This is a genomic window from Allomuricauda sp. ANG21 (assembly GCF_040705235.1).
GTDB lineage: Bacteria > Bacteroidota > Bacteroidia > Flavobacteriales > Flavobacteriaceae > Flagellimonas > Flagellimonas marina.
Genome location: NZ_JBFCVT010000013.1, coordinates 172,055 through 229,725, shown reverse-complemented (window position 1 = coordinate 229,725; position 57,671 = coordinate 172,055). Strand labels below are relative to the sequence as shown.

Below are 57,671 nucleotides of genomic sequence, written 5' to 3'. Positions count from 1 at the left end.
AAGTATTGATTTTGTGGATGCCGATGGTGACTAGATGGAGCTGACCCTTAATAAATACCTGCAAAAAAATGTTGAGGCCGCCCCTTTGGCGGTCTTTCGTATTTTTTTTGGGATTATGATGTTGGGGAGCATTATTCGGTTTTGGGCGTATGGATGGATTGAAAAACTTTATCTGGAGCCCAAATTTCATTTTTCATACTATGGTTTTGAATGGGTGAAGCCATTGGGAATGGCAACATACGCTCTTTTTGTGCTTTGTGGGTTATCTGCCCTAGGTATTGCTCTGGGGTATAAGTATCGGATTTCTGCGGTGGTCTTCTTTCTCTCTTTCACTTATATCGAATTAATGGACAAGACCACCTACCTAAACCATTACTACTTTATAAGTGCCGTTGCCTTTCTCCTTATTTTTTTACCAGCCAACACGTATTTTTCATGGGATGCAAAAAAAAATAAGGCACTTGCTTTTCAATATGTACCAAAATGGAGTATCGATTCCATAAAACTGATGTTGGGAATTGTTTACTGCTACGCAGGTCTGGCCAAATTGAATTCCGATTGGTTGCTCAGGGCCATGCCCTTGAAAATATGGTTGCCGTCCAAGTTCCATATCCCGCTTATCGGAGATTTAATGACCAAGGAATGGGTGCACTATGCATTCAGTTGGGGTGGAGCTGCCTATGATTTGGCAATTCCATTTCTCCTTCTTTGGAGCAAGACCCGATATGTAGGTTTCTTTTTGGTGGTAATCTTTCATGTGTTGACCAGGGTGTTGTTTCCCATTGGCATGTTTCCATACATCATGATTGTATCGGCGCTTATCTTTTTTGATGCCGGTTTTCACCATAAAATAGTGGAATTTATTTCCAAAGTATTCAAGTTCAACAAAAAACTGTTTGATAACGGAAAGGCCCTCATCATCAATAAAAAGCCGGTCAACCAACTAAGGTATGGCGTTCTTTTGCTGTTTTTCACAGTACAACTCCTTTTCCCATGGCGCTACCTGCTGTATCCGGGAGAATTGTTTTGGACAGAGGAAGGATATCGTTTTTCATGGCGGGTCATGCTTGTGGAAAAATCAGGCTATGCTCAATTTAAGATTGTGGACAAGGCTACGGGAAAATGGTTCTATGTGGACAATACCGATTTTTTAACTCCATTTCAAGAAAAACAGATGGCCTTTCAGCCTGACTTTATTTTGGAGTATGCCCACTATCTTGCACAGCATTTTGAAAAAGACGGCCATAAGAACATAGGGGTGTATGTGGAGTGTTATGTAGCCCTGAACGGCCGGCTGAGCCAGCCCTATATTGACCCCAAGGTGGATTTGACCCAAGAACAGGATTCATTTAAACACAAAACTTGGATAGTACCATTTAAAGATGATATCAAAGGAATTTAAGAGTACATTTTTTCTTTTTTTATTGATTTCCATAGCATGGGGACAACAAAGTATTACAGGTGTTGTAACCGATTTGGAAGGGAAACCGTTGGCCCAGGCCGAAGTCTATATCAAGGAGCTTCAACAATTGCAGACTACTTCGGAAACAGGGAATTTTCAATTCATTGATGTTCCCTCTGGGCGATACAGCATTGTGGTTTTTACCTTTGGTTTTCAAGTGTATGAAAGAATCTTGAACACCAATGAGGAGGGGACGCTGAACATCGCGCTACAACCTTTGGGGGAACAACTATCCGAAGTGATTTTGACCAAAGAACGGGAAAAGGTCTTTGCCCTTCAACAGCTAAAAAAGGTAGAGGGTACGGCCATTTATGCAGGAAAAAAGAGCGAAGTGGTCTTGGTGGACAACCTTACAGGAAACTTGGCGGCCAACAATGCACGGCAGATTTACGGGCAGGTCGTGGGACTGAACATCTATGAAAATGGCGATGCGGGCCTACAGCTAAATATTGGGGGAAGGGGATTGGACCCCAATAGAACGGCAAATTTTAATGTGCGGCAAAATGGGTACGACATCAGTGCAGATGCCTTGGGGTATCCTGAAAGCTATTATACCCCTCCGGCAGAGGCGTTGGGTGAGATTCAGGTGGTACGGGGAGCGGCCTCCCTACAATATGGCCCACAATTTGGTGGATTGGTGAATTTTAAGTTTAAAAAGCCAAATCCCACCAAAAAAATGGAGTTGGTGTCCCGTCAAACCGTGGGCTCTTATGATCTCTTTACTAGTTTTAATAGTTTGGGTGGTACTGTTGGCGATTTTAGCTATTACACCTATTTTAACTACAAACAGGGCAATGGATTTCGACCCAATACCAATTTTAACAGCAGAAACTTTTTTGGTCATTTTGGATATCAACTTTCCGATAAAACAAAGTTGACCGCAGAGGCGACCTTGTTCAATTACCTTACCAAGCAACCTGGAGGATTAACGGATGCGCAATTTTTGGAGGACCCTTCGTTCAGTAACCGAGACAGAAACTGGTTTAATGTAGATTGGAAACTTTTTTCGCTCCGACTCGATCATCAATTTTCGGCAAACACCGATTTTAGCTTAAACCTGTTTACGCTGGATGCTACCCGAAACGCTTTAGGATTCAGGACCAACCGGGTTTCACAGCCCGATGACCCCAATGAACCCAGAGAACTGTTGCAAGACAATTTTCAGAATTGGGGGGCAGAGGCTAGACTGCTGACGCGGTATAAAATCAAAGAAAAAGATGCTGTGCTTTTATTGGGTTCAAAGTATTACCAATCCTACAACGAGCAAAGACAGGGGCCGGGGAGTACTTCCAGTGCTCCGGAATTTGTTTTTGAGGATGATGAATTCCCGAATTATGAAAGACAGTCGCAATTTGATTTTCCGAATTTGAACGTAGCGGTATTTGGAGAGAATATCTTCAATATTTCAGACCGATTCTCCTTAACCCCCGGCTTTCGTTTTGAATACATAAAAACCGAAAGTGAGGGCAGTTATAGGAATATTGTGTTGGACTTGGCCGGCAACCCATTGTTGAATGAAGAAATCCCGGACAATAGGACTTTTGAAAGAAGTTTTGTGCTCCTTGGCCTTGGGGCAGGGTATAAGATTTCACCACAAGCAGAGCTATACGGGAATTTTTCACAAAATTATCGTTCAGTGACTTTTAATGATATTCGGGTGGTAAACCCTTCATTCCAAGTCGATGAGAATATTTCGGATGAAGATGGGTTCACCGCCGATTTGGGTACGCGTGGCCGAGTGGGAGACTTGCTCAATTATGACGTAAGCGTATTTGGTCTGTTATATGATGATCGGTTGGGAGAAGTTTTGAAAAATGAAACAAGGACCAACGCCCAGGGTGAGCTTGTGGAAACAGGCAGAATAGTTCGTTTTAGGGGAAATATTGGAACAGCATTTATGTATGGTTTGGAAGGTTTTGCCGATTTAAACCTTAAAGAACTGTTCCCAATTGAAGATGATCGATTAAAATTGAACTACTTTGTGAATATGGCCCTGACGGAATCTGAATATCTATCCTCGGAGGAAAATAATGTAGAGGGCAATCAGGTGGAATTTATTCCCAAAGTAAATGTAAAGACAGGACTGAATTTTGGATACGGCAATTTCTTGGGAAGTCTACAATATACCTACCTCTCTGAACAATTTACGGATGCTACAAATGCTCCGCAAGATGTTAACGACAACCAAAGGGGCATCGAGGGTTCCATACCGGCCTATGACATTCTGGATTTTTCATTGTCCTATACCTACAAAAACTTTAAATTGGAGACCGGAATCAATAACCTTTTGAACAATTCATATTTTACCCGAAGAGCGACGGGATATCCGGGCCCGGGAATACTACCAGCAGAACCAAGAACCTTTTATACAACCTTGCAAATAAAGATTTAAACCATTTACAATCATGAAAATCATTAAAAAAATACTCGTCGCTTTATTGGTCTTATTGGTGATTATCCAATTTTTTCGGCCAGAAAAAAACATTTCTACCGAACCCGTAGCCACAACTTTTGAAAGTGAAACCCGGCCGGGCACTGAAATTGTTGCCATTTTGGAGAGCAAGTGCTATGATTGTCATAGTAATAATACCGAATATCCATGGTATGCCGAAGTAGCTCCTGTTTCCTTCTGGATTGACGGTCATATTGAGGAAGGGAAAGAGCATTTCAATGTTTCGGATTGGGCCTCGTTCGATACCAAAAAGAAAGCGCATAAAATGGAAGAGTTGGCGGAAGAGGTTGAAGAAGGTAAAATGCCGGAAGACTCCTATACATGGATGCATGGGAATCTAACGGAGGAAGAAAAGGAGAAACTGATTGAATGGGCAAAAAAAGTCCAGAAAAATCTAGAAGAGACAGAATAAAAGTATAAGCGGAACAACCATTTGTGTATCTCTCACAAGGGATTTCAGACATCAATGTACGTTAATTTAATATTTGTTAATTGTAAAATTAATGTAAAATGATTTATTTTTGCAGAAAGGAATACTGTGAAAATCGTTTGGAAATCCAGCAAAGAGAATACTAAAATCACCCCATTGCGGCTGCTCAACTTGGAATATGCCGTACAATTGCAGGTTATCAAGATATTGATCAAACAAGTTGAGCATTTAATGGATTACCAATCATTGATCGTAGTGGAGGTTGACCCGCAAAATGGCGCCGTTTGCATTAACAAAGAAACACCCGAACCATTGTATTCCATTCTTCAAGGAAATTTTCACGGGTTTGATTCCAGAATGGAGAAAACTTTTTCAATTCGGGAAAAAGTCGAGCATCCTTCTTTTAGGTCCGTGTAATACCGTTTGCTCCATACCGTAGAATTTTTTCATTTTTCACCACTAAATTCAATTGTACCGTTCACCGTCTTTTAAGCCAATTCAAGGTCATTTTTAAAGAGGAAAGTTTACAATATCATAATATCCATCCGTACGAATTTTTATGAAATTTGTGTTGATGAGAGAAGGCTATACCCATAAGGTTTCTCTGGAGAGGCTCGCCAGGCAAATACGCAAATCGGACAGGAATGCATTCAATACCTTGTTTGAATTGTTATGGGAACCCATGTATACCTATGCCGCGGCCCTTATTATGGATGATTCCATCGCTAAGGATTTGGTCCAAGAGGTTTGGATTGATTATTGGCAACGTCGCGAGCAGTTGGACATTCAAAAGATACGACCTTATCTCTACAAGGCCATTCGCTATAAGTGTTACAACACCTTACGCGACACAAAATTCAATGAGACCCAAATAGAGGCGGCTAGTTCCATTTATATCGCTTCGGAAGTTGAGATGGAAGAAGACTTGGATGAACTTTCAAGCCGAATACACCATATTATTGGTGGTCTTCCATCAAGATGCCAAGAAGTTTTTAAACTAAGTCGCATCAACAATGTCAATAATCGGGAGATTGCTGAAAAGTTGAACATTTCACAGCGTTCCGTGGAAAATCAAATATCCTTTGCCCTCAGAAAACTTAGAAAGGACCTTTCCATTGTTAAGTTTTTTACCTTCTAAACCCCATCAGCTTTATCTAAAGGTTAACTACATTAAGTAATCATCATCTTCACTTTTTTTGATGTGCGTGTGTGTGTGCTTTCGGTACTCTATGGTGAAACGAGAACACAATGACCGAACAGGACATTAAAAGATTGATGGAAAAATACCTCAACGGTACCCTTACCAAAAGAGAGGAGTCACTTTTGGAAAAGTTTGACAGCAATCTTTTGACAAAAAACGAGAATCACGTATTCCACAACAAAACCCAAAAAGAGTACATAAAGCGCAAGCTTTCCAAAGGAATACATCAGAAACCGAAAAGCCCAATGCCAAAATGGATGGCTACGGCAGCGTCATTGGCATTGTTGCTAGCCCTTGGGTATTTTGCGTATTCAAAATTTTATAAAAAACCATCTCCCCTGGCTATTGTGGAAGTGGTGAAAACCACGGAATGGGGCAAAAAAATGAACATTACCCTGCCCGATGGTACCGAAGTACGTTTAAACTCAGGGAGTACCATCACATTTCCAGATAGGTTTGAGGAAAATACCCGTGAAGTGGAACTCAGCGGGGAAGCATTTTTTGATGTGACCCGTAATCCAGATAAACCCTTCATCATAAAATCAGGAGAGGTAAGTACCGAGGTCTTGGGAACTTCGTTCAACGTAAACACTTACCCTGAAAACCAACAAATAGCCGTAACGGTAGCCACGGGTAAGGTGAAAGTGGCTTCAAAAGATGCGGAAGTCCTATTAGGACCCAATGAACAGGGTGTTTTCGATAGAAGCACTAAAACCATCTCAAAAGAACAAATCGATATAGCCACTTTTCTGCAGTGGAAAAATGGTGTGCTCCACTTTGAGGATGTCACTTTAAGCAAGGTCATGGAATCCTTGGAGCAATGGTATGGTGTAACCTTTGTTTTTGAAAATGAAAATTTTGGGGATTGTCATCTTACCGCCAGTTATGATAACGAAATGTTGTCCGCAGTGCTGGAGAGCATTATGTATACCAAAAAGGGGCTGGACTATGAATATGTGGCGGACAAAACAATAATGATCAAAGGAAAATGCACTGACTAATTCATAAACCAACTTAAAAGAAGTAAAGCGTATGAGATAAAAACCAAAAAAAAGCAGTCTGCAACACTTTGGCGAGCGGAAACAGACTGCTGGCAGTTCAACAATTACAAATTCTTATAACCATTAAACATTATGTGAAATTATGAATTCACTGACTATTAAACAATTTATCAAATTGACTTTCCAAACTTTTTGCTTGCTGATTGTCCTAGCGCTGTTGAATCCAGTGCTTGCTGCTGATGCCAGAGGGCAAAAATTGGACAATTTTAAAGTAAACCTCTCCGTGGACGATGCCACGGTCATTGAGGTGTTGCGACAAATAGAGGAACAAACTGAGTTTAAGTTTGTGTATGACCGAAAAGTTCGAAGGTTGAATAAGACCTACGACATTGCTTACAATGGGGTATCCCTTCGTTCCATTTTGGAATTAATGGCAAAAGATGCCAATCTTACGTTTAGAAGAATAAATCATACCATTTCCATTGATGTAAAGCCAGAGGCGCCCAAAAGAGTGGTTGAAGTGGCTTTTGTTACCGTTGCAGGTACCGTTACCGATGAATATGGTGTTCCATTGGCAGGTGCTTCGGTGGCCGAAAAAGGAACCGCAAACGGTACGATCACCGATTTTGATGGCAATTTTTCCATTGATGTGGAGGAAGATGCCGTGCTGGAAGTATCCTATTTAGGATATAAACCGCAAGAAGTGGCAGTAAATGGCCGCACTACCGTCAATATTCAATTGGTACAAGATGCGACACTTTTAGATGATGTGGTGGTGGTAGGTTATGGAACCCAAAGAAAATCGGATGTTACCGGAGCCATTGGATCTTTGAAGAGTGAAAGTTTTAACCAAGGGGTGGTTGCCAACCCTGGACAGCTTTTGCAGGGTAAGATAGCCGGTGTAAATGTTACCAGTGTGAGCGGTGAGCCTGGGGCCGCGCAAAATATAATCATTAGGGGTGTGGGGAGCCTTAGGTCAGGAACAACACCACTTTTTGTTGTGGATGGTTTTGTCATTGACAATAGTCCTACTGGGGTGGCTTCGAATCCCCTGAACTTTATAAATCCACAGGATATTGCCTCGATCGATGTTCTAAAGGATGCTTCATCAGCAGCTATATATGGGGCTAGGGCCGCCAATGGGGTAATCGTGATTACCACCAAGAAGGGTAGGACTGGCAGAACGGAAATGAACTTGTCCATGTCCACTGCAATGTCCACACTTGCCAATGAAATGGAGGTGTTCAGTGCTAGTGAATTCAGAGAACAAGTGCCCGCTGTTGGAGGTACTCTTTTTGATGCAGGAGCGAACACCGACTGGCAGGATGAATTGACAAGGACTGGAATTTCAAAGAATGTCAATTTTTCTTTAAGTGGTAGTTCCAGTGATTCCTTCTCCTATTATGTGTCCACTGGTCTGGATGATCAGGAAGGTATTTTTAATAATAGCTCCCTTAAGAGATACTCAGGTCGGGTAAATTTGACCCAGAAAGCCATCGATGGACGTTTTAATGTCGATTTAAACCTTACTGCTTCCAGAACTGTAAACGAGAGACCAGATACGGGAGCATTGGTTACAGACATGTTACAATTGAATCCCACTTTACCGGTTTATACCAATGGCGCACCAACATTGTTGGATGAACGGCTGAACCCAATTGTCCGCAATCGGATTTATCTCGATGAAGCGAACAACAATCGAATTTTAGCCAACATTGCACCTTCATTGGAAATTGTAAAAGGGTTGACATATAAATTGAACTTAGGTGTTGATTACTCCACAACCAACCGTGACGTACAATTTATCCCCTACGCTTTGCTGGAAGGTTTTGAGGATGGATCACTGAACACTTCCACGACCACCAATACAAATACATTGGTTGAGAATACACTTACCTATACCTATGCCGAAGGCGATCACAATTTTACTTTGTTGGCAGGTCATTCCTACCAAGAAACCAAGTTTGAGCAAAAGGTGTTTGAACTGGATGGTTTTGCCGACAATGGAATAGAGCCACGCTACCAGGATCAAATTAGTACGGAAGTATTGCCCACCACCGTAAACTCAGTTGCTTTTGTCAATGAGCAACAGTCCTTTTTTGGTAGGGTGAACTATGCCTATATGGACAAGTATCTAGTTACGGCAACTATGCGGGCCGACGGTTCCTCGAAGTTTGGAGCCAATAACAAATACGGGTACTTTCCTTCCGTTGCATTGGGATGGAACATCATCAGGGAAGATTTCATGGCCGATAATACCCTGTTCAGCAATTTAAAACTAAGGGCAAGTTGGGGCCAAACAGGAAACCAAGACGGTATTCCTAGTAAAGTGAGTTTGGCGAGTTATGTGGACTCCAAGGTTGAAAATGATACCTATCCCTTGAATGGCACTGAAGTCACTTTGGATGATTATCCTTTTGGCACTGTTCCGGTTCGCACAGCTTATCCCGATCTTAAATGGGAAGTTTCCACACAAACCAATATTGGTTTGGATTTTGGCCTGTTCAACGGAAGTTTTACAGGTACCTTGGATTATTTCAACAAGGTTGCCAGTGATGTGGTGTTGTTTTCTAACAGGATAGACCCCATTCAACCTACAGAAAAGGTATGGACCAATATCCCAGACTTGGAAATCCAAAACTCAGGGGTTGAACTCACTTTGGATTACAGAGGGAATTTCAGTGAGGATTTTACCTATAACATAGGAGGTAATATTTCATTTACAGATAATAAAGTGGTCAATTCCCAATTTGAGGTCATTACCACAGGTGCGGCCCAAGGCGCAGGTCAAACAGGTGCCACAATCAATGGTTATATCAATGATGAACCCATTGGCACCTTCTATATGAAAGAATTCATTGGTATCGGTGATGATGGCCTAAACCAATTCACGGATGTTGTACCTGATGGGCAATCCTTGGATAATGACCGTACTGCGGTAGGCAGTGCATTGCCAGATGTTCTGTACGCGTTCTATATGAACTTCAACTACAAGAATTTTGATCTTGGCTTGAATTTCAACGGCGTTGCCGGCAATAAAATTTACAACCACACAGCAATGTCTCTGTTTACAAAGGGCCAGCTCAGCAGAAATTTGAACACAACAGATTTTGCAGTTCAGTTTCCCAATGAGGACAATAGCAACTCCAACGAAGTTTCCACCAGGTATTTGGAAGATGGAGGCTTTTTGAGATTGAACAATGCCACTTTGGGATACAACCTTAGTCCGCAAAGCATTGGATTGGGGGATTGGATGAACAACATTCGGTTTACCCTTACAGGCCAGAACCTGTTTGTGATCACAGATTATTCCGGCTTTGACCCCGAAGTGAATACGGGTAGCACCTTGGACGGAATTCAAACGTTCGGAATAGATCGTTTTACCTATCCAACACCAAGAACACTATTGGTTGGCTTGAATGTATCTTTTTAATAAAAAAATTGTTTCTAAAATGAAAAACAGAATAATAATCACAATAGTGGCGTTTTGTGCCATGTTAAATTGGAACTGTACCGATTTGGAAGAAGAAAGGCTGGACGAATCGGAATTTGGCGGGCAGGCAGAAACCATTAGTGGGGCCATTGCTCCTGCGTATGGCTATATCTCTTGGACATGGAGACATACCAATTACTATGGGCTACAACTTATCCCCTCAGATGAGGCGATGTTGCCCTACCGCGGCGGAACAGATTGGTTCGATGGAGGTAAGTTTCTTGCGGCACATGCCCATACCATAACCCCTTCCAACGATTTGGTAGGTGATGCTTGGAACGAACTTACCACCAACATCTCCAGAACTTTGGCTGCAATTGAAGTGTTATCGCCCTTGGCAGACGAAGGAAATCAAGAAGCTCTTGGGGCCCTTTACGAAATGAAGGCGTTGAGAGGATATTTAAATATGCTGATGTTGGATAGTTGGGGCGTTGTGCTTAGAAAGGAATCCTCGGATGAGCTTTCCGAAGTGCTCAGGGGCCAAGAAGCCATTGATTATATTGAGAGTGAATTGACTTCGGTAGTTGATGTCATCAATACCGATAGAGGCCCTGGGAGAATTACCCAAGCAGCGGTTTGGGGCTTTTTGGCCAGATTGCACCTGAACGCAGCTGTATATCGCGATCCGTATGGAACACCAAGTTTCACCAGCGAGGATATGGACAGCGTGATTGAGTACACGGACAACATTATTAACTCTGGTAATTTTTCATTATCCCCGGAATACTTTGCATTATTTAATGATGACAATAATTCCAATCCCGAGCTGATTTTTGCTTTGGATCAACGAGGAGTGCTCAATAGGGAACATAGTCGTTGGGCGTATTGGTCCATCGCAGGCTCCATGTTTCCAAGGCCAGAATTTACAAGTGCTGATGGAACTGACGGGCCTGCCATAACATCAGATTTTTACCAAACTTGGGTAGATGCCTACGGCGATGTGGATCCTGCTGAGGCCGATGCAAGGTTCTATCAACAGAATACCATAATTCCCGATGCGCAACTTCAAGATTTTGAGGGTCGCGCGCAAGAAGTTGCAACAGAGACCGAAGACAGTTATTATTGTATTGCACCTAACGAGTTTGAGATGGACCGAGGTATATTAAGGGGCGTCCAATGGGGACCTAGAAAAGGTGATGATGGCGCATTTTTGACCTGCGATGGCGGCGTTAGGATTTATCCCGTTCAACAAAGAAAAGGAAATGGCCCGGATAGGGATGTGGGATATGTGAACCATACCTTGGATGTTAATTTCACCAATGAGGGCTCGTTGCACAATACCGGTTACAGGGTATCCAAATACCAGTTCAGTAGAACTTCACCCAACGGCAACAATTTTAGCAGTGTAGATCTTGTATTGATGCGTTTGGCCGAAATCTATTTGATGCGTGCAGAAGCTAAATTGAGAAACGGTGATACAGGTGGGGCATTGGCTGATGTGAACACAGTAAGGACCTCAAGAACGGCACGTCCGGAGCAAACTCCCGAAGCATTGGAATCCATTGATTTGGATGTTATGTTGCGTGAACGCGGTTTTGAATTATACTGGGAAGGTTTTAGACGTGGAGATCAAATCCGCTTTGGTACCTATGAGGACACTTGGACAGATAAAACTGATTCGGACATCTTTCACAGATTGTTTCCTATTCCACAAAGTGCTGTGGATGCCGCTTCCGGCATTGATGGTTTCCTCAATCAGAATGAAGGTTATTAATCAGGTGTATTTTGCAGAGAATGCGGCAAGATGGTTTTACCTCTTGCCGCTCTCGTTTTAATTCATTCTTAAAAATTGAACAAATGAGATTTTCATTTCAAAAATTCATAGCAATAGTCGTATTGATTGGTATGTCTGGTTGTTCCATCAACCAAAACGAAGAAAAACCAGCCCAAGAAGAACCCTTGAACATCATTTTAATGATTGGCGACGGCATGGGGGTTCCGCAGGTATCCACAGCCTATTACTTTGGGGAGGGTACTCCTAATTTTTCAAGGTTCAAACATATAGGATTTCATAAAACATCGGATAAAAGCCATAGAATTACAGACTCAGCTGCGGGAGCCACGGCCTTTTCAATAGGTGAAAAAACCTATAAACGAGCCATTGGCGTTTCTGTGGATACCATTCCTCAGGAGACCATTTTGGAACATCTTCAAAAACAGGACTACCAAACGGGACTCATTAGCCTTACCACAATTACCCATGCCACTCCGGCCAGTTTTTATGCCCATGTTAAAGATCGGGATTTGCACGAAGATATTGCGGCACAACTGGCAACGGCCAAAGTGGATTTTATTGCCGGTGGGGGCAGGAACTATTTCAGGAATAGGACCGATGGTAAAAATATTTTTACTGATTTTATTCAGCAAGGATACCACTTGGATACCCTTCAACTGTCAGAACCTGTCTTGGACCAACCTAATGCGTATATTTTGGCGGATGAAGGGATTCCATCCAAAATTGACGGTCGGGGGGATTTCTTGATTGAAGCCACTTCAAAGGCATTGAACTATTTCAATCAGAATGATAAGCCATTTTTTATGATGGTGGAAGGTTCGTACATTGATTGGGGCGGGCATGCCAAAGATGCCGAAATGATGATTTCCGAGGTGCTTGATTTTGATAAAACGTTAGGTGTGGTTTTGGATTTTGTGGAAGAACACCCCAATACACTGTTGGTAGTGACTGCAGACCATGAAACTGGCGGTGTCAGCATTGGAAAATATTATGATGTGGATGAAAGCACTGGCGATAAGAAAGAAGTCCCCGAAAAGGTTGCTGTATATTTTAATACAGACCAGCACAGTGGGGAACTCATTCCCGTTTTTGCCAAAGGAAAAGGTGCCGAAAATTTTCAGGGCATTTATGAAAATAATGAAATATACCACAAGATGCGCATTGCGTTGAATCCTAAACCTGTTGAAAATGAATAAAAGAATTCTACTTATCCTCGTTGCTTTATTGGTATTGCTGGGCGTTGGGGTACTGCGCGCCCAAGTGTATAAAGTGCACTCGCACAACGATTACGCACAGGAACTGCCCTTTTGGTATGCCTACAGCAATGGAGCAGCCTCCATAGAATCTGATATTTTTTTAAAGGACGATGTGTTGTATGTCACCCACAGCGAGAATGAGATCATTCGTGAACATACGCTTTCAAAGATGTATTTGGATAGTTTGTTAAGTTTACATCAATCTGGAGAACTTCGAGAATTGCAATTGCTCATCGATGTGAAATCTGGAGCGGAAAAGACACTTAGAAAACTTGTTGAGGTGTTAAAGGGCTATCCCGCGTTGGTTGAATCGGATAAAGTTAAATTTGTGATTTCAGGAAACCGACCTACGCCGGAGGAGTATAAAAATTACCCTGATTTCATTCGGTTCGACCATCAGAATTTAGACGAGTTGGATGCCATTTCGCTGGAAAAAGTTGCCTTGGTCAGTGTTAGTTATAATGACTATTCCGGATGGAACGGCTACGGACGAATGACCGCTCCAGACATGGAAAAAGTGCAAACCGCAATTAAAAAAGCCAAAAAGGCGGGCAAGCCTTTCCGTTTTTGGGCCACACCCGATACCAAGACGGCTTGGGTGCGTTTGGCAAAACTGGGCGTGGATTACATCAACACGGATGAACCTGCCTTGGCCAAGCAATATTTGGACAATTTGGATAAAAACACCTTCAAAAAGGAAAGTCCAGTCCCCGTATACCGGCCCAAATATGGATACGACCCCAATGCAACCCCTAAAAATGTCATTCTCATGATTGGTGATGGCAATGGACTGGCTCAAATAGCTGCAGCGATGATTGCCAACCAAGGAGATTTAACCGTGGCGGGAATCAAAACTATTGGTTTGGTAAAAACCGCTTCTTCAGACGACTTAATTACGGATTCCGCTGCGGGTGCTACCGCCATGGCCACGGGATTCAAAACCAACAATAGGGCCATTGGTGTAGATCCCAATGGAAAAGCCTTGACCAACTTGGTGGATATAACCAGTGATCATGGATTCTATACAGCCATTGTGACCACTGACGCCATTTATGGGGCCACGCCTTCATCATTTTATGCACATAGAGTGGAACGCGATGACACCGAAGGTCTTGTGGAGGATTTAAAGCAGAGCAAGCTCGATTTCTTCATCGCGGGAGGACAAAGTCAGGAGCGCTCGATTAAAACAGCCTTTACAACCCAAAAAATGGAGACGTTTGATTCGTTTCAGCAACCAACCGCCATTTATCTGGGAGAGAACAAGGTGCCATCAGTCCAAAATGGACGAAAAGATGCTTTTCCAAATGCGGTAAAAAGGGCTCTTGAAGTCTTAAGTACCAATGAGAATCCCTTTTTCTTGATGGTGGAAGCTGCCCAAATTGACAATGGTGGACATTCAAACAGTACCAGTGATATTGTAGAAGAAATGCTCGATTTTGACCAGGCCATTGCTGAAGCGTTGCAATTTGCCGATGCATATGGGAACACTTTGGTAGTGATTACGGCAGATCACGAAACCTCGGGTTTTGGAATTGTAGGGGGAAATAGTAGCGAAGGGGTTGTACAGGGCGATTTTTTAACCGTGGATCACACAGGAATCCTTGTGCCTTTATTTGCATATGGACCCCAATCCCAAAATTTTGGTGGGGTGTACGAGAACACTGAGATTTTTCAAAAGATAGTGAAGGCTATCCGTAAGTAAGGGTGGCCCTTCGCGTATGGCGGGGACAGAATATATGTCGATTTTTTCGTGGGGTCATTTTGTAAAAAGTATCTTTGCAAAAAGTTTGCTTTAATGATTGCCACCATTTGCAGAAAAGCCCATTTTAATGCCGCGCATAGGCTCCATAATCCCAATTGGAGTCAAGAAAAGAATATTGCCGTTTTTGGAAAGTGCAACAGTCCCAACTATCATGGGCATAACTTTGACTTAGAAGTGCGGATAAGGGGCGAAGTAGACCCCAATACTGGTTTTGTGATGGATTTGGCAGTACTAGGCGATTTGATAAAGGATGAGGTTGAAGAACGCTTTGATCATAAAAACCTGAATGAGGATTGTCCCGAGTTCGCGGATATTTTGCCAACTACGGAATATTTTGTGAAAGTCATATATGACATCTTAAAACCTAAGCTGGAAAAGGGCCAATTATTGCACATTACCTTGCACGAAACACAAAAGAATTCGGCAGAGTATGGAGATTGGTGACAAATTTCCGATATTGCACCGCTTTTTAATGGGATATTAGCTCAGTTGGTTTAGAGCGCTGCCTTGACAGGGCAGAGGTCACTGGTTCGAATCCAGTATATCCCACTTCTTTTTTTTAGATTTTCACACCAATTCCAACACCCGTTCCAATGCCATTCCGCGACTTCCCTTGATCAACACCATTCCCTTTTCCAATGGTTTTTTTTGGAGGTGTTCTTTTAGAACATCAAAGGAGTGAAACTTGTTGAGTGTGGTCTTTGTCTCAAAAAAGTTCTCGCCCACCAAAAAAATAGCATTGAATTTAAGTTCTTTCGCCAAATCGGCAATAGCTTGGTGTTCTTTGGCAGCGGTTGGCCCCAATTCAAACATATCGCCAATAATGAGCGTTTTATTTTCAGCCTGCATAGCACTGAAATTTTCCAAAGCCGCACGCATGCTGGTGGGGTTGGCATTATAGGCGTCGAGAATGATATTCAGTCCGTTTTTCTCGATGAGTTGAGAACGGTTGTTCTGGGGTTGATAGGACGCTAGGGCGGTTTTGATATCTTCCAAAGGCACATTAAAATATTTGCCCATTAAAATGGCCGCGCAGCAGTTGAAAAAATTATATTTCCCAATGAGTTGGGTTTCCATACGTATTCCTTCCACCTCTAGCACCACGTACGGATTGGCTTCAATGAATTTGATGTTGTAATACTGGAGGTCTTTTGTACTGAATCCTATTTTTTTAATGTACGCACCCAACTTTTCCAACTGAATGGGGTCATCGGCATTCATAAAGATATGCTTGTCATGGGCCATAAGGTGGTCGTACAACTCACTTTTCCCCTGAATGACGCCTTCCACCCCTCCAAAACCCTCCAAATGGGCCTTTCCAAAGTTGGTAATATAACCAAAATCAGGCAGGGCAATATTGGACAAAAACTCGATTTCCTTTTTATGATTGGCTCCCATTTCAACAATGGCAATCTCGGTATCCTTTTCTATGGAAAGCAAGGTCAATGGCACCCCAATGTGATTGTTCAGGTTGCCTTTGGTGGCTATGGTCTTGTATTTTTTGGAGAGTACGGCATTTATCAACTCCTTGGTGGTAGTTTTTCCATTACTTCCGGTCAGCGAAATGACCTTGGCGTCGGAATTTTTTCTGTGGTAGGTGGACAATTGTTGCAGGGTTTGCAATACATCTTCACATAGTATATGCCGCTCCGAGGTTTTATGTTCTTCTTCATCAATTATGGCATAAGCTGCGCCTTTTTCCAGGGCATCATTTGCAAATTCGTTGCCATTGAAATTGGGGCCTTTTAAAGCAAAAAAGAGGCAGTTATCCGTGATTTTACGCGTATCCGTAGAGATGGTGAGATGCTCTAAAAAGAGAGCGTGAAGGTGTTCCATTGTCATAAATCGAAGATAAAAAAAAGCCCCGACCAAATGGCGGGGCCTTTAAAAATTTGTATGCTGAATTTATCTTGCTTTTTTATGTCGCACGGTCTTGTTTTTGGTTTTGGATTTTGATCCAACCCTAGACATGGCACATCTAAATCCAATGTCATCCGTAGCCATATATTGTGGTAGATATCTACGCTGTGCAGGATCTAACCAATAGGCTCTGTCTCTCCAAGAACCACCTTTGTACACACGAACTTCATCATTGATCAAAGAGGTTCTGTAGTTGGAGGTGTCATACTTTCTCACAAGTTGTCCTGTGGAGTCACGCTCAGCTTCAAACTGTGGAGAATCGTACATTTTTCTGTTGTCCTCCTCATCACTGAACCTGCTAAAGAATCTTGAAGAACCTGGGTCTCCATCTCTATAGCCTCGGTTGTCACTCTTATCGAAATTGGTTCTTAGATACGTTTCTTCTTCACCTACAGGAACTTCTTTAATTTCACCAGGAAGGTTCATGGCAACAATTTTTCCGTTGGGCAATGTATCGTAGACAATTTTGTCTTCCAATATTTCAACTTTACCATCTTCGCCAATGGCTTTTTTCATGAAAACGTTTCCACGGTAGTAGTTGAAATCACTGATTTCATCATCTACAATAGGTCGGTATACATCCGCTACCCACTCACTTACGTTTCCGGCCATGTCATATAGACCAAAATCGTTGGGCTTGTAAGATTTCACCTGAGCGGTGATATCGGCACCATCATCAGACCATCCAGCGATTCCACCATAATCTCCCTTACCTTGTTTAAAGTTGGCCAACTGGTCACCACGACCTACACGTTGTCCATTTCGAGTGTAATCTCCCTCCCAAGGATATTTTTTTCTACCTCTGTAGTTGTTGTATTCCCTAGATCCAACAAGTGCTTCTGCGGCATACTCCCATTCTGTTTCGGTGGGAAGTCTGTATTCTGGCATAATAACGCCACTGCTTCTTTTGGCAAAAGCATTGATGGAATCACGTTTTTGCTTTCCTTGTAGTGAATCAATTTCACCACCGTATACTGATTCTGGATTATTTAGGTAGGCCTCAGTACTAAAGGTACCGGCAACCTCACCATTCATCACTTTGTATTTGGTGTCATCAGCTAGAAAGCCTTCTCTTTCCAACATCAATTCGTTTACCCTGTCAGTTCTCCATTCCGCATACTGCGTGGCCTGCACCCAATTAACACCGACTACGGGATATTCTGCATAGGCGGGGTGTCTTAGGTAGTTGTTGGTCATGGTCTCGTTAAAGCCCAATCGGTTTCTCCATACCAAGGTATCGGGCAATGCGCCTTTGTATATATTGGCATAGTTTGGGTTTTCAGGTGGATAGACTTCTTTTAGGTAATCCAAGTACTCTAGGTACATAACATTGGTCACCTCGGTCTCATCCATGTAGAACGATTGTACGTGCTGCTGAGTAGGTGTGTTGTTCCAATCGTGCATTACATCGTCCTGAACCTTTCCTTTTGTAAAGGTTCCACCTTCAACAAATACGGTTCCTGGAGGTGTTTCTTGCTCTTTGAAATCTGAATTGTATTGAAATCCACCCTCTTTTGCATTAATTTTCCATCCCGTGGCTCTAGAGACGTTTTTTGAGGAGGATGAGGAGTTTTTACAACTTGAAAAACTTCCCACTACAATGGCGCAAGAAAGTACAACTTTGATAAAGTGCTTTTTCATAATTTGGGCTTGAGTACTTTAAAACTCAGGGCGTTATGCCCTCAGTAACTTCAATTTGTTTTGATTTTTTAAATCCTTCAATGGCATTAAAACGATGTTTTGGCCATTATATTTTGTGCTCATGAAATAATTGTAACATTGTATTTTCAACAATTGCCACACTTCTGTAACGCATCTGGTTTTAAATTAGTATGGACTGAGCTTGATTTAACGGTTTTAGGGATGCAAATAAGGAGTTGTCAAAAACTCGAACCCAATACATTATATTACATTCGTTAAAAAAAGTACACCTTATTACAAGAATTTGCACAAAAGTCCGTTAACATGTAAACGTCTAAGACTGTTTTTGGACCTAGAACTTTACTAAACGCTAAAAACTTAAAATGAAAAAGTTACTGATATTGGTAGTGCTTCTGGCCGTAGCCCCTCGGTTAAGCGCTCAGCAAGAAAGAGTAATTACTACAGCTGTTCCTTTTTTGACCATTGCGGCGGATGCTAGGGCATCAGGTATGGGAGATATGGGTGTGGCTACTTCTTTTGACGCGTATTCGCAACAGTGGAACCCGGCAAAATATGCTTTTGCTACCCAAAAAATGGGTGTAGGCGCCAGTTATACGCCTTATTTGGAAACCATTGTCAACGATGTTTCTCTTTTGAACGCCAATTTTTATAACAAGCTTAATGATCGAAGTGCTTTTGCAATTGGTCTTCGCTATTTTGGTTTGGGTGAAATAGAATTACGCCAGACCATAGATGAGGATGCCACCTTGGTAAAGCCAAATGAATTTGCAATTGATGGGTCCTACTCCTTGAAATTGAGCCAGAGTTTTTCCATGGCCGTTGCAGGACGATTTATCAGTTCCAATTTAAGATTTCAGGATGGAACACAAGATTCCCAAGCTGCCAACGCCTTTGCGGTGGATATTGCTGGATTTTTCCGTTCCAGGGAGATTGCATACAATAATTATGATGGCCGCTGGAGAGCCGGTTTTAATATTTCCAATATTGGAGGTTCCCTACAATATGATGAAGGAGGTCAAGAAAACTTTTTACCGACCAACTTGAAATTTGGTGGAGGATTTGATTTTATTTTCGACCAAGACAATATTTTGGCATTGAACACCGAGTTCAACAAGTTGTTGGTACCCACCCCAAGGGATTTTGATGGTGATGGGGTAATTGGTCCAGAAGATAATGACCAATACCAGAACATTAGCTTCTTTAAAGGTATTTTTGAATCTTTTGGAGATGCGCCCGACGGGTTCAGTGAAGAATTAAAGGAGATTACATGGGCGCTTGGAGCCGAATATCGATTTAGGGAAGCCTTTATGCTTAGGAGCGGATACTTTAATGAAAGTCAGGATAAAGGTTCCAGAAAATTCTTTACCCTAGGAGCAGGTTTTAAATTTAAGTCCGCACAGATAGATCTTTCCTACCTGTTCTCAACTTCACAAGTAAAGAACCCATTGGAGAATACATTGCGTTTTTCACTTACCTTTAATTTTGGCGAGGAATTTTACAACGATTAGAACATCCACAAAATAGTATTGTGAAAAGCCTGTCCGCGGACAGGCTTTTCTTATTTTTGGTAAAGACCAAGCTGATATGGAAAAAAAGCAGATTAGTTTTGAGCTTTCCATTTTTGAAAATATAGGAGAGCTTTCACAAAGTGAACAAAAATTGTTACAAGCTGCTGAGCAAGCCCGTGAAAATGCATATGCACCCTATTCCCGCTTTAATGTTGGTGCCGCACTTTTGTTGGAAAATGGGGAGATTGTCATTGGGAGTAATCAAGAGAATGCTTCATACCCATCAGGCCTTTGCGCGGAGCGTGTAGCCGTGTTTCAGGCAGGGGCTAGATTTCCGGGAGTGGCCATTAAAATCTTGGTCATAAGCGTGTCTTCCAAAGACCATGTGGTTGTTGAACCTGCCGCACCTTGCGGTAATTGCAGACAGTCCATTATGGAGTATGAGCAAAATCAAAAATCGCCCATAAGCATTATACTCAAGGCTGAAAAAGGGCCCATATATAAATGCAATTCCATGGCAGACATTTTACCTTTGGCTTTCAACAGTTCATTTTTGGGGGATTCTTAAACCAATTCTTTTTCCAAAAGAGATATATATGTATTTTTGCTCTCCCCATCGCAGGGGAATTTCACACTAATAGTATCGTTGATGAAAAAAATCACTAAAGAAGTTTACCTAAAATGGTATGAGGACATGTTGTTCTGGAGAAAGTTCGAGGACAAATTGGCCGCTGTATATATTCAACAAAAAGTGAGGGGCTTCCTCCATTTGTACAATGGACAGGAAGCTGTTCTGGCAGGTGCGTTGCATGCCATGGACCTTACCAAGGACCGTATGATAACCGCTTACCGAAACCACGTTCAGCCTATTGGTATGGGTGTTGACCCAAAGCGTGTGATGGCCGAACTTTTTGGCAAGGTCACAGGTACTTCTAAAGGTATGGGGGGCTCCATGCACATTTTTTCCAAGGAACACCGCTTCTATGGTGGTCATGGAATTGTGGGGGGTCAAATTCCATTAGGTGCAGGATTGGCCTTTGCCGATAAATACTTCAAAAGAGATTCAGTAACGCTTTGTTATATGGGAGATGGTGCGGTGCGTCAAGGCTCTTTGCACGAAGCGTTCAATTTGGCCATGTTGTGGCAATTGCCAGTAGTGTTCATCTGCGAGAACAATGGTTACGCCATGGGGACCTCAGTGGCACGTACGGCACACTCCACAGACATTTGGAAATTAGGATTGGGCTATGAAATGCCTTGTGGACCAGTTGATGGCATGGATCCAGCCATTGTGGCCAAAGAAATGGACAAGGCCATTGAACGTGCCAGAACAGGTGGAGGGCCAACCTTCTTGGAAATGAAGACCTATCGTTATAGAGGGCATTCCATGAGTGATGCGCAGCATTACCGAACCAAGGAAGAAGTTGAGGAATACAAAAAGATTGATCCCATTACCCAAGTAAAGGATATTATTCTTGAAAAGGGATATGCTTCTGAAGAAGACATTAAGAAAATTGATAAGAGAGTGAAAGACTTGGTGAGCGAATGCGAGAAATTTGCAGAAGAATCCGATTTTCCACCAATTGAACAATTGTACGATACCGTGTACGAACAAGAAGACTATCCATTTTTACAACATAAATTATAAGTAGATGGCAGAAGTAATCAACATGCCCAGATTGAGTGATACCATGGAAGAAGGTACCGTGGCAAAATGGCTCAAAAAAGTAGGCGATAAAGTGGAAGAGGGCGATATTTTGGCCGAAATCGAAACGGATAAGGCCACCATGGAGTTTGAATCATTTCATGAGGGAACCCTACTTCATATCGGAATAGAAGAAGGTGATGGCGCTCCCGTTGATTCACTTTTGGCCATTATCGGTGAAGAAGGAGAAGATATCTCCGCTTTGCTTAATGGAAGCGGTACAACCGAATCGAAAGAAGAAGCTACTGAAGACGCTGATGCCAAAGCTGAAGAAAATACAGCTTCTGAATCAAGCAGTGAACCTGCTGAAATTCCCGAAGGCGTTGAAATTATCACCATGCCCCGTTTGAGTGACACCATGGAGGAAGGAACCGTGGCCAGTTGGTTGAAAAAAGTAGGGGATACGGTTGAAGAAGGTGATATTTTGGCCGAAATCGAAACCGATAAGGCCACTATGGAATTTGAGTCCTTTTACTCAGGAACCTTGTTGCATATTGGAATTCAAGAAGGCGAAGGTGCTCCTGTTGATTCACTTTTGGCTGTGATAGGTCCAGAAGGAACCGATGTTGATGCCGTTTTAAAAGCGCAAGCCGGTGGAGGCTCCTCTTCCAGTAAACCAAAAGAAGAAACCGCCTCCAAGGAAGCGCCGAAGAAGGAAGAAGCACCTAAAACAGAAACTACGGCAACCCAAGATGGAAGTCGCATTTTTGCTTCACCATTGGCCAAAAAAATTGCAGAGGAAAAAGGTATTGACCTATCCAATGTGAAAGGATCAGGTGACAACGGAAGAATTGTAAAGCGTGATGTTGAAAATTATCAACCTTCTCAAACTACTGCACCTACTGCTGAAAAAACTGCAGATGCCTCAGTTCCTGTAGCTCCGATAAGTTTGCCGGTTGGTGAAGAGAGTGTGGAAGAAGTGAAAAATTCCTCCATGAGAAAGGCTATCACAAAGCATTTGAGCGCCTCAAAGTTTACAGCACCGCACTTCTACCTTACCATTGAGGTGGATATGGACAATGCCAAGGCTTCTAGGACACAAATCAACAATTTGCCAGATACCAAGGTATCTTTCAATGATATGGTATTGAAAGCCTGTGCCATGGCACTGAAGAAACACCCACAGGTAAATACCACTTGGACTGATGACGCTACCATATACAAACACCACATTCACATGGGTGTTGCCGTCGCAGTGGATGAAGGTTTGGTGGTGCCGGTAATCAAGTTTGCCGACCAACTTACATTGTCCCAGTTGGGTGCTGCGGTCAAAGATTTGGCAGGTAGAGCAAGAACCAAAAAAATCAAGCCCGATGAAATGGAAGGAAGTACTTTTACCGTGTCCAATTTGGGAATGTTTGGAATCCAAGAGTTTACCTCCATTATCAACAAACCCAACTCGGCTATTCTATCCGTTGGAGCCATTGTGGAAAAACCAGTGGTAAAGGATGGACAGATTGTGGTTGGAAATACCATGAAAGTAACCTTGGCATGTGATCACAGAACTGTAGACGGGGCTGTTGGAGCTCAATTCCTACAAACCTTAAGAGCCTATCTGGAAAACCCAGTGACCATGTTGGCATAACATCTAGCGTTCCTTGAGCAGAGTCGAAAGGAACAGTTAATAACTTACTATATTGAAGCATCCTTTTAGGATGCTTTTTTTATCTTTAGAAAAGTCAAAAAACGAAAAACATGAAAATACTTACATATACTTTTAGTTTGATGGTCATGATGAACTGTGGTTCGTCAAAAATGGTTCAAACTCCCTCGCAAAGTGGTGAGCAGAAAGTAACGAATAATACAGCAAAGAGTGATGAAGACTCCTTTACCAACTCGGGACGAATTGCTGAAATCATGAATTATCTAGCCTCAGATGAATTAAAAGGACGTGATTCTGGGAGTGAAGGCATTGAAATGGCCGCACAATACATCGAAAATCATTTTAAATCGTACGGGGTAAATCCCTATTTTGAATCGTATCGCGACACGCTTTCCAACTATAAAAAAACTTCCTATAACATCGTTGGAATTGTGGAAGGGAATGACCCTGTTTTAAAAAAGGAGTATATTTTAATAGGGGCCCATTATGATCACATTGGCACCATTGCGCCTGAAAATGGGGACTACATTGCCAATGGAGCCAACGACAACGCCTCCGGAACTACCTCGGTCATGGAAATAGCGCGGTATTTTGGCATGCAAAAGACCAATAAGCGTAGCTTGATCTTTGCCCTATTTAGCGCAGAGGAGAAAGGATTGTTGGGGTCAGAGCATTTGGCCAAAAAATTAAAAGAGCAAGATTTGAACCTGTATACCATGCTCAATTTTGAAATGACAGGCGTTCCATTGAATAAAAAGGATTATGTAGTGTACATTACTGGGTATGAACGTTCCAATTTAGCCGAAATCAGCAACAGATATGCTGGTGAAAATTTAGTGGGTTTTTTGTCCACAGCTAAAGAATTCAATCTTTTTCAACGTTCGGATAACTACCCTTTTCACAAGGAATTTGGAGTCCCATCACACACCTTTTGCACATTCGATTTCACCAATTTTGCCTTCTACCATAAAGTAGGAGATGAGATAGATGTAATGGATTTTGAGCATATGGCTACCCTGGTGAATAAAATTTTGCCTGTTGTTGAAGGCATAGCCAATGGCCCTGAGAATGAAATTCAACTTAAGTAAGTATTTCTGTCATTTCGAATCCCTTTGAGAAAAGGGTGAGAAATCTTTTTAGTGCAATATGGTATGAATAGTGAGATAGTAGAGCTCTTATTGTTAGCATTTTCATAACTATTGGTGAAATTCGTATCACGTGAAATAAGATTAAAATAGTAGAAAATATCCCTTTGAGTGGACTTTAGGGGTGTATGGATTCCCGCCTTCGCGGGAATGACAAATTAAAATTTAAAATGGCAAACATTATCATCACTGGAACAAGCAGAGGAATAGGATTTGAGTTGGTACAACTTTTTGCTCAAGAAGGGCATAATGTGCTCGCCTTATCCAGAAATGCCCATCCAATTGCCAACTTAAAATTACCCAATGTGCATTCCCATTCGTTTGATTTGGCCAGCCAAACGGATTTTAAAAAGGTAACCGATTTTTTGGAGCAGGAGCAATGGCACATTGTGGATGTGCTCATCAACAATGCGGGAAGTCTGCTCAATAAACCTTTTTCGGAAACAACAGCAACTGAATTTGAAGCAGTTTACAAAGTAAATGTCTTTGGTGTGGCTGAATTGACCAAAACTGTGCTGCCCAAGATGGGCCAAGGAGGCCACGTGGTTACTATTAGCTCTATGGGTGGGGTGCAGGGCAGTATGAAGTTTCCGGGATTGTCCGCCTACAGTTCCAGTAAAGGGGCAGTAATCACGCTGACCGAACTTTTGGCCGAGGAACACAAGGAAACCGGACCCAGTTTTAATGTGTTGGCCTTGGGTGCCGTACAGACTGAAATGCTGGAAGAAGCTTTTCCGGGTTACCAAGCGCCAGTAACTGCTTTGGAAATGGCCACCTATATCAAAGATTTTGCTTTGACAGGGCAAAAACTCTATAATGGAAAATTGTTGCAAGTGAGCAATAGTACACCGTAGTTTTAATACGAAACTTCAACCTTCGCCCCATCAGATTCAATCCAAACTTCATTTTCTAAAGCAGATTGCGTTCCTTCCAAGATTTGCAATTGGTTCAACTGACTTTTTGGAATCTTCAATTTCATTTTCCACTCAGCATTGGTCTGCTCAATTCTGATGGTGGTCTTTCCCTCTTTTTTGGAATAAAACATAGATATTTCATTGGCGCCATCGCCAAGGATTACATTTTCCAAAGAGCACTCATCCCACGTATCGGGCATTAATGGCGAAATCAATACTTGTTTTTGTGCAGCGCGGGGTTGTATGCCAAAAAATTGATGGATAATAGGGTAGGCGTAGCTATAAATGTTCCAAGCTTGGGTAATCATTCCATAATCTGGGGAAACCTCATACATACTACCCGGCAACGCGTAGCTAAAGGTACGTGTCATCCGTTCTAAATAATTGAGGGCCTCATTCGGTCTGCCATAATTGTTCTCAGCTCGTGCCTGGACCCCCGTGGGCAAAGTCATTACAGCTCCCGTATAGGAGAAAATTTTAGACCCTTTAAATGAACCATCATCGGAGCCTGCAGATTGGTCACGGTCAATTCCTGTAACAAAAACCCCGAAGGGGTTTACAAATTGTTCAGCCGTTTTCAAGGCTTTCAAGGCTTTTGTTGTATCGGCAATTCCCATTTCCATGGGAGTGTTCACCACCCAATTGTGGTGCATCACAAAGGGTCTTGGTTTGTTGGAAGGATGGGTTTTAATGTATTTTCTTGTGGCTTCCAGCTCTTCAATGGCCCAAGGTTTGTTCAAGGTGTCTGCCCGAACAATGGCATCCTCGATAAGATGCAGGGCCTGGGCATCTGTTCCAATAAAATCTGCGTAGGAATTGAAATTTTCTGACCAAAACTCAGTATTGATTTTTTGCTTGAGTTGGTCTGCAATCTCTTGATATTTTGCCGCTAGTGAATCTTTACCCAATTCCGTCGCCATTTTCGAAGCATCGGCAAAAGCTTTTTGGGAATAGGCGGCTACATCGATCATTTCACTGTCCAATCCATGAATTTCCATCATACCAAAACCTTCAGGGAACCCATTGCCGTCCAGATCATTTTCTTCCATCAACCATGAAAGGCCTTTTTCTATGGTAGGGAAGTATTTTTCCAGAAAAGACAGGTTGCCGTTCCATTGGTAAATGCTCCAAATCAATGAAGCAAATTGAGGCGTTTCATTGATATTTCCTTTATTGAAAACAGCCCCGTTCGTGGACATTTCATGGATGATTTTTCCATTGCCATTCACCCTGTTTGATACACTGTCCAGCAAGGCAATGGTATTGTATACGGCCTCAGTTTGCCCTATGGCCATATACCCTTGAAGCGCATACTCACTGTCCACCCCAAACCACCAAGGATAATCTGGAATGCCTGCGGTGATGCCCGAGCCGATTTCAGGAACGGTACGCACCAACCAATCGCAGTTGTATTTTAACCATTCAAAAGCCTGTTGCATTTTTTTATCAGGGATGGTCAATTGGGTTTGATGGGCCAATTGTTTATACCGTTGCTTTTTGTCTTCCAACAGATTGGGCCAAGCCGATTTTATACTGTTGAACGTAGAAACGGCATTTTCTTTTGAGGTATACGACCCTGAAATGATAAAATTGATGGTTTTGGTCTCGTTGGGTTCAATCGCCATGGAATAGGTCAACTGATTGGAAGCTCCTAAGCCTTGGTAGGTGTTTTTTGCTTCAGATTTTTGATTGGGAGCAGTATCACCGGCATAACAAACAAACCAAGGATTACCCCGGTCTTTTGTAATCCATCCCTGAATAGCTTCCTCAAAAACAGCTTCATCTTGAGTGTCATTCATATTGGTGCGCTCTCCCAACCACGTAGGCCGCAAATCCGAATGGCCGGTAAAGGTTAAATCAAATGTGGTAGCTTTTGAAGCGTTGTTGGTCAGCTCAACCTGAACCAAAAGTCCTTCCGTATCATCGGGAACGAATTGCCAGCGATTCACCACAAGATTTTTTGAAGGAATCGAAAACTGATGCCTATTGGCAAACGGATAGTTGGTGAACTTAGTGGCTTTGTTCAGTATGAAGGACTCATCACCCCAATGAAGTTCAATGTCAAATCCATCCATCAACTTAATGGGATGGTCCCAAATACCGCCCATTTCACCTTTTATATGCCATCCTAATTCGGGAAAAGAGCCATCTTGATGCCCAACCATATAAACTCTGTTTCCTGCGGTCACAAATGGAGATGACAAATATTCAGTTTTTCCATTGATGTGGGTGCTGTTTTCCAATAGGCTGGAAAACGAAGTGGGCTTTTCGGTTTCCGCACAATTCCAGAAAAGAACTCCCAACAGGGCTACTTTATAAATGGGCCATTTCATAAAGACAAATTTTGATAAAAATACACAGATAAATTTTCTGGATTCCTATGAGATTGATTTCTACCATGTAACTTCGTATTCAGAAGAACAACTTTGAATTGAACAGCACCTTACAAAAATATCTACCAGAACGCGCCGTGACCCCATGCTTTGAGTTGATACAAGCTCATGGCGTTCATCTAAAGATTGTTAATCATAGGGTTACCCGTCATGGCGATTACCGAAGGATGCCAAATGGAATGCATCAGATTACCGTAAATGCTTCGCTCAACAAATACCGATTCTTAATCACACTCGTCCACGAAATAGCGCATCTGGTCGCATTTGAACGGTATGGTCGCCGAATAAAACCCCATGGTATGGAATGGAAGCGTACCTTTCAACACTTAATGGTTCCTTTTATAAGGCCGGAGGTTTTTCCATCGCAATTATTGCCCATTATTGCGAATCATTTTAAAAATCCCAAGGCCAGTAGTAGTACGGATGCCAGATTGTCGATAGCGCTGAAAACTTTTGATGTTGAAGAACGAACACAAAGTTATGTCTATGAGTTGCCTGAAGGAAGTACGTTTAGGTTATACAACGGCAAGCTGTTCAAAAAAGGGAAGAAAAAGGTAAAACGATACGAATGTGTGGAATTGTCAACGGGCAGATTATATTTGTTCCAACCAAATGCAGAGGTGGAACCAATTGAATAATTGACACATTGAACAAATTTGAGATGTCGGCTAAAGGTCTCGATTGCGCTCGACCTGACATGAAGAATAAACCGTCATTTCGAAATGAGTCGCGATAGCAATCGAGACGATTGAGAAATCTAAATGGATTCCTGCCTTCGCAGGAATAAAAAAAATAAAAAATGAACAAGAATTATTACGCAGTTTTGATGGCCGGAGGAGTCGGTTCCCGATTTTGGCCGGTGAGCACCACCGATAACCCCAAACAGTTTCACGATATGCTGGGGAGTGGTAAAACCCTTATTCAGAAAACTTTTGATCGGTTGAACCGGTTCATTCCAACAGAGAATATTCTTATTTTGACCAATGAGCGATATAACGATTTGGTACTGAAACAATTACCTAAAGTAAAGCCCGAACAGGTGGTTTTGGAGCCCGCTATGCGCAACACGGCCCCCTGCATTCTGTATGCATCATTGAAAATTCAAAAAATGAACCCAAACGCGGTAATGATTGTCGCGCCCAGCGACCATTGGATTGAGGATGAAGAGGCTTTTGAAAGAGACGTTGTTGCTTGTTTTGATAAATGTGAAAAAGAGGAGGCATTGTGCACCCTTGGAATTCAGCCCACTTTTCCCAACACGGGGTTTGGTTATATTGAATTTGAAAAAGGAAGTGGCCATAAACTAAAAACAGTGTCCCAGTTTAGGGAAAAACCAGATTATGAAACCGCAAAAGAGTTTTTGGCCCAAGGGAACTTTCTTTGGAATGCAGGAATTTTTATGTGGAGCGTGGAGACAATTGTGAATGCGTTCAAAAGCTACCAACCTGGCCAATATGAGTTGTTTGCTTCTGGGATAGCCACCTATAACACAAATGAAGAAAAAGCCTTTATTAAAGAAAACTATGCTAAGGCAGAAAACATATCCATAGATTATGCTATCTTGGAACAATCCAAATCCATTTATACCTTACCGGCCACTTTTGATTGGAACGACCTTGGCACTTGGGGAGCGCTCTATGATAAGTTGGACAAAGACGAATCAAACAACGCTGTAGTCAACAGTAAAGTGCTTTTGGAAAATGCCAATGGCAATATGATTCGTTCCCCAAAGGGGAAAATTGTTGTAGTGGACGGATTGGAGGACTATATTATTGTGGACAAGGAAGAAGTATTGTTGATTTACCCTAAATCCAAACAACAAGATATTAAAAAAGTATTGGGTCAGGTCAAGGAGAATTTTGGCGACCAGTTTGCATAACATATGAGTGAAAATCAATTAAGTGGGGGGAGTACATCTAACCATGATAGTGGAGACGATGTAAAAAAGGATTTCAAAGGTCTTTTGGGAAGTATGCGCAAGTTTTTGTCCGAATTGTTGGAAATTCGGACCAATACGGATGCTGCGGCCACCAAGGAATCCATAATAGCGGATATTCCTTTCAAAGGGCACACCTCTTGGATTTTGGTCTGTTCCATTTTTATTGCGTCCATTGGGCTCAATGCCAATTCAACCGCTGTTGTGATTGGAGCCATGTTGATTTCCCCGCTAATGGGCCCTATTTTGGGTATGGGGATGTCCTTGGCCATTAATGATATTGACACTTTACGCCGATCACTTAAAAATTTTACAGTGATGGTGGTGCTGAGTGTCATCACGGCATTTCTGTTTTTTTATCTGTTTCCGCTGCGGGATGAGTCTTCAGAATTGCTCGCTCGTACCAAACCGGATATTCGAGATGTATTGATTGCATTTTTTGGTGGACTCGCTTTAGTTATTGCTAGGGCTAAAAAAGGAACCATTGCCAGTGTTATTTTTGGTGTGGCCATTGCAACCGCGTTGATGCCACCTTTGTGTACCGTAGGTTTTGGGTTGGCCATTGGCAAGCCATGGTATGCAGCTGGAGCCATGTATTTGTTTACCATCAACACCATTTTCATTGGATTGGCGACATTCTTGGTCATCAAGTTCCTTCGATTTCCCATGGTGCGGTATGCCAACTCGCACCGAAGAAGACTTATTGCACGGTTGGCGTCAATTACTGGTATTTTGGTGATGATTCCAGCTGGATTTACGTTTTATCAGGTTTTTCAAGAATCATTGTTTAAAAAGCAGGCACAGGAATTTTTAAGGGATACCATTGAAGTTTATCAATTTGATGGAGCCGGCAGATATGTGGACAATTTAACCAAAATTGAGTACACCGATGATGGGACTTCGCTTATTGAAATTGTCTGTATGGGCGATGAGCTTATTCCAGAAAACGTAATCAATACATGGAGAACCCAGAAGAATCAATATTCTAGGCTCAAGGATGCTGAGCTCCATATTATACAGGGTGGTAAGGATGATTCGGAAGAAAAATTCACCTATGTAAGTGAACTTTATGAGAAGAACAAGGCCGAACTTTTGAATAAGGATGAACAGATACGACTCTTAGAGGAAGAATTGGCGACCTTGACCAAGAATGCCGGAAGGCAAATTCCTTTCGGGGATATTAGTGCAGAGGCGAAGGCCAATTATGAAAATTTAGCAGCCCTGGGCTTTTCCTATCAAATACAAACTGATTTTAATAAATTGGATACCGTTCCGGTTTTTGAAATAAAATGGAAGAATGGTGTTGGCAACAATCAAAAACAGGCTGATGCCAAAAAGATGTTAAGTTGGTTGAAACTGAGGCTGCAGGATTCAACTTTGGTAATCAAAGAGGTAGAGTGATTTTGTAGTTTTAGACCCCAAGACTGGAATTAGTTCCGTTCCTCAATGTACATTTGGCGCACTTTTTTGAAAAGTTCTGAGGAGTAGACAAAATCGGTTACCGCTTGATTGTCCGTTTTAAAGATTTCCTTGTTGGTGCCTTCCCATTCTTTGTACCCATTTTTCAAGAAAATAATTTTTTCCCCAATTTCCATTACCGAGTTCATGTCATGGGTATTGATTATTGTGGTGATATCGTATTCTTGGGTAATCTCATGTATGAGATTGTCAATCAAAATGGCCGTTTTGGGATCAAGACCCGAATTGGGCTCATCACAGAAGAGATATTTTGGGTGCATCACAATGGCACGGGCAATCGCGACCCGCTTTTGCATCCCACCAGAAATTTCCGCAGGGTATTTTTTGTGGGCATCAATAAGGTTTACACGCTCCAGCACAAAGTCGACTCGGTCTTGCATCTCACCTTTGGATTGTTTGGTGAACATATCCAATGGAAACATCACATTGCCTTCCACCGTCATGGAATCGAATAGGGCGCTCCCTTGGAAAACCATGCCCATTTCTTGTCGAAGATCTCGGCGTTCCTTTGTGGAAAGTTCGGAATAATACTGCCCGTTATAACAAATTTGACCCTCCTCAGGCTCAAAAAGCCCTAATAGGCATTTTAAGAAAACCGTCTTTCCTGAACCACTTTGTCCAATGATAAGATTGGTCTTTCCCTTTTCAAAGGTGGTTGATATGCCCTTGAGCACATGAGTATCCCCAAATGATTTGTGTATGTCTTCCACTTCAATCATTAGCCAAGCAGTAATTGGGTTAATATGTAGTTCACGATAATTATAACAACACTGGTCCATACGAACGCCGTGGTGCTGGCCTTTCCAACTTCCAAGGCGCCACCCTTCATATAAAAACCATGGAATGAGGGTACGGTGGCTATAACAAATGCAAAAACAACCGATTTTATAAAAGCATAGGTCACGTGGAATGCGTCAAAATCCATTTGAAGTCCTTTGATGAATTCCCCGCTGGGTGCATACCCTCCGAAAACAGCGGCAACCCATCCGCCCAAAATACCAACAAACATGGAAATGGCCACAGCAAAAGGGTAGATCATGGTGGCAACGATCTTGGGGAAAACCAAATAGTTCAAGGAATTTATGCCCATAACCTCTAAAGCATCAATCTGCTCTGTTACCCGCATGGTTCCGATACTCGATGTTATGTAAGACCCAACCTTTCCGGCCATAATAATGGAGGTGAAGGTTGGTGCAAACTCTAAAATCACCGATTGTCTTGTGGCGAACCCGATAAGACTTTTCGGTAAAAGGGGGCTGTTTAAATTCAATGCAGTTTGAATGGTAACAACGCCACCAATGAAAAACGAGATAAATATGATAATGCCCATAGCTCCATAAATGAGATCATCGATTTCCTTTAAGATCAAGGATTTCATGATGGGCCATTTAGTAGGCTTTTTAAATACTTCCCATATCATGATGAAGTACTTTCCAATCGCTTCAAGATATTTCATGCGCTTAAATTGGACTTGCGGGCATAAAAATAAGAATATTGTTACGCTTTTAACCTTCATTTAAAATTTTAAACAACTTAAATGAATAGCTTTGCTTTCGTTTTTGTAAATCCAACCCATGAAAAAAAGCACCTTTGTTTTACTGTCACTGGCTTTAAGTGTGGCTGTTTTCACCTATGGCCAGCGAAGAAAAAAGAACGTTGAAGAGAAAACCACTGTAGAAATTGCCCAGTCTCCAAAGTTGGTTGTGGGTATTGTAGTGGACCAGATGCGCTACGATTATCTTACCCGTTTTTGGAATCACTATGAGGAAGGTGGGTTCAAACGATTGGTGAATGATGGATTCAATTGCAAGAACAACCATTTTAACTATGCCCCTACGAGTACCGGACCCGGACATGCATCAGTATATTCGGGAACCACACCAGCTACGCACGGAATTATCGGAAATAATTGGTACGACAAGAAATCTGGGGAAGAGGTGTACTGTGCTGGAGATGATAGTTATGAATCGGTGGGTACAACATCTGATGCCGGCAAAATGTCTCCCCACCGGATGCTTACCACTACCATTACCGATCAGTTGCGCTTGCATACGCAACAAAAGGGGAAAGTCATCGCTATGTCAATAAAAGATAGGGGAGCTGTGTTGCCAGGCGGGCATACAGCCAATGCAGCCTATTGGTTTGAAGGGGCGGAAACGGGTAACTGGATCACCAGTTCCTATTATATGGATGCTTTGCCCCAATGGGTGAATGATTTTAACGCTTCTGATGCTGCCGAGGCCTATAAGAAACCTTGGACAACCTTAAAGCCAATAAACACTTATGTGGAAAGTGGCTTGGATGCCAACGTATACGAAGGCATATTTAATGGTGCAACCACAACCGCATTTCCGCATGACCTTCCAAGTATATGGGATGCCAATGATCAGTTTGAATTGCTTCGTAGAACACCCTTTGGTAACAGTATTCTAGCAGATTTTGCTTTGGCTGCCTTGGAAGGAGAAGATTTAGGGGCCGATACCATAACTGATTTCTTGGCGATCAGCTTTTCGAGCACGGATTATGTGGGTCACTTTTTTGGTGTGAATTCAAAGGAAATTCAGGACACTTATTTGCGGTTAGACCAAGACTTGGCCCGAATTTTTACTGCATTGGACGAAAAAGTGGGCAAGGGAGAATACACCGTATTTTTAACGGCGGACCATGCAGCTATAAATGTCCCTGCTTATTTGGCTTACCAAAAAATTCCAGCAGGCTATTTGGATATGGGAGGGATGCAACAAGAATTTAATGAATTTTTGCAGTACAAGTATGGTACAACAGATATAGTTAAAAATATATCCAATAACCAAATATTCTTAGACCACAAAATTTTGACCAATTTAGACATTGATTTGGATGATGCCGAGGAGGATATTGCCAAAGAGTTGCTTACGTATGAAGCCATAAACCAAGTATATACAGGGCATCAGATGTGGACGAATGAATATACCGAAGGAATGCCCTACATTTTGCAGAACGGTTATAACCAAAAACGCTCCGGGGACATTTTGTTTGTACAAAGACCGGGTTTTATCTTCTCTTCTGGAAGAACGGGCTCTACCCATGGCTCTCCCATGATCTATGATACGCACGCCCCGTTGTTATTTTACGGCAAAGGTATAAGACAAGGTAGTACGGTGAATAAAACCGAGATTCCCGATATTGCACCAACCATAGCAGCTTTGTTGGGTATTGCGTTTCCTAATGGAAACACGGGAATGCCAATTGGGGAAGTTTTGGAATAGGATTTTTGAATAGGCAAGAAGGGTTTAAAACTTTGACCAAATTCCTTTCCAACGAAGTTTGCGGATAAATTTCCCCTCTGCTGTGGATACGTAACGAGGTTGTTGCTGAAAGAATGTCTTGCAATACCCAAAAACTGCCTGAAAGTATAGGCGGATACTCTTAGCCTGCCAAGCCATCTTAAGCGAAGCAATCTTGGTGAGCACAATGCTATAACGCATTTTGTACATAGCTTCTCCTTTGGCTTTATAATTTTTTGAACTGTACCCATGCCCAGTTGGCCGGAGGTGTTTTACCTGTAGTTCGGGAAGGGTTTCGGTCTCAAAATCGTGGTACTGGGCCAAAAGTACATCCACAGTGTCCCACCCCACCCCAGGACGCAATCCTCCAATCTTGTCAAAACAGGCTTTGTGGTACAGTTTTATGGGGCCTCGGATATGGGTCTTGTCCGCAATGTTCTCATACACCCATTTTTTATCTTTTTTAATGTATAAAAGTCCAGAGCACATGCCCAATTTCCAGTTGGCCTGAAAACGATTTAAGACTTCTTCAAAATAATTGGGTGGTAGGATGATGTCTGCATCAAATTTGCCAATTAAGGCATAGTCCAAGGCATGTTGAAGTCCAAAATTAAACGTATCCACCACTTTTTTCCCTGGGATATGCGCATCGGTGGATTTGCGCTGAAGTACTTTTATCCACGCATGTTTTTTGGAAAAATCTGAGGCAATTTGAAAAGTATCATCGGTGGAATTATCGTCTACAACGATAACTTCATCCGGTCTGTGGGTTTGTGCCACAAAAGAATCCAAACAATCCTTGAGGTGGGTTGCTTCATTATGGGCGGGAATAACGATGTTGATTCGCATTTGCTAAAATTCCAAAAAACAATTCATAAAACCCAAATTACTTTAATGGTTTCTGTCATTCTGAAGGAGCATAGCGACTGAAGAATCTCATTAGATATTAGTATTAAAAGGCCATCTTCAGATTTCTCGACTGCCTGCCTGCCGCAGGCGGGTGCTCGAAACTTTAAGTTTTTGAACATTGATAATTGTTTATTGTAAAATGATGAGAATCATCGTTCTGCGTAAACAATATAGTATCGGTTCGTAAAAAGACGTAGTAGCGGCCTTAAACCAATTTTTTTGGTGGGATTGGTCCATTTGGCGGAGTCCTTTATGGTCCAGCCCGCCTTTTCCAACAACCAATCGAACTGCCAATCCTCAAACTCATGATAATGGCGGTCCCATGGGTCCGTTTTGCTTCGGTAGGCTGATGAAAACCATAACCGCATGGGAATACTGGCCACCAATTTTTTGGCATTCACTTCCTTAAGCACATTATATGGTGCCACCAAATGTTCAAAAATTTCAAAAGCGGTTACCACTTCGGCGTGTGATTGGGTAACTACATCAAAATCCACATCCAAATCCTCGCCTTTGGTGTTTTCCACTTGGTATCCTTGGGCTTTCATGATTTCCGAAAAAGGATTCTCCACGCCTAAATCCAAAATAGGTTCTGAGGTATCAATGTGTTTTTGAAGAAACGCCAGCGTATGTCGGTAGCGCTTGTTGGGAAAATTGTTTTCGTACATGGGCTAAAATTCCAAAAAACAATTCACAAAACCCAAAGAAGTTTTCATCTTGTTGAGATAGGGTATAAGCCTTATTGTTTGTTCTTGATTCTTGAACTTGCTACTTGAACTTGAAATTTAGTACCTGTAAACCATTGCGTTGATATTCATTCCTGCTCCAACACTGGCAAAAATAACAACATCTCCTCTTTTTAACTCATGTTCTGGCATTTCTCCCTTAGTAACCAAATCGAAAAGGGTGGGAACAGTAGCCACCGAGCTATTTCCTAATCTGTGGATGCTCATGGGCATAACGTTTTCGGGAACCTCTTTTTGATACAATCTGTAAAACCGTTTTACAATGGCCTCATCCATTTTTTCATTGGCTTGATGGATAAATATCTTTTTAACGGCATCTATTCCCACACCACTTTTATCCAAACATTCCTTCATGGCCTGCGGCACATGGGTACAGGCAAATTCGTAGATTTTACGCCCGTTCATTTTAATGTACCGGGTATCCGCACAAGCCTCATCATCGTTTGATTTGTCAAAATAGAGGTAATAGGCCTCCTCATTGGCATAAGTGACAGAGGCATGGGCCAAAACCGCTCCCGATTTGGGGTTTGCTTCAAAAATGGCCGCTCCTGCACCATCTGAAAAAATCATACTGTCCCGGTCATATTTGTCAACAACCCTTGAAAGGGTTTCTCCACCAATGACCAAGCACTTTTTTGCCATGCCACTTTTGATGAAAGCTATAGCTTGGATAGCACTTTCTATCCATCCGGGGCATCCAAAAATCATATCGTATGCCACACAATTTGGATTTTTAATACGTAAGAGATGTTTCACCCGTGTGGCAAGACTGGGCAGCGTGTCCCCTTGAATTTTACCTGGGATAAGGTCACCAAAATTATGGGCAAAGATGATATAGTCAAGCTCTTCCGGGTCTATGCCTGAGTCTTCAATAGCCTTTTGTGCAGCCAAAAACCCTAAATCTGATGTTTTTAGGTTTGGCGGCGCATATCTCCGTTCAGCAATACCTGTTATGGACTTGAATTTTTCAATAATTATCGTGTTATCCTGCGGAAAGCTTGAACCATCATTCTCTAAAAAAGTATGATTCAAAAAGTCTTCGTTTTTAGTGATAATGGGTGGAATATAGCTTCCAATACCTGTTATGCCGATTTCCATGGTGGAGGTTTTAACCGAGAAGATAGTAATCAAATATTTAAGTGCTATGCATGCATAATAGTTTTTACACTGTTCAAGATGAAGTAAAATTTAATCTTACATAAAAAAAGCCTTGATTGTATTTTCAAATCAAGGCTTTTCCCCAGTGCTGTCGTGGTTTTTCTATGCTTCCGCGTATGCTTCAATTGGGGCACAAGTACATATTAAATTACGATCCCCAAACGCTTCATCGGTTCTTCGGATGGAAGGCCAAAACTTGTTTTCAGCTACGTAGGGTAGTGGAAATGCCGCCTGCTGTCTGCTGTATGGGAACTGCCAATCGTCATTCGTGACCATTTCCAATGTATGTGGTGCATTTTTGAGTACATTATTGGGTTCTTCTGCACTCGCTTCATCAATTTCCTTTCGAATGGACAACAATGCGTCACAAAACCTATCCAACTCTGCAAGGCTTTCACTCTCCGTAGGCTCAATCATTAAAGTTCCAGCTACCGGAAAGGATACTGTGGGAGCGTGAAAACCGTAATCAATAAGTCGTTTGGCAATATCGGTCACCTCAATGCCATTGACTTTGAAAGGTCTACAGTCGATAATCATTTCGTGGGCGGCCCTGCCCCTTTCTCCAGCGTACAATACATCAAATTTTCCCTTTAATCGGTCTTTGATATAGTTGGCGTTAAGGATTGCAGCCTTTGTAGCGTTCGTAAGTCCTTCAGCCCCCAACATTTTTATGTATCCGTACGATATCAAACAAACCAAAGAACTACCCCACGGCGCAGCGGAAATGGCTGTAATGGCTTCTTTACCTCCTGTTTTTACTACGGGATTTGTAGGCAAAAAGGGTTTCAACTGTTCGGCAACACAAATGGGGCCTACACCGGGGCCTCCACCGCCGTGCGGAATGGAAAAAGTCTTGTGCAGGTTGAGGTGGCATACATCAGCACCAATGGTTGCCGGATTGGTAAGACCAACCTGGGCATTCATGTTGGCGCCATCCATGTAAACCTGACCTCCGTTGTCATGTATCAATTGTGTGATTTGTTTTATGGAGGACTCAAATACTCCGTGGGTAGATGGGTAGGTGACCATCAAAGCGGCAAGATTTTCGGAATGCAACTTTGCTTTTTCCGCCAAATCGGCCAAATCAATATTTCCTTTTTCATCGGTTTTGGTCACCACCACTTTCATTCCGGCCATTACCGCCGATGCAGGGTTGGTTCCATGCGCTGAAGCGGGAATCAAACAGATATTTCTGTGTCCTTCGCCTCTGGATTCGTGATAGGCACGAATGACCATCAACCCGGCATACTCCCCTTGCGCACCCGAGTTGGGCTGCAATGAGGTGGCTGCGAATCCTGTGATCACATTCAATTGTTGCTCCAAGGTTTTCAACATTTCCTGGTATCCTTCAGCCTGATTCAATGGCACGAAAGGATGGATGTTACCCCAATGCGCCCAACTCAACGGAAGCATTTCTGAGGCAGCATTCAATTTCATAGTGCAACTTCCCAAGGAAATCATGGAATGGTTCAGCGCCAAATCTTTTCGCTCCAATTTTTTGATGTAACGCATCAACTCGGTCTCAGAGTGGTATGAATTAAACACTTCGTGTTCCAAATAAGGAGCTTTTCGTTGTAATGCTGATGGAATAACTTGGCCTACCTCAACCTCTTGCCCAGTGTTATTTTTGATGTCGTGCGATTCTGCAAAGCAAGAAATTAATGTTTGCAAGTCTTCATTTGAGACGGCCTCGTTCAAGGAGATGGAAACCGTGTTGGCATCAACATAGTTTAAGTTGATGCTTTTGTTCTCGGCAACTTCTTTCAATTGTTTTGAATTCTTGACAGCTACCTTGATGGTATCAAAATAAGCAGAATTCAATTGTTCAAAACCAAGGGATTCCAAGCTTTTGGCCAATTTCTTGGTTTGGGTATGGACTTTATCGGCTATATATTTTAATCCTTTTGGGCCATGATACACGGCATACATGCCAGCCATGACCGCCAAAAGTACCTGCGCTGTGCAGATGTTGGAGGTAGCCTTGTCCCTTTTGATGTGCTGTTCCCGGGTCTGCAGGGCCATACGCAAGGCGCGATTGCCATCAGTGTCCTTGGTTACGCCAATAATTCTACCGGGGATACTCCTTTTGTATTCTTCTTTGGTGGCAAAAAAGGCGGCATGTGGGCCTCCATATCCCAACGGGATACCAAAACGCTGGGTGGTGCCCACCACAACATCCACGCCCCATTCCCCGGGTGGGGTAAGGAGCACCAAGCTCAAAATATCGGCAGCGACGGCTACTTTGATTTCATTTGTTTTCGCTTTCTCCACAAAATCAGCATAGTCATGCACCTGCCCAAATTTTCCAGGATATTGTAAAAGGGCTCCATAAAAATCTTCGGAAAAGTCAAAAGTTTCATGGTCGCCCACCACCAATTCTATTCCAAGCGGAACGGCTCTGGTCTTTAGCAGACTTAAGGTTTGTGGCAGGATTTCTTCAGACACAAAAAACTTTACGGTTTCGTCCTTCTTTTGCTGACGTGAACGAAGCTCGAACAACATGGTCATGGCTTCAGCAGCAGCAGTACTTTCATCCAAAAGGGAAGCATTGGCAATTTCCATTCCGGTAAGGTCGCTCACCATGGTCTGGAAATTCAACAAAGCTTCCAAACGGCCTTGGGCAATCTCAGCTTGGTACGGCGTATAGGCTGTATACCATCCGGGATTTTCCAAAATGTTCCGTTTTATGACGGAAGGAGTGAGGGATTCGTGATATCCCAAACCAATATAGGTTTTAAAAACCTTGTTTTTTTGGGCCAGTTCCTGAATATGGGTCAAGAACTCATGCTCACTTATCCCTTCGGGAAGGTCCAAGGCTTTTTTCAATTTTATATCATCTGGAATGGTCTCATAAATGAGTTGTTCCATATTTTCCACCCCAATGGTCTCAAACATTTGAGGTAGGTCTTTTTCTGCAATGCCAATATGTCTGGCGGCAAACACTTCTGTATTCATCTCAATCCAATAAAGTGCACAAAATTAGGGATTAATTCAATGAAAATAAGCAATTTTGGAGGTCTCTGGACCAAAGTTGTTAACCACAAATTAACCTTTGCGCCTTCCACATAGATTTTGTTTCATGCGCACTTTGAAATCCATTTTTAATTTTTACTTGGATGCCAGTATTCATGTGGCATTAGCGGTCATATCTCTAACTGGGGTAACATTTTATTTGTTGGATGCTTCGTTTGACACAGCCCTTTTGGGATTTATTTTTTTTGGGGTAATCGTATGCTACAATTTTGTTAAATATGGAGTAGAGGCCTATAAATATTTGGTGGTGTCAAATGACTATCACCGAATTATCCAAATGTTCAGTTTTTTATCCTTTGGCTTAGCCTTTTATTTTTTGATACAGTTGGATAGGGAAATTTGGGTGGCGATTGGCATTATGACCCTGCTTTCTGCCCTCTATGCGGTTCCGTTGCTTCCCAAGGCCAAGAATCTGAGGAATTTGGGGGGATTCAAGATTTATATTGTAGCCTTGGTCTGGGCCGGATTCACGGTTTTTTTACCGGTATTGGATACCAAAAACCCCTTACAATGGGATATCTGGATTTTGTTCGTACAACGTTTCATTTTGGTAGTGGTGCTCATTCTTCCTTTTGAGATTAGGGATTTGCAGTGGGATGATGCACGATTGAGGACGTTGCCCCAAGTGCTTGGGGTGGAAAAAACTAAAAAGATTGGAGTGGCTTTGACCCTAATTTTCTTTTTCTTGACCTTTTTGCGGGATGGTGTAAGTCAATCTGAGATTTTGCTGCGATTAATCCTTTGCATAGCAATGATTTATGTGCTCTTGGCAAGTAAAAAAATGCAATCCCGATATTTTGCATCATTTTGGGTAGAAGCAATACCTATTTTGTGGTTGAGCTTATACTGGGCGGTGGAAAACTATTTTTAGAGTTGTTTTTTTAAGTCACGCTTCATGCATTCCTTGTCTTCTTCTGAAAGAGTCGATAGTCCAGCTTTGTCACATAGCGATGTCAACTGCGAATTCTTTTTAGAATATTTCGCACAAGTCTTACAATAAAATATGTGTAAACGAAGCTTTAGGATATCCCAAAAACTTGCTTCGTTATATTGAGATTTGTTGCAGATATGTGATGCCTCGTCGCATGTAATCTTCATAACTAAAACCAATTTTCATTTAAACAACCCATGAGAGCCGCCCTTGCCCGGTGTATCATAACCCAAAGATTGGACGGATTAATTTCAAGTTCATTACAAATATCTTCAGTACTCATGCCTTGGATGGTCTTCATTTTAAAGACCTGAGCCTGTTTTTTGGGTAACTTTTCAATACATTCCTGCAATGCGAACCCCAATTCTTCATTCTCAAGTACGCTATCACCATCTTGACTGAACGGGTCAGCCACCTGTTCTTCAAGCCAGTCTCCATCAGATTCGGTGTCGGTATTGTAATTGATGCGTACTTCGGCCTTGCCTTTTTTTGAATTGATCTTACGGTAATGATCAATCACTTTTCTTTTTAGAATGGCAATGAGCCAAGTTCGCTCTGCCGCATCACCTTTAAAGTTTTTGGCAGAGTTGAGCCCGGCAAAAAAGGTTTCCTGTACCAAATCCTTGGCAATTTCGGCATCACTTACGCGTGCTACTGCATAGTTGAACAGATAGTCGGCGTAAAGATCTACCCAAGTATCAGGATTTAGTTTGTGGTCTGCCATCAGTTAAAAACAAGTAGCAAAAATAATGGTTTTTATGAAATGATTTTCTCGTTATCAAGTCACAAACTACATGGAATGTATCACACAATTATAACCATTGGGTGCTTTTTCAAAAAATTAACATCCTATTTTATGTGTTTATCAACCAGTCGATTTAAGTAATCCTGCCCTTTCCAATAGTGCATCTATTTTGGGCTCCGCCCCTCTAAAACGTTTGTAGAGTTCCATAGGATTTTCGCTTCCTCCTTTGGAGAGCACATGCTCTTTGAACCTATCTGAAATCTCTCTGTTAAAAATACCTCGTTCCTTAAAATAGGCAAATGCATCAGCATCCAAAACTTCTGCCCATTTATAGCTGTAATAGCCAGAGGAATACCCACCTTGAAAAATATGGGAAAACGAAGTGCTCATACACGTTTCTGATGTTTCTGGAAATAACGATGTATTCTCAAAGGCCTGGGTTTCGTAGGCTTTTACATTTTTAATGCCCGATGGGTCGGTGCCATGCCAAGCCATATCCAAAAATCCAAAACTCAATTGGCGAACGGTGGCCATACCTTCTTGGAAAGTAGCTGAATCCTTGATTTTTTCAACATACTCCATGGGAATCAGCTCGCCGGTTTGGTAGTGGTGGGCAAATAGTTCCAAAGCTTCCTTTTCATAACACCAATTCTCCATGATTTGACTGGGTAATTCCACAAAATCCCAGTACACCGATGTCCCCGATAATGAAGGATACGTGGTATCGGCCAACATGCCATGTAAACCGTGCCCAAACTCGTGGAACAAGGTGGTTACTTCATTGAAAGTCAATAACGAAGGTTTTGTACTGGTAGGTTTGGTGAAATTACAAACGTTGGAAATGTGCGGCCTGCTGTTTTTGCCATTTCGGATATATTGAGGTTTGTAAGAAGTCATCCATGCACCGCCCCGTTTTCCGGGCCGGGGATGAAAATCCGCATAAAAAAGCGAAATAAAGTTGTTTGAATCATCGTAGACCTCAAAAGTCTTTACATCGGCGTGGTACTTATCAATCGTAGAGACTTCTTTAAATGTTAGCCCGAAAAGCATTTCAGCAACTTTAAAAACTCCATTAATGACATTTTCAAGCTTAAAATAGGGTTTTAACTTTTCATCATCCAGATTAAAGAGTTTCTGTTTCAATTTTTCTGAATAATAGGCGTTGTCCCATTTTTCCAATCGGTCAATTTGGTCCAGTTCCTTGGCAAAGTCCTCCAACTCTTGGAACTCCCTTTCGGCAGCGGGTTTGGCTTTTTCCAGCAGTTCGTTGAGAAAATCCATTACTTTTTCAGGAGTTTCGGCCATGCGTTCCTCCAAAACAAAATTAGCGTGGGTTGGATAGCCCAACAAGTTGGCCCTTTCATGTCTGAGCGAAACGATTTTTAGGACGTTTTCCTGATTGTCCAGTTTGTCGTTATGGAAACCTTTGCTGCCAAAGGCGATTGACAGTTTTTTACGCAAATCCCTGTTCTTGGCATATTTCATAAAAGGAATGTAGCTGGGATAATCCAGTGTAATCAACCAGCCTTCCTTGCCTTTGGATTGGGCCAATTGTTCAGCAGCTTCTTTTTCTCCTTCTGGGAGGCCCTCTACATCTTTTTCATCGGTTAACAGGAGTTCAAACTTATTGGTTTCTGCAAGGACGTTCTCACCAAACGTCAATTTTAATTTAGCGAGTTCTGCGTCAATTTTGCGAAGCCGTTTCTTATCCTCCTCTTTTAAGTTTGCGCCATTACGGCTAAACTTCTTATAGGTTTTTTCCAATAGGGTTGCCTGTTCAGGAGTAAGATTGAGTCCATCCTTTTGCTCATAAACTGATTTTACACGTTGAAAAAGTCCTTCGTTTAGGATGATATCATTGCCAAATTCAGATAACAAGGGTGACACTTCTTGGGCTATCTTTTGAATTTCCTCGTTGGTTTCTGCGGAGTTCAGGTTGAAAAAAATGCTGGAAATACGGTCCAATTGCTGTCCTGAAAAATCCAATGCCTCCAAGGTGTTTTCAAAGGTGGGTGCTTCAGGATTAGCAACAATGGCATCGATTTCCGCTCTGGCATCCTCAATGGCCTGAAGAAAGGCCGGTTTAAAATGTTCGTTCTTTATTTTTGAAAATGGAGCTTGGTCAAATGGGGTCAATAATGGATTCATGGAATTTTTGATAATTGGATTTTCAGATTTACCCTCTGTAAATTATTGCTTCACTGATGGCATTTACGACTTGTTGTACATAATCTTTATTTTTAGAAATTAATGCATTGTTTTCTCCAGAGTTACTCGAAATTCTGACAATGAATTCATCTTTCATGAAAAAGAATAAAAGAGCAGCTATTGCAATAGAAAAAACACCTAAACCATATACCTCATTGAATATACCCAATAGACCTATTATTAAGAGTGACAGTGAAAAAAATTTAGTGCCTGTTTTATGCTTAACAAGCATATCCACGGAAGAAACATTTCCCAATGAATATGTTTTGTTGAATATAACAACTCGGGATTGTGTGACTAAAACATTCGTGTCCCTAAAAAAGATTTTTTCATTTTCCATTTTTAACTTCTTCTGCGCCTTTAATGACCTTATCTTTTAACCCCTGTTTGTAAGCTTCAATTTTTTTCAGGATTCCGTTGTCTGAACTTCCGATGATCTGTGCAGCAAGAATCCCGGCATTTTTGGCTCCGTTCAGGGCAACAGTGGCCACCGGAACACCGCCCGGCATTTGTAGAATGGAGAGAACCGAATCCCATCCGTCAATGGAATTACTGCTTTTTACAGGAACACCAATCACGGGCAAAGGCGATAATGAGGCCACCATTCCCGGAAGGTGGGCTGCACCGCCTGCTCCGGCAATAATGACAGAATAGCCATTTTTATGGGCGTTTTTGCCAAAATCGAATAGCTTTTCAGGGGTGCGGTGCGCGGAAACGATATCCACATCCACTTCAACCCCAAACTCTTTTAATATGTCAATGGCATCTTGCATAACAGGCAGGTCGCTGGTGCTTCCCATGATCACGGCTACTTTTTTCATAAAATTCCAATCTTTACATGTCAAGAAACAAATTCAAACTTGAACTTGAACTTGTTATTTATTTGTCTCTACTTTTATGGTCTCCTTTACTTTTTGTGCCACTTCACGAGCTCGTTTCATATCTTCATCCACAATGGTCACATGCCCCATTTTGCGGAAGGGTCGGGTCTGCTTTTTCCCATAAATGTGTGGGGTAACGCCATCCATACCCAAAATGGTTTCAATATTCCGGTATACCACATTTCCAGTATGGCCTTCGGCGCCTACCAGGTTGACCATTATCCCGGCCACTTTGCTCTCAGTTTTTCCCAAAGGTAAACCTAGAATAGCACGGATATGTTGCTCAAATTGATTGGTATAACTGGCTTCAATGCTATAATGTCCGCTGTTGTGGGGTCTCGGCGCGACTTCGTTGACCAAGATTTCGTCGTTTTGGGTTTGAAATAGCTCAACCGCCAAAAGCCCTACGTGTTTCATGTGTTCCGAAACTTTCAAGGCCACTGCTTTGGCTTTTTCTGCCACAACATCATCAATCCGGGCAGGACAAATCACATATTCCACCTGGTTGGCCTCAGGATGAAATTCCATCTCTACCACTGGATAGGTTTTCACTTCACCTTCGGAACTTCTAGCCACAATAACGGCTAATTCGTTCTTAAAATCCACCAATTTTTCCGCGATGCACTCCACATTGGGAAGCTCCTTCAGGTCATCCATTTTTCGTACCACTTTTACGCCTTGCCCGTCATACCCAAATTGAGCACTTTTCCAAACGAAAGGAAGTTGAAGTCCACCGTTTGAAATGCTATCCTCAATTTCTGAGGTGTAAGCGAAGCGTGTAAATGGTGAGGTTGGAATCCCATGGTCCGTATAAAAAAGCTTTTGAGTGGCTTTATTCTGAATGGTCCGTAGTGTTTTTGTGGGTGGATACACCGTTATGCCTTCATCTTCCAACTTTTCAAGGGCGTCCACGTTTACATTTTCAATTTCAATGGTGAGGACATCCACGTCTTTTCCAAAATTGTAAACGGTGTCAAAATCCATGAGACTTCCTTCCACAAATTCATTACAAGCTATTTTGCAGGGTGCTTCGGGAGAGGCATCCATCACCTTGGTGAAAATATCCCATTTTCGGGTTTCGTAGAGCATCATTTTGCCCAGTTGACCACCTCCTAAAATTCCCAGTTTAAAGTCTGAAGAGAAAAATTGCATTTATCGCGAATTGGAATAACAGCAAAAATACGTGAATTCCTTGAAGGGATAAAAGACTAAGGGCAATACCGCCCCCAAAAAATGCTATCTTTGCCAACCTGACTAAAATAATGTTGCCTTGATCAAGCTTCACGACAAGTTTTTTAAACCATATCTCAAGGAGGAGCAAATTCTTAAAGCCATAGAAAAAATGGCTGCGGAAATTGCCAAGGATTACAAGGATGAGACCCCGCTTTTTGTTGGGGTACTCAATGGGGCCTTTATGTTTGTTGCTGATTTTTTGAAGGCGTACCAGCATCCTTGTGAGGTTTCTTTTGTAAGGCTTAGCTCATACCAGGGCTTAACTTCTACAGGAATCGTGGAAACCCTGCTGGATGTTCCCGAAGAGATTGAGGGCAAGAGTGTCATTATTTTGGAGGATGTGGTGGATACGGGAAGAACACTAAAGCAATTGGTGCACCTGTTTTCCCAGACCAATGCAAAAGAATTTAAGATTGCCACGCTTTTTTATAAATCGGACATGTACAATGGAGAGTATGCCATTGATTACGTTGGTCTTGAAATCCCCAATAATTTTATTGTGGGTTACGGATTGGATTATAAGGAGCAGGGGCGAAATTTAAGAGAAGTATACCAATTAAACCAAGCAGATATGATCAACCTAGTGCTCTTTGGAAAACCAGGCGCAGGAAAAGGAACCCAAGCGGAGTTCCTAAAGGAAAAATACAATTTAAAGCATATTTCAACGGGAGATGTTTTCCGTTACAACATTAAAAATGGAACGGAACTGGGCAAATTGGCCAAATCATACATTGATAAGGGTGATTTAGTGCCCGATGAGGTCACCATTGATATGTTAAAGGATGAAGTGGAGCAAAATCCAGACGCAGCCGGCTTTATTTTTGACGGATTCCCTAGAACCGATGCCCAAGCCGAAGCCTTGGATAATTTTCTGGAATCCAAAGACATGAAAATAAATGCCACCATTGCCCTAGAAGCTGATGATGATGTATTGGTAGCCCGATTGTTGGAGCGAGGTAAGAGCAGTGGTCGTTCAGATGATCAAGACGAAAGTAAAATCCGTAACCGTTTTGACGAATACAATCAAAAAACAGCTCCTCTGAAAGCCTACTACGAAAAACAGGGCAAGTTTCATTCAATAAATGGAACAGGGGAAATCAATGAGGTCACAGAACGGTTGTGTGCCATAATTGACAAACTATAACTATGAAGTATGTTTTTTTCCTTGCCATCCTATTTTTAGGCCTTTCTTGTAACTCAAGATATGAATGGGTTGATGATTTGGACAGTAGGATAAAGGCCTATGACAAAGGCGCACAACTTCAGGAAGAAGAATATAAGGTGAATTCAGGGACATCCACAGCCATTTATGTAGCGCCTTATAAAGAACAAAATGGAATTCGCAAGACCGTTTTTAGGCACACTCGCGAAGAAACGATGTATTTTGAGCGGCATATTTATTTTGAAGGAGAGGATATTGTCTATGAGCATCACGTGGGCATTGCCCCAAGATTGGTGAAAGAGGAAGATAAAGTGTTGAAGACCTCAAAATATATGATTTTCGACAAAAAGAGTTTTTTTAAAAATGATGCTGTGGGAAAACGATTAGGTAGACAAAAGGTCATTGATGAATTTATACCCAAGGATTCTGTTTCATCAGTTTTACAAAACCTAACCATAGAAGAATCTTTCCTTTACAGGGAAAATTATCTTGAGATAAAGAATTATCTTAAGGATATTTTGGCTTTACAACGTGTAAAAGAATGACCGAGGGCAATTTCGTGGATTATGTAAAAGTTTATGTCTCTTCTGGAAACGGAGGGAAGGGCTCTACACATTTACATCGCGAAAAATATGTTGCCAAAGGGGGGCCAGATGGGGGTGATGGGGGTCGTGGTGGCCACGTGATCATCAAAGGGAACAAAAACCTTTGGACCTTATATCATTTTAAATTCCAGAAGCATTTTAAAGCAGGTCATGGAGAACATGGCAGTAAAAATCGCAGTACAGGTGCCGATGGAGCAGACGTTTACATGGAAGTGCCACTGGGAACAGTGGTAAGGGACACGGAGACCAATAAAGTACTGTTTGAGATTACCGAGGACCAAGAGGAAAAAGTTATTTTGGAAGGTGGAATGGGTGGCCGCGGCAACTGGCACTTTAAAAGTTCCACCAATCAGACTCCTAGATATGCCCAACCTGGTATTCCTGGTCAAGAAACCCAAATTACCCTTGAGTTAAAAGTATTGGCCGATGTAGGTCTTGTAGGCTTTCCCAATGCAGGGAAGTCCACCCTTCTTTCCGTGATGACCTCGGCAAAACCCAAGATTGCCAATTATGAGTTTACCACGCTAAAACCAAACTTGGGTATTGTGGAATATCGGGATTTCAGAAGTTTTGTAATGGCGGACATTCCCGGAATCATTGAAGGTGCAGCAGAAGGCAAGGGCTTGGGCCACTATTTTTTACGACATATTGAACGAAATGCCATGTTGCTTTTTCTGATTCCAGCAGATAGCAAAGATATTACTCAGGAATATGCCATTCTACTGGACGAACTTCGGCGTTATAACCCAGAATTGTTGGATAAGGACCGATTGGTGGCCATTTCTAAATGCGATATGCTGGACGAGGAACTCATTGCTGAGATGAGCGAGGAAGTGCAAGAGGATTTTAAGGATGTGCCCTATATGTTCATATCTTCGGTGAGCCAGTTGGGTATTCAAGAACTCAAGGATAAGCTCTGGGCGCTGTTGAACGAATAACGGGGATTATTCAACCACAACAGCCAAATATTCATTATTTTTAATGGTAATCCAAATACCTGCCATGCGATATTTGTTATTCATAGCGTTATGCTTTTTGGCATCCTGTGCTTCCATCAGGGTCAACTATGACTACGATAAAGGAACGGATTTTTCTAACTACACCACGTACAACTATTTTTCTGATATGCAGACTGGCCTCAGTCAATTGGATGAGCGCAGACTGATACGTGCCTTGGATTCTACCCTGCAGTTCAAGGGGTATCGCCTTGCCGAAGAGCCTGAATTTTTCATCAATATCCTGAGCAGCGAATACCAAGGTTCTCCTAACAGTTCGGTTGGTATTGGTATGGGCGGAGGTGGACGAAATGTAGGTGGAGGGGTCTCCCTTGGCGTGCCCATTGGCAATACGGGAATTCAACGTCATATACAATTCGACCTCGTAGATGCCCAACGCGATGCTTTGTTCTGGCAAGCTTCTACGGAAAGCGGCTATAGAGACAATGCCTCGCCCAGTGAGAGAGAAAAACGTTTAAGAGCTTTGGTGAAGAAAGTATTTTCAAAGTTTCCTCCGGAGACCAAGTAACCCCATTGGTTAAACCTTCACACACCCAAGAAAAGCCTTCTTTCTTTGTAAAAGGCTTGATTACAAACCGTTTGCCGTTCGAGTCCTCATTTTTACCATTGCCCATAATTTCCTTTCAAATAGTGGTATATCCCAGTACTTTGGTCCCATACAAAACCATTAAACCGAAAAATGATGATAGCACTAGCAAAAATTATAATATCTATACTCATGGATATTCTCATGTAAATCAATCATCAAAAATTTTAAAACTAATACAATGAGAAAATTTAATATTACCCAGAAAGTAATTTTGGGAATGGGAATTGTAGGCACTATAATTGGATTCTATGGCAAGTGGAACGGATGGGCATACAATGACTATTTTGTATTCTTTTATACCGGGATAACTATGACTTGGATAGTGTTTTTACCCTCAAACAAGTCCTGCTGTTTCCCTTTTTGGAAAAAGAAAGCCCAAAAACAGTAAGGAAGGGATTCTTAATGTTAATTGTCAAAGAGTATATTTGGATTATCGCTTCTAATATTTTATGGATTTAAGTCGTAAGAAAAACAGTGCTGTTTTTTGGGCACTTCAACTATTGGGTTGGGGGTTCATCAACTCTGTATCCATATTCATAGTAAAAGGATTAAGTCCCCAACTGCTCCTATACTCGGTAGTGATGGGTACTTTTCTGGGTATTTTTACCACAGCCTTGCTTCGTTGGTACTTAAAACGAAATATACGATTTGAGTCTTTTGGTGGGAAGGATTTTGTCAAAATCATGATAGCCTTTCTGCTCACGGCCACTCTTTTTGGTCTTCTAAATACCCTTTTCGGTTATCTCTATGTAAAACTAGGTCCAACATTGACAGAAGCAGAGCACCAGATATTCAAGAATTATGACAATCTGGGAATTCAAATAATCAACTCTCTTTTCTTGATAGGGGCCTGGACGGTGACCTATTTGGTCATTAAATTGTTGTTGAAACTAAATCGAGATAGAATTGAACGTCTGGAACTGAACACCCACTTAAAACAGGCACAATTAAATACTTTGAAAGGGCAGATAAATCCACATTTTATGTTTAACAGCCTTAACAATATTCGAGGGTTGATGTTAGAGGATGTGGAGAAATCCCGTGAAATGTTGACCAAACTTTCCGAAATTTTGCGCTATTCCCTCACCAAGAACAATAGTAATGCCATATCAGTTCGGGAAGAGATAGAGGTGGTGGACAATTACATCGACCTTTCAAAAATACAGTTTGAAGACCGATTGGAGTTCGTTAAAAATGTGGAGGCGAATACCTTGGATATGCAGATTCCGCCCATGATAATACAATTGCTCATTGAGAATGCCATAAAACATGGTATCTCCAATCTAAAGCATGGAGGAACCATTACGTTGAACATTAGAAAGGAACAAGAAGTTTTGCATATTGAGGTCAAGAATACCGGTAAGCTTCAAATTGCTAAGGATTCCACCCAATTGGGCTTGAAAAATATAGAGCAACGTTTAAAATTGCTCTACACAGATAAGGCCTCTTTTAACCTGAAAGAGATATCCGATGAGGTGGTGGCACACATTAAAATTCCATTGGTATGAAGATAAAAGCTGTTATTGTTGAAGATTCACGCTTGGCACGCAATGAGCTGAAAGAACTCATCAAAAAGCATGAGGAAATTGAGCTTGTGGGCGAAGCAGAGAATGTGGACAGTGGTTTTGAGCTTATTCAAAATACACGGCCAGACCTCTTGTTTTTAGATATTAACATGCCGGAAAAAGATGGTTTTGAGCTTTTGGAACTATTGGATGAAGTACCTATTACAATATTTACCACTGCGTTTGATGAGTACGCCATTAAGTCATTTGAGTACAATGCGCTGGACTATCTCTTGAAACCCGTAAGCGATAAACGGTTTGCCATGGCTATGGACAAGGTAAATGTAAAGTTGGAGAATAAAGAAGGGGAAAAGGCAGGGTATGGCAAAAAGTTGACGGAAAACAGTCAGATTTTTATCAAGGATGGAGAAGCTTGCTGGTTGGTAAAGATTGGGGATATCATACTGTTTGAAATTGTGGGCAATTATACACGGGTGTTTTTTGAAGATAAAAAACCGCTGCTATACAAATCCCTCAACCAAATAGAGGATAAACTTCCGGAGACTTCTTTTTTTAGGGCAAACCGACAGCAAATTGTCAACACCAACTATATTGAAAACGTAGTTCCATGGTTCAACGGAAAACTAAAACTTTCCCTTAAGAACGGCGAAGAGATTGAAGTTTCTCGGAGACAATCTTATATTTTCAAGGATAAAATGAGTCTTTGACCAAAAATAATAATGTCAGACCGAGTGCACTCGGTCTGACATTTAGGACTTTAAGGTTTAGGGCCTTAGCAAATCCTTGTACCAATCTTTATATCCAATAAGCACCAATACATTCAATATCAACAAAGCAAGTGCTGGGCCAATACCTTCTGGCAACAATGTAGCATGGAACAGTACCGCATTTATGGATACACTCATTAAGATTATGGCCATCAATGCACCATATTTATTGAAAATAAAGGATAGGCCCGCCAAGATTTCAACTATCGCCACCAATTTAAGGGTGTAAGAAGATGAAACGGCACCAAAAAATGCAATAACGGAATCTGGCATCTCGCCACCCATTGGAATAAAACTTAAAAACTTGTTCAAGCCAAAAACAAGAACAAAAATTCCCAATAGGATTCGGATTACCATAAAAACTTTTGAATTCATAGTTATAATTTTTGCTGGTTACTTATTAAATGTATGCAAAAATTACGAATATGTTAATATTTGAGCAGCTTATTTCAGAAAGTAATGGACTAGCTATAAGGATTTTAACAGACCGCCATCAATGGGAATATTTGTTCCAGTGATGTAAGCTGCTTGATCTGATGCCAAAAACGTGGCCAGATAACCGTACTCTGCAGGCTTTCCTATCCGCTTCATAGGTACTTTCTCCTCCATGTCGGAAAGGACTTCTTCAGGGAGTATTCCCATTTTTTCAGCCTTTTTGGTATTAAGTTGGGCAATACGATCCGTATCAAAATAACCCGTCAATACACTGTTTACGGTTATGTTATCTTGGGCGACATCAAAAGACAAGCTTTTGGCCCAGGTTACCACTGCTGCCCTAATGGTGTTGGAAAGTGCCAAATAACTTAAAGGCTCTTTTACCGAAACAGAAGCCACATTGACGATTCGACCCCATTGGTTTCTCTGCATGTGTTCCAACGCAAGTTCAGTTGTATATACCACCGATTTGAACAATAAATCGAACGCATTCTGATAATCATCCACATTTTTTTCCAAAGCTCCACCGCCTTCGGGGCCTTGGGTGTTGTTGACCAAAATGTCGATGGTATTATGTTTAAAAAAAGCTGATATAGTGTCTTTGAAGGCACTGAAATCCGAAAAATCAACCACCAAATAGTGATGGCTTTGGCCTTGCGAACTATCCATTTCTTGAACCAGTTTCTTCATGCGTTCCTCATTTCTTGCCATAAGGGTGACACTTGCACCACTTTTGGCCAATTGCCGGGCAATGGCCTCACCAATTCCTTTACTGCTTCCGCCAACAAGGGCTTTTTTTCCTTTTAGTGATATATTCATAGGTTATCGATATTCTTCTCGTACCGGACTAAAAATGTCCATTAGTTTACATTTGGTGAGTGCTTTTCCACTATGAGCCGTGTTGGAAGGAATGATCACCACGTCTCCCGGATGGTAGGTATCCGTCTTTCCATCCAAGGTAAATTCAAAAGTACCCTCCACCACATGCATAATTTGCTCATGGACATGGGAATGTTCGGGAACCTCGGCATCTTGGTCCACATCCCAAAATACCCAACTCATGGTTTTGGCATGGACCATTTTGCCATGATAGCCGGGCATGATCTCCTTTGATTTGATTTGTGATAGGTTCATCGGTTTCAATTTTACCCGAAGATAAAGATTAATAAGATGGGTTCTTTGTTTGGATTGATTTGGTCATTGGCTATTTTTGAAGGATAAACGCGTTTGATGAACATCCATTTTATTGCCATTGGAGGAAGTGCCATGCACAATCTTGCCCTCGCCTTGGAGCACAAGGGGTACAACATTACAGGAAGCGATGATGTGATTTTTGAACCTTCCAAAAGCAGATTGGAGGCCAAAGGCTTGCTGCCCGAAAGTTTTGGTTGGTTTCCTGAAAAAATCCATGACCAATTGGATGCTATTATTTTAGGGATGCATGCCAAATCTGATAATCCAGAGCTGTTGAAGGCGCAAGAAATGGGTTTGAAGATTTATTCCTATCCCGAGTTTTTGTTTGAGCAGTCCAAATACAAGACCCGTGTGGTTATTGGTGGCAGCCACGGCAAGACTACAATCACTTCCATGATTTTGCACGTTTTGGATTACCATGATATTGAAGTTGATTACATGGTTGGTGCCCAATTGGAAGGTTTTGACCGCATGGTACATTTGACCGAAGAAAATGATTTCATTGTCTTGGAAGGTGACGAATATTTGTCTTCTCCCATTGACCGGAGACCCAAGTTCCACCTGTATCAACCTAATATTGCCCTTTTGAGTGGCATTGCGTGGGATCACATCAATGTATTTCCCACGTTTGAAAATTATGTGGAGCAGTTCCAAATTTTTGTGGACGGCATTGTAAGTGGAGGAAGTATCACCTATAATGAGGGGGACCCGGAACTTGTAAAAGTTATTGAAGCCACCGAAAATACCATCCGTAAATTTCCCTACAATACCCCAGAATATCGTGTGGAAGATGGTATTACCTTGCTGAATACGCCAGAAGGAGAAATGCCCATCGAAGTTTTTGGGAAACACAACCTTAACAATTTGGTAGGAGCCAAATGGATTTGTCAGCAAATGGGCGTGGACGAAGCTGATTTTTATGAAGCCATCTCTACGTTCAAAGGAGCCTCAAAACGATTGGAGAAGATTGCGGAAGCTAATAACAAAGTTGCTTTCAAAGATTTTGCACACTCACCCAGTAAAGTAAAAGCTACCACACAAGCGGTAAAAGAACAGTACCCCGAACGAAAATTGCTTGCTTGTTTGGAACTTCATACCTACAGCAGTTTAAATGCGGGGTTTTTGGAAGAATATCAAGGAGCATTGGACGCAGCAGATGAAGCTGTCGTTTTTTATTCTCCCGATGCCGTAAAAATTAAAGGTCTGGATGAGGTCACGGCAGAACAGATTTTCCAATCATTTCAAAGACAGGATATTCAGATTTTTACCGATGCACGGAGTTTCCAGGACTATCTTTTCGCCCAAGATTTTGAAAATTCCACCTTGTTGTTGATGAGTTCAGGAAATTATGGGGGGCTTGATTTTGAACGGGTAAAATCGTTTTTTGAATAAGATCTATTAAACCCCAAACTGCCGCAGATGATGATCCAAGTGTTTGTATTCCAATTGGCCCCATTGATCGTAGGTTAAATACCCGAAGGCTGGGTGCGGGTCTCTGTCTTTTTTTGTCCTTTCCTCATAAAAGTCATTGATGAGCCCAACCAATTTGTCTTTTTCTTCATTGAAGTCCCTACTATCTTTAACCTTAAACCCAGGAGCGGTGGGTAGATTCTGTTTCCATGGTTTATCATTGTACATACTTTTCTTGAAACCTTTGTACAACAATCGCATAAAAATGTTGGGTTTTTTTATTGTATGTTTGTTCAAAGCGACCTTCAAAGGAAACTGACAGTGGCGCAGCATTTGTCCAACCTCCATTTTGCCCCACTCCCTTTGTGAGGATTCAGAAAGATTATCAATCCGATTTAATATTTCTATGTGGGTTTCGGAGTCAAACAGGGATTTCATATACCTTGATTTCTTTACCTCGTAAATTACATAAATTTAATCTCCTATCTTTAAAGCATGCAAGAAAAAGCGGTTTCCTTTTCCATCAAAAATTGGGCAGATGATGATAAACCAAGGGAAAAATTGGTGCAAAAGGGAAGTTTTGTCCTTTCCGATGCAGAACTTATTGCTATTCTTATTGGTTCCGGCAACCGGGATGAAAGCGCAGTTGAACTTTCTAAACGAATTTTGGCCTCGGTAGGCCATAATTTGAATGAATTGGGAAAGCTTACCGTGAATCAATTAAAAAAATTCAAGGGTATTGGTGAGGCCAAAGCCGTTACCATTGCTGCAGCTTTGGAAATGGGTAGGCGGCGTAGAGGAGAGGAGGCCCAAAAAATAACCAAGGTTTCTTGTAGTAGGGATACGTTTGAATTGCTCTATCCTTTGATGGGCGAATTGCAACATGAAGAATTTTGGATTGTTTATTTGAACAATTCCAATAAAGTCATCCATAAATCGCAGTTGAGCAAAGGAGGCATTACAGGCACTTTGGTTGATGTAAGGTTGGTGCTTAAACAAGCTTTGGATTTGGGTGCAGTTGGTATTATACTGGCACATAACCACCCATCAGGTGCGTTAAAACCAAGTGCTGCTGATAAACAGATCACCCAAAAGTTGAAAAAAGCCTCGGAGGCCTTGGATATTAAAATATTAGATCATATAATTTTGGCCCAACACCATTATTTTAGCTTTGCAGACCAAGGAATACTATAGTTGATTCAATTTTATGCTATTACTCTTTACCCATAAGGTTACCAATAGACTTACCTATACGGCAAGGCATATTTTTGAGAAAATACTGGGTATTGAAATCGCCTTTACGACCAAGGTAGAAGACTTCATCAAGCATTCGGGGCCAAAAATGACCTACTCAAAGCAACCCTTGCAAAACGAATTTTTTGTTAGGAGCAATGATTTGTTGTTTGAGCAGGGAATTAATGACTTGGATATAAAGGTATCCGATTGGGAAGGTATTCCATGTTTTTTTGCAAGTGGGGAAAAAAGTACGGTTCCGTACGATATTTTTTCAGCTAGTTTCTTTCTTTTAAGTCGATACGAAGAATATTTGCCCCATGTTAAGGATAGTGTGGGCCGGTTTCCAGTGAAGGAAAGTATCGCTTATCAAAACAAATTTTTGGAACTTCCCGTGGTTGATTTATGGGCACATAAGTTGTTGGAGATGCTCAAAGAGCGTTTTCCAGATATAAAGAAAAAAGAACGGGCGTACAGTTTCACCTCCATCATCAACGTAACTACCTCCCATTGCTATGCAATGCGGGGTTTAACCAGGAGTATAGGAGGTTTTCTTTTGGATTTGGGGAATTTTAAATTTAGGAGTGTAGCCGATAGATTTTTGGTGCTTCTGGGCGTTAAACAAGATCCTTACGATAATTTCTATGAACTGGTGGACATCCACAAAAAATTTCCGATAAAGACCATGTTCTTTTTTCAGTTTGCCAAGCATTCTGCACACGATAAGAATATTTCCCCTAACAACAATAAGTTCAGGTATTTAATAAAGTCTGTTGCCGACTACAGCGTGGTTTCTCTGAGTACATCTTTTCTTTCGTCCACGGACAAATCGGTTTTGCAGGAAGAAAAGAAACGTTTGAGCAATCTTATCAACAGGCCCATTAGTTATTCCAGGCTTCGGTATAACCGGGTCAGTGTTCCCACCACATACCGTAATTTGGTGGAAACCGAGTTTACGGACGACTTTTCAATGGGATACACCCACGAGATTGGTTTTAGGGCAGGAACCTGTACACCATTTCATTTTTATGATATCAACATGGAGGTGAAACAACCCCTAAAAGTACATCCTTTTGCCATGCACGACTATGCATTGGTGAACTATAAAAACAGGGAAGAGATTTTTGAAAAAATGGATAGGATGTATCGACTCGTAAAACAGGTCAATGGTGATTTCATCATCATATTTTCCAATGAGCTTTTGGGAAGCAGGCACAGCTTGGACTGGATGGAACTATATCAATCCTTTTTAAAGCGTTACTATGTTTGAGCATCGTGTAACGGACATCTTTTTTGATTTGGACCACACCCTATGGGATTTTGAAAAGAACTCAGCCCTTACCTTTGAAAAGATTCTTTTTGACCACTCGGTCAAGGTGACTCTGGATGATTTCTTGGGCGTTTATGCCCCCATCAATTTGGAGTATTGGAAATTGTATCGGGAAAACAGGGTAACAAAGGAGGAGCTTCGGTTTCAACGCTTGCGCAGAACTTTCGATGCAATAGGAGCGGTAGTGTCGGATGACATCATCCATATTTTGGCCCATGAATATATTGAAAACCTTTC

52 protein-coding genes and 1 tRNA gene (2 of these 53 running past the window's edge) are annotated in these 57,671 nt (G+C 41.8%); 35 read left to right on the top strand and 18 right to left on the bottom strand.

Going from position 1 to position 57,671, the window contains the following annotated elements:
• The 13 genes from AB1A65_RS15820 to AB1A65_RS15760 form a co-directional block, all read left to right on the top strand.
• A protein-coding gene (locus AB1A65_RS15820) for an imelysin family protein (protein ID WP_366590901.1) crosses the window boundary here: on the top strand, positions 1 to 34 show its final stretch. Its footprint begins 1,103 nt before the window's first position; 34 of the gene's 1,137 nt are visible here — the last part of the coding sequence; its start codon lies off the left edge, out of view; the stop codon is at positions 32 to 34.
• On the top strand, positions 35 to 1,402 hold the full coding sequence (locus AB1A65_RS15815; RefSeq protein WP_366590900.1) for an HTTM domain-containing protein: 1,368 nt from the start codon (positions 35 to 37) through the stop codon (positions 1,400 to 1,402).
• A complete protein-coding gene (locus AB1A65_RS15810) occupies positions 1,383 to 3,854 on the top strand; it encodes a TonB-dependent receptor (protein WP_366590899.1) in 2,472 nt (823 codons plus the stop codon). Before AB1A65_RS15815 ends, AB1A65_RS15810 begins: the two co-directional genes overlap by 20 nt.
• 13 nt (positions 3,855 to 3,867) lie before the next feature.
• Positions 3,868 to 4,326 (top strand): heme-binding domain-containing protein, encoded by a 459-nt coding sequence (locus tag AB1A65_RS15805; RefSeq protein WP_366590898.1) that lies wholly within the window; start codon positions 3,868 to 3,870, stop codon positions 4,324 to 4,326.
• Between the two features lie 126 nt (positions 4,327 to 4,452).
• Positions 4,453 to 4,761: a hypothetical protein gene (locus tag AB1A65_RS15800; protein WP_366590897.1), complete on the top strand. Its 309-nt coding sequence runs from the start codon at positions 4,453 to 4,455 to the stop codon at positions 4,759 to 4,761.
• Positions 4,762 to 4,918: 157 nt separating this feature from the next.
• The gene (locus AB1A65_RS15795; protein WP_366590896.1) at positions 4,919 to 5,482 is read left to right on the top strand and encodes an RNA polymerase sigma-70 factor; all 564 of its coding nucleotides are present in this window, start codon (positions 4,919 to 4,921) and stop codon (positions 5,480 to 5,482) included.
• Positions 5,483 to 5,592: 110 nt separating this feature from the next.
• Positions 5,593 to 6,546, top strand: coding sequence for a FecR domain-containing protein (locus AB1A65_RS15790; RefSeq protein WP_366590895.1), 954 nt, complete (start codon positions 5,593 to 5,595; stop codon positions 6,544 to 6,546).
• Between the two features lie 196 nt (positions 6,547 to 6,742).
• Complete coding sequence (locus tag AB1A65_RS15785; RefSeq protein ID WP_366590894.1) at positions 6,743 to 9,979, top strand: TonB-dependent receptor; 3,237 nt, start codon at positions 6,743 to 6,745, stop codon at positions 9,977 to 9,979.
• A gap of 19 nt (positions 9,980 to 9,998) precedes the next feature.
• On the top strand, positions 9,999 to 11,753 hold the full coding sequence (locus tag AB1A65_RS15780) for a RagB/SusD family nutrient uptake outer membrane protein (protein WP_366590893.1): 1,755 nt from the start codon (positions 9,999 to 10,001) through the stop codon (positions 11,751 to 11,753).
• Between the two features lie 83 nt (positions 11,754 to 11,836).
• Entirely contained in the window at positions 11,837 to 12,970 is a 1,134-nt protein-coding gene (locus AB1A65_RS15775) for an alkaline phosphatase (protein WP_366590892.1), read from the top strand.
• Positions 12,963 to 14,732 (top strand): alkaline phosphatase, encoded by a 1,770-nt coding sequence (locus tag AB1A65_RS15770; RefSeq protein WP_366590891.1) that lies wholly within the window; start codon positions 12,963 to 12,965, stop codon positions 14,730 to 14,732. The genes AB1A65_RS15775 and AB1A65_RS15770 overlap by 8 nt, the downstream gene beginning before the upstream one ends.
• 93 nt (positions 14,733 to 14,825) lie before the next feature.
• Positions 14,826 to 15,236, top strand: coding sequence for a 6-carboxytetrahydropterin synthase (locus AB1A65_RS15765; RefSeq protein ID WP_366590890.1), 411 nt, complete (start codon positions 14,826 to 14,828; stop codon positions 15,234 to 15,236).
• Positions 15,237 to 15,266: 30 nt separating this feature from the next.
• A tRNA-Val gene (locus AB1A65_RS15760) sits at positions 15,267 to 15,341 on the top strand.
• A gap of 18 nt (positions 15,342 to 15,359) precedes the next feature.
• On the opposite strand, the gene murF is transcribed toward AB1A65_RS15760, so the two are convergent.
• Together murF and gldJ are read right to left on the bottom strand one after the other, a co-directional pair.
• Positions 15,360 to 16,634, bottom strand: coding sequence for a UDP-N-acetylmuramoyl-tripeptide--D-alanyl-D-alanine ligase (gene murF, locus AB1A65_RS15755; RefSeq protein WP_366590889.1), 1,275 nt, complete (start codon positions 16,632 to 16,634; stop codon positions 15,360 to 15,362).
• Between the two features lie 63 nt (positions 16,635 to 16,697).
• A complete protein-coding gene (gldJ, locus tag AB1A65_RS15750; RefSeq protein WP_366590888.1) occupies positions 16,698 to 18,353 on the bottom strand; it encodes a gliding motility lipoprotein GldJ in 1,656 nt (551 codons plus the stop codon).
• A gap of 383 nt (positions 18,354 to 18,736) precedes the next feature.
• Here gldJ and porV point away from each other — a divergent pair, with 383 nt between their 5' ends.
• The 6 genes from porV to AB1A65_RS15720 all read left to right on the top strand — a co-directional run bounded on the left by porV (position 18,737) and on the right by AB1A65_RS15720 (position 25,189).
• Positions 18,737 to 19,882: a type IX secretion system outer membrane channel protein PorV gene (gene porV, locus AB1A65_RS15745; RefSeq protein ID WP_366590887.1), complete on the top strand. Its 1,146-nt coding sequence runs from the start codon at positions 18,737 to 18,739 to the stop codon at positions 19,880 to 19,882.
• 76 nt (positions 19,883 to 19,958) lie between these two features.
• Positions 19,959 to 20,450 carry a cytidine deaminase gene (gene cdd / locus AB1A65_RS15740; RefSeq protein WP_366590886.1) on the top strand — a complete coding sequence of 164 codons (492 nt, stop codon included), beginning with the start codon at positions 19,959 to 19,961 and terminating at the stop codon, positions 20,448 to 20,450.
• A gap of 81 nt (positions 20,451 to 20,531) precedes the next feature.
• Positions 20,532 to 21,530, top strand: coding sequence for a pyruvate dehydrogenase (acetyl-transferring) E1 component subunit alpha (pdhA, locus tag AB1A65_RS15735; RefSeq protein ID WP_366590885.1), 999 nt, complete (start codon positions 20,532 to 20,534; stop codon positions 21,528 to 21,530).
• A 4-nt stretch (positions 21,531 to 21,534) separates the two neighbouring features.
• Positions 21,535 to 23,172 carry a pyruvate dehydrogenase complex dihydrolipoamide acetyltransferase gene (locus tag AB1A65_RS15730; protein WP_366590884.1) on the top strand — a complete coding sequence of 546 codons (1,638 nt, stop codon included), beginning with the start codon at positions 21,535 to 21,537 and terminating at the stop codon, positions 23,170 to 23,172.
• Positions 23,173 to 23,282: 110 nt separating this feature from the next.
• The gene (locus tag AB1A65_RS15725) at positions 23,283 to 24,278 is read left to right on the top strand and encodes a M28 family peptidase (RefSeq protein ID WP_366590883.1); all 996 of its coding nucleotides are present in this window, start codon (positions 23,283 to 23,285) and stop codon (positions 24,276 to 24,278) included.
• A gap of 227 nt (positions 24,279 to 24,505) precedes the next feature.
• A complete protein-coding gene (locus AB1A65_RS15720) occupies positions 24,506 to 25,189 on the top strand; it encodes an SDR family oxidoreductase (protein ID WP_366590882.1) in 684 nt (227 codons plus the stop codon).
• 2 nt (positions 25,190 to 25,191) lie between these two features.
• On the opposite strand, the gene AB1A65_RS15715 is transcribed toward AB1A65_RS15720, so the two are convergent.
• Positions 25,192 to 27,582: a glycogen debranching protein gene (locus tag AB1A65_RS15715; protein WP_366590881.1), complete on the bottom strand. Its 2,391-nt coding sequence runs from the start codon at positions 27,580 to 27,582 to the stop codon at positions 25,192 to 25,194.
• Between the two features lie 98 nt (positions 27,583 to 27,680).
• Here AB1A65_RS15715 and AB1A65_RS15710 point away from each other — a divergent pair, with 98 nt between their 5' ends.
• From AB1A65_RS15710 to AB1A65_RS15700, 3 genes are all read left to right on the top strand, one after another.
• Positions 27,681 to 28,280, top strand: coding sequence for a SprT-like domain-containing protein (locus tag AB1A65_RS15710; protein WP_366590880.1), 600 nt, complete (start codon positions 27,681 to 27,683; stop codon positions 28,278 to 28,280).
• A 161-nt stretch (positions 28,281 to 28,441) separates the two neighbouring features.
• A complete protein-coding gene (locus tag AB1A65_RS15705; RefSeq protein ID WP_366590879.1) occupies positions 28,442 to 29,521 on the top strand; it encodes a mannose-1-phosphate guanylyltransferase in 1,080 nt (359 codons plus the stop codon).
• 3 nt (positions 29,522 to 29,524) lie between these two features.
• A complete protein-coding gene (locus AB1A65_RS15700; RefSeq protein ID WP_366590878.1) occupies positions 29,525 to 30,979 on the top strand; it encodes a DUF389 domain-containing protein in 1,455 nt (484 codons plus the stop codon).
• Between the two features lie 29 nt (positions 30,980 to 31,008).
• On the opposite strand, the gene AB1A65_RS15695 is transcribed toward AB1A65_RS15700, so the two are convergent.
• Positions 31,009 to 31,776, bottom strand: a complete 768-nt coding sequence (locus AB1A65_RS15695; protein ID WP_366590877.1) for an ATP-binding cassette domain-containing protein — start codon at positions 31,774 to 31,776, stop codon at positions 31,009 to 31,011.
• Positions 31,776 to 32,513 (bottom strand): ABC transporter permease, encoded by a 738-nt coding sequence (locus tag AB1A65_RS15690; protein WP_366590876.1) that lies wholly within the window; start codon positions 32,511 to 32,513, stop codon positions 31,776 to 31,778. Before AB1A65_RS15690 ends, AB1A65_RS15695 begins: the two co-directional genes overlap by 1 nt.
• Positions 32,514 to 32,631: 118 nt before the next feature.
• Between AB1A65_RS15690 and pafA the strand changes: the two genes are divergently transcribed.
• Positions 32,632 to 34,305, top strand: coding sequence for an alkaline phosphatase PafA (pafA, locus tag AB1A65_RS15685; RefSeq protein WP_366590875.1), 1,674 nt, complete (start codon positions 32,632 to 32,634; stop codon positions 34,303 to 34,305).
• A 24-nt stretch (positions 34,306 to 34,329) separates the two neighbouring features.
• Here pafA and AB1A65_RS15680 read toward each other — a convergent pair whose 3' ends face one another.
• The 4 genes from AB1A65_RS15680 to gcvP form a co-directional block, all read right to left on the bottom strand.
• Entirely contained in the window at positions 34,330 to 35,172 is an 843-nt protein-coding gene (locus tag AB1A65_RS15680; RefSeq protein ID WP_366590874.1) for a glycosyltransferase family A protein, read from the bottom strand.
• A 209-nt stretch (positions 35,173 to 35,381) separates the two neighbouring features.
• On the bottom strand, positions 35,382 to 35,900 hold the full coding sequence (locus tag AB1A65_RS15675; protein WP_366590873.1) for a methyltransferase: 519 nt from the start codon (positions 35,898 to 35,900) through the stop codon (positions 35,382 to 35,384).
• Between the two features lie 117 nt (positions 35,901 to 36,017).
• Complete coding sequence (locus AB1A65_RS15670; RefSeq protein ID WP_366590872.1) at positions 36,018 to 37,076, bottom strand: ketoacyl-ACP synthase III; 1,059 nt, start codon at positions 37,074 to 37,076, stop codon at positions 36,018 to 36,020.
• Positions 37,077 to 37,238: 162 nt separating this feature from the next.
• A complete protein-coding gene (gene gcvP / locus AB1A65_RS15665) occupies positions 37,239 to 40,091 on the bottom strand; it encodes an aminomethyl-transferring glycine dehydrogenase (protein ID WP_366590871.1) in 2,853 nt (950 codons plus the stop codon).
• A 124-nt stretch (positions 40,092 to 40,215) separates the two neighbouring features.
• Here gcvP and AB1A65_RS15660 point away from each other — a divergent pair, with 124 nt between their 5' ends.
• Complete coding sequence (locus AB1A65_RS15660; RefSeq protein ID WP_366590870.1) at positions 40,216 to 41,040, top strand: hypothetical protein; 825 nt, start codon at positions 40,216 to 40,218, stop codon at positions 41,038 to 41,040.
• Between the two features lie 229 nt (positions 41,041 to 41,269).
• Here AB1A65_RS15660 and AB1A65_RS15655 read toward each other — a convergent pair whose 3' ends face one another.
• The 5 genes from AB1A65_RS15655 to AB1A65_RS15635 form a co-directional block, all read right to left on the bottom strand.
• Positions 41,270 to 41,824, bottom strand: coding sequence for a sigma-70 family RNA polymerase sigma factor (locus AB1A65_RS15655; RefSeq protein ID WP_366590869.1), 555 nt, complete (start codon positions 41,822 to 41,824; stop codon positions 41,270 to 41,272).
• A gap of 141 nt (positions 41,825 to 41,965) precedes the next feature.
• Positions 41,966 to 43,993 (bottom strand): M3 family metallopeptidase, encoded by a 2,028-nt coding sequence (locus AB1A65_RS15650; protein ID WP_366590868.1) that lies wholly within the window; start codon positions 43,991 to 43,993, stop codon positions 41,966 to 41,968.
• A gap of 28 nt (positions 43,994 to 44,021) precedes the next feature.
• Positions 44,022 to 44,393 (bottom strand): DUF6232 family protein, encoded by a 372-nt coding sequence (locus AB1A65_RS15645; RefSeq protein ID WP_366590867.1) that lies wholly within the window; start codon positions 44,391 to 44,393, stop codon positions 44,022 to 44,024.
• Positions 44,383 to 44,874, bottom strand: a complete 492-nt coding sequence (gene purE / locus AB1A65_RS15640) for a 5-(carboxyamino)imidazole ribonucleotide mutase (RefSeq protein ID WP_366590866.1) — start codon at positions 44,872 to 44,874, stop codon at positions 44,383 to 44,385. The genes AB1A65_RS15645 and purE overlap by 11 nt, the downstream gene beginning before the upstream one ends.
• A 54-nt stretch (positions 44,875 to 44,928) precedes the next feature.
• On the bottom strand, positions 44,929 to 46,086 hold the full coding sequence (locus AB1A65_RS15635; protein ID WP_366590865.1) for a 5-(carboxyamino)imidazole ribonucleotide synthase: 1,158 nt from the start codon (positions 46,084 to 46,086) through the stop codon (positions 44,929 to 44,931).
• A gap of 118 nt (positions 46,087 to 46,204) precedes the next feature.
• Here AB1A65_RS15635 and AB1A65_RS15630 point away from each other — a divergent pair, with 118 nt between their 5' ends.
• The 7 genes from AB1A65_RS15630 to AB1A65_RS15600 all read left to right on the top strand — a co-directional run bounded on the left by AB1A65_RS15630 (position 46,205) and on the right by AB1A65_RS15600 (position 51,772).
• Positions 46,205 to 47,311, top strand: coding sequence for an adenylate kinase (locus tag AB1A65_RS15630; protein ID WP_366590864.1), 1,107 nt, complete (start codon positions 46,205 to 46,207; stop codon positions 47,309 to 47,311).
• 2 nt (positions 47,312 to 47,313) lie between these two features.
• The gene (locus AB1A65_RS15625; protein WP_366590863.1) at positions 47,314 to 47,874 is read left to right on the top strand and encodes a hypothetical protein; all 561 of its coding nucleotides are present in this window, start codon (positions 47,314 to 47,316) and stop codon (positions 47,872 to 47,874) included.
• A complete protein-coding gene (gene obgE, locus AB1A65_RS15620; protein ID WP_366590862.1) occupies positions 47,871 to 48,872 on the top strand; it encodes a GTPase ObgE in 1,002 nt (333 codons plus the stop codon). The genes AB1A65_RS15625 and obgE overlap by 4 nt, the downstream gene beginning before the upstream one ends.
• Positions 48,873 to 48,936: 64 nt before the next feature.
• Positions 48,937 to 49,458, top strand: a complete 522-nt coding sequence (locus AB1A65_RS15615; protein ID WP_366590861.1) for a DUF4136 domain-containing protein — start codon at positions 48,937 to 48,939, stop codon at positions 49,456 to 49,458.
• 259 nt (positions 49,459 to 49,717) lie between these two features.
• A complete protein-coding gene (locus tag AB1A65_RS15610) occupies positions 49,718 to 49,927 on the top strand; it encodes a hypothetical protein (protein WP_366590860.1) in 210 nt (69 codons plus the stop codon).
• Positions 49,928 to 49,988: 61 nt separating this feature from the next.
• Positions 49,989 to 51,047 (top strand): histidine kinase, encoded by a 1,059-nt coding sequence (locus AB1A65_RS15605; RefSeq protein WP_366590859.1) that lies wholly within the window; start codon positions 49,989 to 49,991, stop codon positions 51,045 to 51,047.
• Positions 51,044 to 51,772 carry a LytTR family DNA-binding domain-containing protein gene (locus AB1A65_RS15600; protein WP_366590858.1) on the top strand — a complete coding sequence of 243 codons (729 nt, stop codon included), beginning with the start codon at positions 51,044 to 51,046 and terminating at the stop codon, positions 51,770 to 51,772. The genes AB1A65_RS15605 and AB1A65_RS15600 overlap by 4 nt, the downstream gene beginning before the upstream one ends.
• Before the next feature lie 57 nt (positions 51,773 to 51,829).
• On the opposite strand, the gene AB1A65_RS15595 is transcribed toward AB1A65_RS15600, so the two are convergent.
• From AB1A65_RS15595 to AB1A65_RS15585, 3 genes are all read right to left on the bottom strand, one after another.
• Positions 51,830 to 52,207, bottom strand: a complete 378-nt coding sequence (locus AB1A65_RS15595; protein WP_366590857.1) for a DoxX family membrane protein — start codon at positions 52,205 to 52,207, stop codon at positions 51,830 to 51,832.
• Between the two features lie 93 nt (positions 52,208 to 52,300).
• Positions 52,301 to 53,086 (bottom strand): SDR family oxidoreductase, encoded by a 786-nt coding sequence (locus tag AB1A65_RS15590; protein WP_366590856.1) that lies wholly within the window; start codon positions 53,084 to 53,086, stop codon positions 52,301 to 52,303.
• Between the two features lie 3 nt (positions 53,087 to 53,089).
• Positions 53,090 to 53,401, bottom strand: a complete 312-nt coding sequence (locus AB1A65_RS15585) for a cupin domain-containing protein (protein WP_366590855.1) — start codon at positions 53,399 to 53,401, stop codon at positions 53,090 to 53,092.
• 96 nt (positions 53,402 to 53,497) lie between these two features.
• Between AB1A65_RS15585 and AB1A65_RS15580 the strand changes: the two genes are divergently transcribed.
• A complete protein-coding gene (locus AB1A65_RS15580; RefSeq protein ID WP_366590854.1) occupies positions 53,498 to 54,853 on the top strand; it encodes a Mur ligase family protein in 1,356 nt (451 codons plus the stop codon).
• A 6-nt stretch (positions 54,854 to 54,859) separates the two neighbouring features.
• Here the strand turns inward: AB1A65_RS15580 and AB1A65_RS15575 are convergent, their stop codons facing one another.
• A complete protein-coding gene (locus AB1A65_RS15575; RefSeq protein ID WP_366590853.1) occupies positions 54,860 to 55,309 on the bottom strand; it encodes a DUF1569 domain-containing protein in 450 nt (149 codons plus the stop codon).
• Between the two features lie 57 nt (positions 55,310 to 55,366).
• On the opposite strand from AB1A65_RS15575, the gene radC reads away from it, so the two are divergent.
• The 3 genes in view from radC to AB1A65_RS15560 are tightly spaced (at most 13 nt apart) and all read left to right on the top strand, a layout consistent with a single transcriptional unit that may run on beyond the window.
• Complete coding sequence (radC, locus tag AB1A65_RS15570) at positions 55,367 to 56,065, top strand: DNA repair protein RadC (protein ID WP_366590852.1); 699 nt, start codon at positions 55,367 to 55,369, stop codon at positions 56,063 to 56,065.
• A 13-nt stretch (positions 56,066 to 56,078) separates the two neighbouring features.
• Positions 56,079 to 57,374 carry a polysaccharide deacetylase family protein gene (locus tag AB1A65_RS15565; RefSeq protein WP_366590851.1) on the top strand — a complete coding sequence of 432 codons (1,296 nt, stop codon included), beginning with the start codon at positions 56,079 to 56,081 and terminating at the stop codon, positions 57,372 to 57,374.
• On the top strand, positions 57,367 to 57,671 hold the start of the coding sequence (locus tag AB1A65_RS15560) for a YjjG family noncanonical pyrimidine nucleotidase (RefSeq protein WP_366590850.1). It continues 385 nt past the right edge of the window; 305 of the gene's 690 nt are visible here — the first part of the coding sequence; it begins with the start codon at positions 57,367 to 57,369; its stop codon lies beyond the right edge, outside the window. The genes AB1A65_RS15565 and AB1A65_RS15560 overlap by 8 nt, the downstream gene beginning before the upstream one ends.

Coding starts and splice junctions, on each gene's coding strand:
- AB1A65_RS15790 (WP_366590895.1), top strand. CDS start 5,593: ATGACCGAACAGGACATTAAAAGATTGATGGAAAAATACCTCAACGGT.
- AB1A65_RS15700 (WP_366590878.1), top strand. CDS start 29,525: ATGAGTGAAAATCAATTAAGTGGGGGGAGTACATCTAACCATGATAGT.
- AB1A65_RS15600 (WP_366590858.1), top strand. CDS start 51,044: ATGAAGATAAAAGCTGTTATTGTTGAAGATTCACGCTTGGCACGCAAT.
- AB1A65_RS15695 (WP_366590877.1), bottom strand. CDS start 31,776: ATGATTGAAGTGGAAGACATACACAAATCATTTGGGGATACTCATGTG.
- AB1A65_RS15675 (WP_366590873.1), bottom strand. CDS start 35,900: ATGTACGAAAACAATTTTCCCAACAAGCGCTACCGACATACGCTGGCG.
- AB1A65_RS15625 (WP_366590863.1), top strand. CDS start 47,314: ATGAAGTATGTTTTTTTCCTTGCCATCCTATTTTTAGGCCTTTCTTGT.
- AB1A65_RS15775 (WP_366590892.1), top strand. CDS start 11,837: ATGAGATTTTCATTTCAAAAATTCATAGCAATAGTCGTATTGATTGGT.
- gldJ (WP_366590888.1), bottom strand. CDS start 18,353: ATGAAAAAGCACTTTATCAAAGTTGTACTTTCTTGCGCCATTGTAGTG.
- gcvP (WP_366590871.1), bottom strand. CDS start 40,091: ATGAATACAGAAGTGTTTGCCGCCAGACATATTGGCATTGCAGAAAAA.
- AB1A65_RS15585 (WP_366590855.1), bottom strand. CDS start 53,401: ATGAACCTATCACAAATCAAATCAAAGGAGATCATGCCCGGCTATCAT.
- AB1A65_RS15795 (WP_366590896.1), top strand. CDS start 4,919: ATGAGAGAAGGCTATACCCATAAGGTTTCTCTGGAGAGGCTCGCCAGG.
- AB1A65_RS15705 (WP_366590879.1), top strand. CDS start 28,442: ATGAACAAGAATTATTACGCAGTTTTGATGGCCGGAGGAGTCGGTTCC.
- pafA (WP_366590875.1), top strand. CDS start 32,632: ATGAAAAAAAGCACCTTTGTTTTACTGTCACTGGCTTTAAGTGTGGCT.
- AB1A65_RS15670 (WP_366590872.1), bottom strand. CDS start 37,076: ATGGAAATCGGCATAACAGGTATTGGAAGCTATATTCCACCCATTATC.
- AB1A65_RS15645 (WP_366590867.1), bottom strand. CDS start 44,393: ATGGAAAATGAAAAAATCTTTTTTAGGGACACGAATGTTTTAGTCACA.
- AB1A65_RS15725 (WP_366590883.1), top strand. CDS start 23,283: ATGAAAATACTTACATATACTTTTAGTTTGATGGTCATGATGAACTGT.
- AB1A65_RS15655 (WP_366590869.1), bottom strand. CDS start 41,824: ATGGCAGACCACAAACTAAATCCTGATACTTGGGTAGATCTTTACGCC.
- obgE (WP_366590862.1), top strand. CDS start 47,871: ATGACCGAGGGCAATTTCGTGGATTATGTAAAAGTTTATGTCTCTTCT.
- AB1A65_RS15660 (WP_366590870.1), top strand. CDS start 40,216: ATGCGCACTTTGAAATCCATTTTTAATTTTTACTTGGATGCCAGTATT.
- AB1A65_RS15770 (WP_366590891.1), top strand. CDS start 12,963: ATGAATAAAAGAATTCTACTTATCCTCGTTGCTTTATTGGTATTGCTG.
- cdd (WP_366590886.1), top strand. CDS start 19,959: ATGGAAAAAAAGCAGATTAGTTTTGAGCTTTCCATTTTTGAAAATATA.
- AB1A65_RS15575 (WP_366590853.1), bottom strand. CDS start 55,309: ATGAAATCCCTGTTTGACTCCGAAACCCACATAGAAATATTAAATCGG.
- AB1A65_RS15810 (WP_366590899.1), top strand. CDS start 1,383: ATGATATCAAAGGAATTTAAGAGTACATTTTTTCTTTTTTTATTGATT.
- AB1A65_RS15650 (WP_366590868.1), bottom strand. CDS start 43,993: ATGAATCCATTATTGACCCCATTTGACCAAGCTCCATTTTCAAAAATA.
- AB1A65_RS15815 (WP_366590900.1), top strand. CDS start 35: ATGGAGCTGACCCTTAATAAATACCTGCAAAAAAATGTTGAGGCCGCC.
- AB1A65_RS15595 (WP_366590857.1), bottom strand. CDS start 52,207: ATGAATTCAAAAGTTTTTATGGTAATCCGAATCCTATTGGGAATTTTT.
- AB1A65_RS15580 (WP_366590854.1), top strand. CDS start 53,498: ATGAACATCCATTTTATTGCCATTGGAGGAAGTGCCATGCACAATCTT.
- AB1A65_RS15590 (WP_366590856.1), bottom strand. CDS start 53,086: ATGAATATATCACTAAAAGGAAAAAAAGCCCTTGTTGGCGGAAGCAGT.
- AB1A65_RS15565 (WP_366590851.1), top strand. CDS start 56,079: ATGCTATTACTCTTTACCCATAAGGTTACCAATAGACTTACCTATACG.
- AB1A65_RS15610 (WP_366590860.1), top strand. CDS start 49,718: ATGAGAAAATTTAATATTACCCAGAAAGTAATTTTGGGAATGGGAATT.
- AB1A65_RS15765 (WP_366590890.1), top strand. CDS start 14,826: ATGATTGCCACCATTTGCAGAAAAGCCCATTTTAATGCCGCGCATAGG.
- AB1A65_RS15720 (WP_366590882.1), top strand. CDS start 24,506: ATGGCAAACATTATCATCACTGGAACAAGCAGAGGAATAGGATTTGAG.
- AB1A65_RS15680 (WP_366590874.1), bottom strand. CDS start 35,172: ATGCGAATCAACATCGTTATTCCCGCCCATAATGAAGCAACCCACCTC.
- AB1A65_RS15805 (WP_366590898.1), top strand. CDS start 3,868: ATGAAAATCATTAAAAAAATACTCGTCGCTTTATTGGTCTTATTGGTG.
- AB1A65_RS15715 (WP_366590881.1), bottom strand. CDS start 27,582: ATGAAATGGCCCATTTATAAAGTAGCCCTGTTGGGAGTTCTTTTCTGG.
- porV (WP_366590887.1), top strand. CDS start 18,737: ATGAAAAAGTTACTGATATTGGTAGTGCTTCTGGCCGTAGCCCCTCGG.
- murF (WP_366590889.1), bottom strand. CDS start 16,634: ATGACAATGGAACACCTTCACGCTCTCTTTTTAGAGCATCTCACCATC.
- purE (WP_366590866.1), bottom strand. CDS start 44,874: ATGAAAAAAGTAGCCGTGATCATGGGAAGCACCAGCGACCTGCCTGTT.
- AB1A65_RS15635 (WP_366590865.1), bottom strand. CDS start 46,086: ATGCAATTTTTCTCTTCAGACTTTAAACTGGGAATTTTAGGAGGTGGT.
- AB1A65_RS15730 (WP_366590884.1), top strand. CDS start 21,535: ATGGCAGAAGTAATCAACATGCCCAGATTGAGTGATACCATGGAAGAA.
- AB1A65_RS15605 (WP_366590859.1), top strand. CDS start 49,989: ATGGATTTAAGTCGTAAGAAAAACAGTGCTGTTTTTTGGGCACTTCAA.
- AB1A65_RS15690 (WP_366590876.1), bottom strand. CDS start 32,513: ATGAAATATCTTGAAGCGATTGGAAAGTACTTCATCATGATATGGGAA.
- AB1A65_RS15615 (WP_366590861.1), top strand. CDS start 48,937: ATGCGATATTTGTTATTCATAGCGTTATGCTTTTTGGCATCCTGTGCT.
- AB1A65_RS15780 (WP_366590893.1), top strand. CDS start 9,999: ATGAAAAACAGAATAATAATCACAATAGTGGCGTTTTGTGCCATGTTA.
- pdhA (WP_366590885.1), top strand. CDS start 20,532: ATGAAAAAAATCACTAAAGAAGTTTACCTAAAATGGTATGAGGACATG.
- radC (WP_366590852.1), top strand. CDS start 55,367: ATGCAAGAAAAAGCGGTTTCCTTTTCCATCAAAAATTGGGCAGATGAT.